At 67.3% G+C, this 55054-nt stretch carries 60 protein-coding genes, 4 tRNA genes and 1 pseudogene (1 of these 65 only partly in view); 38 read left to right on the top strand and 27 right to left on the bottom strand.

The window, feature by feature from the left end; translation table 11 throughout:
- The 5 genes in view from wzm to TX88_RS00410 are tightly spaced (at most 35 nt apart) and all read right to left on the bottom strand, a layout consistent with a single transcriptional unit that may run on beyond the window.
- A protein-coding gene (gene wzm / locus TX88_RS00430; protein ID WP_044513810.1) for a galactan export ABC transporter permease subunit Wzm/RfbD crosses the window boundary here: on the bottom strand, positions 1-342 show its 5' portion. It extends 489 nt beyond the left edge of the window; 342 of the gene's 831 nt are visible here — the first part of the coding sequence; it begins with the start codon at positions 340-342; the stop codon falls past the left edge of the window.
- On the bottom strand, positions 339-1271 hold the full coding sequence (gene glfT1 / locus TX88_RS00425; RefSeq protein ID WP_244438303.1) for a galactofuranosyltransferase GlfT1: 933 nt from the start codon (positions 1269-1271) through the stop codon (positions 339-341). Before glfT1 ends, wzm begins: the two co-directional genes overlap by 4 nt.
- Complete coding sequence (gene wzt / locus TX88_RS00420; protein ID WP_044513808.1) at positions 1264-2058, bottom strand: galactan export ABC transporter ATP-binding subunit Wzt/RfbE; 795 nt, start codon at positions 2056-2058, stop codon at positions 1264-1266. The genes glfT1 and wzt overlap by 8 nt, the downstream gene beginning before the upstream one ends.
- A 7-nt stretch (positions 2059-2065) precedes the next feature.
- A complete protein-coding gene (locus TX88_RS00415) occupies positions 2066-2581 on the bottom strand; it encodes a bacterial proteasome activator family protein (protein WP_044513807.1) in 516 nt (171 codons plus the stop codon).
- Between the two features lie 35 nt (positions 2582-2616).
- Positions 2617-4578, bottom strand: a complete 1962-nt coding sequence (locus TX88_RS00410) for a DUF6541 family protein (protein ID WP_044513805.1) — start codon at positions 4576-4578, stop codon at positions 2617-2619.
- Positions 4579-4702: 124 nt separating this feature from the next.
- Here TX88_RS00410 and TX88_RS00405 point away from each other — a divergent pair, with 124 nt between their 5' ends.
- Complete coding sequence (locus TX88_RS00405) at positions 4703-5899, top strand: cysteine desulfurase-like protein (protein WP_044513803.1); 1197 nt, start codon at positions 4703-4705, stop codon at positions 5897-5899.
- A gap of 22 nt (positions 5900-5921) precedes the next feature.
- Here TX88_RS00405 and TX88_RS00400 read toward each other — a convergent pair whose 3' ends face one another.
- The gene (locus tag TX88_RS00400; RefSeq protein ID WP_044513801.1) at positions 5922-6899 is read right to left on the bottom strand and encodes an NAD(P)H-quinone oxidoreductase; all 978 of its coding nucleotides are present in this window, start codon (positions 6897-6899) and stop codon (positions 5922-5924) included.
- 67 nt (positions 6900-6966) lie between these two features.
- Here TX88_RS00400 and TX88_RS00395 point away from each other — a divergent pair, with 67 nt between their 5' ends.
- From TX88_RS00395 to TX88_RS00365, 7 genes are all read left to right on the top strand, one after another.
- The gene (locus tag TX88_RS00395; protein ID WP_044513800.1) at positions 6967-7479 is read left to right on the top strand and encodes a MarR family winged helix-turn-helix transcriptional regulator; all 513 of its coding nucleotides are present in this window, start codon (positions 6967-6969) and stop codon (positions 7477-7479) included.
- A 19-nt stretch (positions 7480-7498) separates the two neighbouring features.
- Positions 7499-7588 (top strand) — tRNA-Ser (locus TX88_RS00390).
- A 504-nt stretch (positions 7589-8092) separates the two neighbouring features.
- On the top strand, positions 8093-8371 hold the full coding sequence (locus tag TX88_RS00385) for a hypothetical protein (RefSeq protein ID WP_044513798.1): 279 nt from the start codon (positions 8093-8095) through the stop codon (positions 8369-8371).
- Entirely contained in the window at positions 8368-10410 is a 2043-nt protein-coding gene (locus tag TX88_RS34100; RefSeq protein WP_044513797.1) for an RNase A-like domain-containing protein, read from the top strand. Before TX88_RS00385 ends, TX88_RS34100 begins: the two co-directional genes overlap by 4 nt.
- Before the next feature lie 11 nt (positions 10411-10421).
- Complete coding sequence (locus TX88_RS00375) at positions 10422-10745, top strand: contact-dependent growth inhibition system immunity protein (RefSeq protein WP_244438302.1); 324 nt, start codon at positions 10422-10424, stop codon at positions 10743-10745.
- 323 nt (positions 10746-11068) lie between these two features.
- The gene (locus TX88_RS00370) at positions 11069-11659 is read left to right on the top strand and encodes a hypothetical protein (protein WP_162563057.1); all 591 of its coding nucleotides are present in this window, start codon (positions 11069-11071) and stop codon (positions 11657-11659) included.
- 73 nt (positions 11660-11732) lie between these two features.
- Positions 11733-12566 (top strand): MerR family transcriptional regulator, encoded by an 834-nt coding sequence (locus tag TX88_RS00365; RefSeq protein WP_044518949.1) that lies wholly within the window; start codon positions 11733-11735, stop codon positions 12564-12566.
- Here the strand turns inward: TX88_RS00365 and TX88_RS00360 are convergent.
- Positions 12548-13588 carry a bile salt hydrolase gene (locus tag TX88_RS00360; RefSeq protein WP_044513791.1) on the bottom strand — a complete coding sequence of 347 codons (1041 nt, stop codon included), beginning with the start codon at positions 13586-13588 and terminating at the stop codon, positions 12548-12550. The genes TX88_RS00365 and TX88_RS00360 overlap by 19 nt on opposite strands.
- A gap of 228 nt (positions 13589-13816) precedes the next feature.
- Between TX88_RS00360 and TX88_RS00355 the strand changes: the two genes are divergently transcribed.
- From TX88_RS00355 to TX88_RS34095, 3 genes are all read left to right on the top strand, one after another.
- Entirely contained in the window at positions 13817-14734 is a 918-nt protein-coding gene (locus TX88_RS00355; RefSeq protein ID WP_044513789.1) for an acyl-ACP desaturase, read from the top strand.
- A gap of 139 nt (positions 14735-14873) precedes the next feature.
- Positions 14874-15599, top strand: a complete 726-nt coding sequence (locus TX88_RS00350) for a cutinase family protein (RefSeq protein WP_084621744.1) — start codon at positions 14874-14876, stop codon at positions 15597-15599.
- Positions 15600-15659: 60 nt separating this feature from the next.
- Positions 15660-15809: a hypothetical protein gene (locus TX88_RS34095; RefSeq protein ID WP_162563056.1), complete on the top strand. Its 150-nt coding sequence runs from the start codon at positions 15660-15662 to the stop codon at positions 15807-15809.
- A gap of 13 nt (positions 15810-15822) precedes the next feature.
- Here TX88_RS34095 and pdxR read toward each other — a convergent pair whose 3' ends face one another.
- Positions 15823-17220, bottom strand: a complete 1398-nt coding sequence (pdxR, locus tag TX88_RS00345) for a MocR-like pyridoxine biosynthesis transcription factor PdxR (protein ID WP_044513787.1) — start codon at positions 17218-17220, stop codon at positions 15823-15825.
- A 46-nt stretch (positions 17221-17266) separates the two neighbouring features.
- Here pdxR and TX88_RS00340 point away from each other — a divergent pair, with 46 nt between their 5' ends.
- Both TX88_RS00340 and TX88_RS00335 read left to right on the top strand, forming a co-directional pair.
- Positions 17267-17689, top strand: coding sequence for a hypothetical protein (locus tag TX88_RS00340; RefSeq protein ID WP_044513785.1), 423 nt, complete (start codon positions 17267-17269; stop codon positions 17687-17689).
- Positions 17690-18598, top strand: a complete 909-nt coding sequence (locus TX88_RS00335) for an NAD-dependent epimerase/dehydratase family protein (RefSeq protein ID WP_044513784.1) — start codon at positions 17690-17692, stop codon at positions 18596-18598.
- Here TX88_RS00335 and TX88_RS00330 read toward each other — a convergent pair.
- Positions 18585-19400, bottom strand: coding sequence for a crotonase/enoyl-CoA hydratase family protein (locus TX88_RS00330; RefSeq protein ID WP_044513782.1), 816 nt, complete (start codon positions 19398-19400; stop codon positions 18585-18587). The genes TX88_RS00335 and TX88_RS00330 overlap by 14 nt on opposite strands.
- Before the next feature lie 19 nt (positions 19401-19419).
- On the opposite strand from TX88_RS00330, the gene TX88_RS00325 reads away from it, so the two are divergent.
- Positions 19420-19965: a TIGR03086 family metal-binding protein gene (locus TX88_RS00325; protein WP_084621743.1), complete on the top strand. Its 546-nt coding sequence runs from the start codon at positions 19420-19422 to the stop codon at positions 19963-19965.
- Here TX88_RS00325 and TX88_RS00320 read toward each other — a convergent pair.
- Entirely contained in the window at positions 19962-20423 is a 462-nt protein-coding gene (locus TX88_RS00320; RefSeq protein WP_044513778.1) for a DUF4334 domain-containing protein, read from the bottom strand. The two genes, TX88_RS00325 and TX88_RS00320, sit on opposite strands and share 4 nt — an antisense overlap.
- Complete coding sequence (gene hisC / locus TX88_RS00315) at positions 20420-21502, bottom strand: histidinol-phosphate transaminase (protein WP_044513777.1); 1083 nt, start codon at positions 21500-21502, stop codon at positions 20420-20422. The genes TX88_RS00320 and hisC overlap by 4 nt, the downstream gene beginning before the upstream one ends.
- An 88-nt stretch (positions 21503-21590) precedes the next feature.
- Here hisC and TX88_RS00310 point away from each other — a divergent pair.
- Together TX88_RS00310 and TX88_RS00305 are read left to right on the top strand one after the other, a co-directional pair.
- A tRNA-Ser gene (locus tag TX88_RS00310) sits at positions 21591-21682 on the top strand.
- A 37-nt stretch (positions 21683-21719) separates the two neighbouring features.
- Positions 21720-21792 (top strand) — tRNA-Arg (locus TX88_RS00305).
- Positions 21793-21851: 59 nt separating this feature from the next.
- On the opposite strand, the gene TX88_RS00300 is transcribed toward TX88_RS00305, so the two are convergent.
- Together TX88_RS00300 and TX88_RS00295 are read right to left on the bottom strand one after the other, a co-directional pair.
- Positions 21852-22265: a hypothetical protein gene (locus tag TX88_RS00300; RefSeq protein ID WP_110917856.1), complete on the bottom strand. Its 414-nt coding sequence runs from the start codon at positions 22263-22265 to the stop codon at positions 21852-21854.
- A 103-nt stretch (positions 22266-22368) separates the two neighbouring features.
- A pseudogene (locus tag TX88_RS00295) lies at positions 22369-22747 on the bottom strand (Fe-S protein).
- Positions 22748-22810: 63 nt separating this feature from the next.
- Between TX88_RS00295 and TX88_RS00290 the strand changes: the two are divergent.
- A complete protein-coding gene (locus TX88_RS00290) occupies positions 22811-23308 on the top strand; it encodes a metallophosphoesterase family protein (RefSeq protein WP_044513773.1) in 498 nt (165 codons plus the stop codon).
- On the opposite strand, the gene TX88_RS00285 is transcribed toward TX88_RS00290, so the two are convergent.
- Positions 23305-23643 carry a winged helix-turn-helix transcriptional regulator gene (locus TX88_RS00285; RefSeq protein WP_044513772.1) on the bottom strand — a complete coding sequence of 113 codons (339 nt, stop codon included), beginning with the start codon at positions 23641-23643 and terminating at the stop codon, positions 23305-23307. The two genes, TX88_RS00290 and TX88_RS00285, sit on opposite strands and share 4 nt — an antisense overlap.
- A 103-nt stretch (positions 23644-23746) precedes the next feature.
- On the opposite strand from TX88_RS00285, the gene TX88_RS00280 reads away from it, so the two are divergent.
- From TX88_RS00280 to TX88_RS00255, 6 genes are all read left to right on the top strand, one after another.
- Positions 23747-24622, top strand: coding sequence for an NAD(P)-dependent oxidoreductase (locus TX88_RS00280; RefSeq protein WP_084621742.1), 876 nt, complete (start codon positions 23747-23749; stop codon positions 24620-24622).
- Complete coding sequence (locus TX88_RS00275) at positions 24619-25485, top strand: NAD(P)-dependent oxidoreductase (protein WP_044513770.1); 867 nt, start codon at positions 24619-24621, stop codon at positions 25483-25485. Before TX88_RS00280 ends, TX88_RS00275 begins: the two co-directional genes overlap by 4 nt.
- Before the next feature lie 18 nt (positions 25486-25503).
- Entirely contained in the window at positions 25504-27381 is a 1878-nt protein-coding gene (locus tag TX88_RS00270) for an alkyl/aryl-sulfatase (RefSeq protein WP_044513767.1), read from the top strand.
- 88 nt (positions 27382-27469) lie between these two features.
- Positions 27470-28609 carry a TIGR03364 family FAD-dependent oxidoreductase gene (locus TX88_RS00265; RefSeq protein WP_044513765.1) on the top strand — a complete coding sequence of 380 codons (1140 nt, stop codon included), beginning with the start codon at positions 27470-27472 and terminating at the stop codon, positions 28607-28609.
- A gap of 26 nt (positions 28610-28635) precedes the next feature.
- Positions 28636-29334, top strand: coding sequence for a phosphonatase-like hydrolase (locus TX88_RS00260; protein ID WP_044513763.1), 699 nt, complete (start codon positions 28636-28638; stop codon positions 29332-29334).
- Between the two features lie 188 nt (positions 29335-29522).
- Positions 29523-30857 (top strand): MFS transporter, encoded by a 1335-nt coding sequence (locus tag TX88_RS00255; RefSeq protein ID WP_044513760.1) that lies wholly within the window; start codon positions 29523-29525, stop codon positions 30855-30857.
- 45 nt (positions 30858-30902) lie between these two features.
- Here TX88_RS00255 and TX88_RS00250 read toward each other — a convergent pair whose 3' ends face one another.
- Both TX88_RS00250 and TX88_RS00245 read right to left on the bottom strand, forming a co-directional pair.
- Positions 30903-31643: a GntR family transcriptional regulator gene (locus tag TX88_RS00250; protein ID WP_044518946.1), complete on the bottom strand. Its 741-nt coding sequence runs from the start codon at positions 31641-31643 to the stop codon at positions 30903-30905.
- Between the two features lie 64 nt (positions 31644-31707).
- Complete coding sequence (locus tag TX88_RS00245; RefSeq protein ID WP_044513758.1) at positions 31708-32463, bottom strand: SDR family NAD(P)-dependent oxidoreductase; 756 nt, start codon at positions 32461-32463, stop codon at positions 31708-31710.
- 49 nt (positions 32464-32512) lie between these two features.
- Between TX88_RS00245 and TX88_RS00240 the strand changes: the two genes are divergently transcribed.
- Positions 32513-33121 (top strand): histidine phosphatase family protein, encoded by a 609-nt coding sequence (locus TX88_RS00240; protein WP_044518945.1) that lies wholly within the window; start codon positions 32513-32515, stop codon positions 33119-33121.
- A 9-nt stretch (positions 33122-33130) separates the two neighbouring features.
- The gene (locus TX88_RS00235; protein ID WP_084621949.1) at positions 33131-34153 is read left to right on the top strand and encodes a phosphotransferase family protein; all 1023 of its coding nucleotides are present in this window, start codon (positions 33131-33133) and stop codon (positions 34151-34153) included.
- 4 nt (positions 34154-34157) lie between these two features.
- Here the strand turns inward: TX88_RS00235 and TX88_RS00230 are convergent, their stop codons facing one another.
- Positions 34158-34562 (bottom strand): LapA family protein, encoded by a 405-nt coding sequence (locus TX88_RS00230; protein WP_044513755.1) that lies wholly within the window; start codon positions 34560-34562, stop codon positions 34158-34160.
- 155 nt (positions 34563-34717) lie between these two features.
- Here TX88_RS00230 and TX88_RS00225 point away from each other — a divergent pair, with 155 nt between their 5' ends.
- From TX88_RS00225 to TX88_RS00205, 5 genes are read left to right on the top strand one after another with little or no spacing between them, the layout of a single operon-like run.
- Positions 34718-35632 (top strand): ABC transporter substrate-binding protein, encoded by a 915-nt coding sequence (locus TX88_RS00225; protein ID WP_044518944.1) that lies wholly within the window; start codon positions 34718-34720, stop codon positions 35630-35632.
- 28 nt (positions 35633-35660) lie between these two features.
- The gene (locus TX88_RS00220; RefSeq protein ID WP_044518943.1) at positions 35661-36767 is read left to right on the top strand and encodes an ABC transporter ATP-binding protein; all 1107 of its coding nucleotides are present in this window, start codon (positions 35661-35663) and stop codon (positions 36765-36767) included.
- 3 nt (positions 36768-36770) lie between these two features.
- Entirely contained in the window at positions 36771-37442 is a 672-nt protein-coding gene (locus tag TX88_RS00215; protein WP_044513754.1) for an ABC transporter permease, read from the top strand.
- Positions 37439-38233: an ABC transporter permease gene (locus TX88_RS00210; protein ID WP_044513753.1), complete on the top strand. Its 795-nt coding sequence runs from the start codon at positions 37439-37441 to the stop codon at positions 38231-38233. Before TX88_RS00215 ends, TX88_RS00210 begins: the two co-directional genes overlap by 4 nt.
- Entirely contained in the window at positions 38230-38817 is a 588-nt protein-coding gene (locus TX88_RS00205) for a putative glycolipid-binding domain-containing protein (protein WP_044513752.1), read from the top strand. The genes TX88_RS00210 and TX88_RS00205 overlap by 4 nt, the downstream gene beginning before the upstream one ends.
- Here the strand turns inward: TX88_RS00205 and TX88_RS00200 are convergent.
- A complete protein-coding gene (locus tag TX88_RS00200) occupies positions 38780-39724 on the bottom strand; it encodes a prephenate dehydrogenase (RefSeq protein ID WP_044513750.1) in 945 nt (314 codons plus the stop codon). The two genes, TX88_RS00205 and TX88_RS00200, sit on opposite strands and share 38 nt — an antisense overlap.
- Before the next feature lie 98 nt (positions 39725-39822).
- On the opposite strand from TX88_RS00200, the gene TX88_RS00195 reads away from it, so the two are divergent.
- The 3 genes from TX88_RS00195 (at position 39823) to TX88_RS00185 (ending at position 40996) form a co-directional block, all read left to right on the top strand.
- Complete coding sequence (locus TX88_RS00195; protein WP_044513748.1) at positions 39823-40329, top strand: tRNA adenosine deaminase-associated protein; 507 nt, start codon at positions 39823-39825, stop codon at positions 40327-40329.
- Positions 40326-40778: a nucleoside deaminase gene (locus tag TX88_RS00190; protein WP_044513746.1), complete on the top strand. Its 453-nt coding sequence runs from the start codon at positions 40326-40328 to the stop codon at positions 40776-40778. The genes TX88_RS00195 and TX88_RS00190 overlap by 4 nt, the downstream gene beginning before the upstream one ends.
- 127 nt (positions 40779-40905) lie before the next feature.
- Positions 40906-40996: transfer RNA gene (locus TX88_RS00185), tRNA-Ser, on the top strand.
- 39 nt (positions 40997-41035) lie between these two features.
- On the opposite strand, the gene TX88_RS00180 is transcribed toward TX88_RS00185, so the two are convergent.
- Positions 41036-41905: an SAM-dependent methyltransferase gene (locus TX88_RS00180; protein WP_044513744.1), complete on the bottom strand. Its 870-nt coding sequence runs from the start codon at positions 41903-41905 to the stop codon at positions 41036-41038.
- A 106-nt stretch (positions 41906-42011) separates the two neighbouring features.
- Here TX88_RS00180 and TX88_RS32650 point away from each other — a divergent pair, with 106 nt between their 5' ends.
- Complete coding sequence (locus TX88_RS32650; protein WP_162563055.1) at positions 42012-42569, top strand: TetR/AcrR family transcriptional regulator; 558 nt, start codon at positions 42012-42014, stop codon at positions 42567-42569.
- Here the strand turns inward: TX88_RS32650 and TX88_RS00170 are convergent.
- From TX88_RS00170 to TX88_RS00140, 7 genes are read right to left on the bottom strand one after another with little or no spacing between them, the layout of a single operon-like run.
- Entirely contained in the window at positions 42566-43120 is a 555-nt protein-coding gene (locus tag TX88_RS00170; protein WP_044513743.1) for a nitroreductase/quinone reductase family protein, read from the bottom strand. The genes TX88_RS32650 and TX88_RS00170 overlap by 4 nt on opposite strands.
- Positions 43077-43541 (bottom strand): DoxX family membrane protein, encoded by a 465-nt coding sequence (locus TX88_RS00165; protein WP_044513741.1) that lies wholly within the window; start codon positions 43539-43541, stop codon positions 43077-43079. Before TX88_RS00165 ends, TX88_RS00170 begins: the two co-directional genes overlap by 44 nt.
- Positions 43538-44953, bottom strand: coding sequence for a Dyp-type peroxidase (locus TX88_RS00160; RefSeq protein WP_044513740.1), 1416 nt, complete (start codon positions 44951-44953; stop codon positions 43538-43540). The genes TX88_RS00165 and TX88_RS00160 overlap by 4 nt, the downstream gene beginning before the upstream one ends.
- The gene (locus TX88_RS00155; protein WP_162563054.1) at positions 44938-46299 is read right to left on the bottom strand and encodes a hypothetical protein; all 1362 of its coding nucleotides are present in this window, start codon (positions 46297-46299) and stop codon (positions 44938-44940) included. The genes TX88_RS00160 and TX88_RS00155 overlap by 16 nt, the downstream gene beginning before the upstream one ends.
- A 5-nt stretch (positions 46300-46304) precedes the next feature.
- Positions 46305-46775 carry a hypothetical protein gene (locus tag TX88_RS00150; RefSeq protein ID WP_209446937.1) on the bottom strand — a complete coding sequence of 157 codons (471 nt, stop codon included), beginning with the start codon at positions 46773-46775 and terminating at the stop codon, positions 46305-46307.
- The gene (locus TX88_RS00145; RefSeq protein WP_044513737.1) at positions 46772-48565 is read right to left on the bottom strand and encodes a peroxidase family protein; all 1794 of its coding nucleotides are present in this window, start codon (positions 48563-48565) and stop codon (positions 46772-46774) included. Before TX88_RS00145 ends, TX88_RS00150 begins: the two co-directional genes overlap by 4 nt.
- Positions 48525-48920, bottom strand: coding sequence for a hypothetical protein (locus TX88_RS00140; RefSeq protein ID WP_244438301.1), 396 nt, complete (start codon positions 48918-48920; stop codon positions 48525-48527). Before TX88_RS00140 ends, TX88_RS00145 begins: the two co-directional genes overlap by 41 nt.
- Positions 48921-49030: 110 nt before the next feature.
- Between TX88_RS00140 and TX88_RS00135 the strand changes: the two genes are divergently transcribed.
- From TX88_RS00135 to TX88_RS00120, 4 genes are all read left to right on the top strand, one after another.
- On the top strand, positions 49031-50386 hold the full coding sequence (locus TX88_RS00135) for a WS/DGAT/MGAT family O-acyltransferase (protein WP_044513735.1): 1356 nt from the start codon (positions 49031-49033) through the stop codon (positions 50384-50386).
- Positions 50387-50474: 88 nt separating this feature from the next.
- Positions 50475-52694: a propanediol/glycerol family dehydratase large subunit gene (locus TX88_RS00130; RefSeq protein WP_044518939.1), complete on the top strand. Its 2220-nt coding sequence runs from the start codon at positions 50475-50477 to the stop codon at positions 52692-52694.
- Positions 52691-53035, top strand: coding sequence for a diol dehydratase small subunit (locus TX88_RS00125; protein WP_044513733.1), 345 nt, complete (start codon positions 52691-52693; stop codon positions 53033-53035). The genes TX88_RS00130 and TX88_RS00125 overlap by 4 nt, the downstream gene beginning before the upstream one ends.
- Positions 53032-54738 carry a diol dehydratase reactivase ATPase-like domain-containing protein gene (locus TX88_RS00120; protein WP_409365837.1) on the top strand — a complete coding sequence of 569 codons (1707 nt, stop codon included), beginning with the start codon at positions 53032-53034 and terminating at the stop codon, positions 54736-54738. The genes TX88_RS00125 and TX88_RS00120 overlap by 4 nt, the downstream gene beginning before the upstream one ends.
- Before the next feature lie 10 nt (positions 54739-54748).
- Here the strand turns inward: TX88_RS00120 and TX88_RS00115 are convergent, their stop codons facing one another.
- Positions 54749-54985, bottom strand: coding sequence for a hypothetical protein (locus TX88_RS00115; RefSeq protein ID WP_044513730.1), 237 nt, complete (start codon positions 54983-54985; stop codon positions 54749-54751).
- Positions 54986-55054: the final 69 nt, after the last annotated feature.

Genomic DNA, 55054 nt, shown 5'->3' with positions numbered 1-55054 from the left:
CGGAAGTTGTTTGATCAGACCTTCGTTGGCGATGAAGACGTCGGCGCCTTCGAGGATCGAGGCGTTGATCAGGTTCCAGATGATCAGGCCGAGCGTGACGTAGGGCAGGTGCTCCTCGAGCGGCAGCTTGAACAGCTTCGAGTACAGCAGGCCCATCGCCACCGCGGTGGTGCCGGTGGCGATGGTGATCCAGAACGGGCCGAGCACGCTGCGGCGGTAGCGCTGCTTGATGTCCTGCCAGCCCAGGTGCAGCCACAGTTCGCGCTTGCTGAAGCCTTCGGTGAGATCGCGTACGGCCCGGGTCATGGTCTTGGACTCGGATGCCGCGTCGGTGAATGTCATCTCTGGAACCTTTCGCTCCTGCCCAACCGCCGCAGGCGAATCCATTCGCGCAGACCCGCGGGGTCGCGTCGGGACACCAGAAAGTACCAGCCGAACCGGACCCACTCCTGGGGCAGGAGTTTGCGCAACCCCGGCTGGGACAGCAGGTAGCCACGGTTGCGGTAGGTATAAAAACGTTTGGTCTCGTCGTCGGGGTACTGAGTGTGCATCCGGCCGCCGAGGATCGGTTTGAACTCGTCGGTGCCGCACGGGTGCAGATAGCTTGCGGTCAAGCATGTTCCGAACGGCAGGCCCGAGCGCACCAGGCGCCGGTGCAGTTCGACCTCGTCGCCGCGGACGAACAGACGCAGATCCGGGACGCCGACAGCCTCGACCGTGGCGGCGCGGAACAGGGCACCGTTGAACAGCGATGCGATACCGGGCAGCACGTCGCCTTCACCCTCGGTGCGCAATTCGCTGACCAACCGTCGCCACACCAGTCCCCGGCGCAGCGGGAACGCCAGCCGGTCCGGGTCGTCGAGGTTGCACACCATCGGCGAGACCTCGGCCAGGGTGTACTGCTCGGCGCAGGCCAGCAGGGTGGACAGCACGGTGTTGTCGGCGGGGCGGCCGTCGTCGTCGGCCAGCCAGATCCAGTCGGCACCCTGAGCCAGGGCGTGCAGCATGCCCAGTGCGAAACCGCCTGCGCCGCCCAGGTTTCGGCGGGAACCGAGATAGGTGGCCGGCACCGGCTGGCCGAGGACCAGATCGCGCACGGCCTCGTCGTCGTCGTTGTCGACGACGATCAGGTGGTCGGGTCTGCGGTCCTGGTCCACCACTGCGGCAAGGGACTTGGTCAGCAGTTCCCGACGCCGGTGCGTCACGATCACGGCAATTATCGACTCAGGCGCTGTGCTGGTCGCTTCCTCGCGCAAGCGCTCGTCAGCCACGGGCCGTTTCCTCCAACACCTCGCGCACGTGACGCGCAGCGTCCGGTCCCTCGTAGGCGCCGACCACTTCTTCGATGCCACCGGTCATCTTGATGGTGCCGTGGTCGATCCACATCGCGGTCTTGCAGAGCCGGGCCAGGAACTCGTTGGAATGGCTTGCGAACACCAGGATTCCGGACCGCTCGACCAGGCTCTGCAGCCGCGACTGCGCCTTCTTCAGGAACTCCGCGTCGACCGCACCGATGCCTTCGTCGAGCAGCAGGATCTCGGGGTCGATGCTGGTGACCACGCCCATCGCCAGGCGCACCCGCATGCCGGTCGAATAGGTGCGGAGCGGCATCGACAGGTACTCGCCGAGTTCGGTGAACTCCGCGATCTCGTCGACCTTGGCCAGCATCTGCTTGCGGGTCTGCCCGAGGAACAGCCCGCGGATGATGATGTTCTCGAAACCCGAGATCTCCGGGTCCATCCCGACGCCGAGGTCGAACACCGGGGCCACCCGGCCGCTGACCGTGGCAGAGCCGCGGGTCGGCTCGTAGATGCCCGAAAGCAGCCGCAGCAGTGTGGATTTGCCCGCGCCGTTGTGGCCGACCAACCCGACCCGGTCACCCATTTTCAGTGACATCGTGATGTCGCGGAGCGCCTCGATGACGACGACGTTGGACTCGTTGCGCCCGATGGCGCCGCCGGCCTTGCCGAGGAACGCCTTCTTCAGCGAGCGCGTCTTGGCGTCGAAGATGGGGAACTCCACCCATGCTTCGCGCGTCGAGATGTACGGATCAGACAACTCAGGCCTACAAGTACTGACCGGTGCCGGGGTGGGACGGCCCGCCGCGCTGTCCGCCGGGGACCTGCAGTCCTGGCGGGAGAGCGCCCTGGCGCATCTGCTCGAGCTGCGCGCGGGCGGCCATCTGCTGGGCGAACAGCGCCGTCTGGATGCCGTGGAACAGGCCTTCCAGCCAGCCCACCAGCTGCGCCTGCGCGATGCGCAGTTCGGCGTCGGACGGCACGCTGTCCTCGGTGAAGGGCAGCGTCAGCCGCTCGAGTTCGTCACGCAGCTCGGGGGCCAGACCGTCCTCGAGTTCGTGGATGCTGGTGCGGTGGATGTCGCGCAGCCGCTCCCGGCTGGCGTCGTCGAGCGGAGCCGCGCGCACCTCTTCCAGCAGCTGCTTGATCATGGTGCCGATGCGCATGACCTTCGCCGGCTGTTCGACGAGGTCTGTCAGCGACTTGCCGTCAGCGTCGGCATCGGTCTCGTCAGGCGTGCTCGCCAGGATCTCGATGTTGTCATCGTCGGGGTTGATGGTCATTGCCTTCCCTTGGATCTAGTCAGTTCTGGGTCGTGTCAGTTTGTCGCCCTGGTGGCCGCGTTCTCTCCGTGCCAGCGGTAGATGCGGTCCTCACCGTTGTCGTAGATCTTCTCCCACGACCTTGAGCTGTCTAGCGACACTAGCCCGTCTGGCATGACGAACCCTCGAACCACCGGAGTGCTGGTGAGCACATAGCGGATGTTGAGCGCCTCGACGGCCTCGGCAACCCTCGGATCGGTGTCCGCGTCGTCGGCGTAGGCCCAGAAGATGAACCGGTTGTACCCGGGGCCCTGTTGCATGGGGTAGTCGTAGTGGGTCCACAGCGGGTGAAGCCCTGAAACCGCGTACATCCAGGCGGTGCCGTCGGTGTTGGCGTCGCCGATCAGGGTGGTGCGGGCGTCGGGCAGCGTGGCCAGGTAGGCGAAGGCCTCCAGGTCCTTGGCGTCGATGATCACCGAGTCGTACTTCTGGCCGAACAGGTACTTGTGCCGGGGGAAGTAGTGCCAGGCGAGGCCCACGGTGGTGGCGACCAGTGCGACGGCGGCCGTCGCGCGGATCCAGGCCGGGCGGGCACCGGTGCGGCGCAGGGCGGCGGCGCCCAGCAGGACGAGCGCGCACAGGCCGATCGCCGCCATCGGTGCGTACAGCATCGCGACAACGGCCGACAAGCGACGCGGGTCGCTGTAGAACAGGTCGCTGAACTTGCCGGTGATGACGCCCAGCGGTCCGCCGAACGGTGCGCCGGAATGCACGATCGACGCGATGAGCAGCAGCCACACAGCCAGCGGCCACCAGATCTTCTTGACCAGCATGACCAGTCCGCCGATGGCGGCCAGCGCGATGAGTGCGTTCTGGATCGGGAAGTCGTTGAGGTGGCGGGTGTGCTGGACGATCGCCGCGAACAGCGAGTGCTTCTTGCCGAGGTGGTTGACGAAGGCGTGGCCCACGATGATGTCGGCTTGCTGAAGGACCCCGAGAAACTGGGGAAGCATGATCAGCAGGGCCGGCACCGCGACGGCGGCCAGCGCCAGGAAGTCGCTCAGCCGGCTGCGGACCGGGTGCCACAGCGCTTCCACCAGCCACCAGACGCCGACCAGCAGCACGGTCACCACACCGCCGGTGAGGTGCACCGAGAAGACGCCGACGGTCGCGAGCACTGCCAGACCGATGCGGTCGCGGTGCGCCGGTGTCGAGATGATCAGGGCGAACACCGGCACGGCGAGCCCGTAGGCGACCAGGTTGGGCATCGCCGCCACATCGAATTCGACGTAGGGCACCGCGGTGAACGACGCGGAGAGCGCTGCCGCGGTGGCCGCGGCGACGGCGGTGCGCATCTCGCAGGCGTGCGGGCGGACCATCTTCCACGTCAGCACCGCGGCGCTGACCGGGAACAGCCACACGGCCGCGGTGACCGAACTCACGGTGTAGGCGGTGGTCGCGGCGGCGCCGGTGAGCTGGCAGTAGACGGCGGCCAGGGCGTGGAAGGCCGACGGGTAGTAGAGCGCCTCGTGGGTCTCCACGTTGCGCAGCTCGCCCATGTGGGTGGGTGAGGCCTGGCCGGTGTCGAGGATCCAGCGGATGGTGTTGGCGTGCCAGACCGAGTCCCAGGTGCTGGGGATGGATTGCCAGTGCGGCAGTCCGGCGTACGCGGCGGCGCCGATCAGCGCGACACCCAGCAGCACACCCGCCGCAACCACCAACGCCGGCCGTCGCGACAGGCCCGATGCCTCGGCGTCGGGGTCACGGTAGCGGGCCAGCACCCTCCGTAACCACGCCGCAATGGCGGAAACGACGGCTACAGCAAACAACGCCGTCCACGCGTTCCACGGCACACCGATGGCCCCGAGCGGAACGATCGTCAGCGCGACGGTGCCGTAGGTCAAGGCTGGACCCACTGCGACCGCCGTCGACGCGGTCAGTCCGCCCGCCCTGGCTATCAGTGCCCCGGGGATCACCAGCAACAACAGTGCGATTAGCACTCCGAACCCGAAGCCCACTGGACTAGTATGGCTGCCCAGGGTGACCCGGTCCGAGCATGGTCTCGGAAGTGCAAACGTGCGGTCGGGCGCTCACCAAATCGTGTCGGTTTGTGATATCTGCGGACGCTCTAAGGTGGCTGGCATGGCATACGACGTCGCCCGGGTGCGTGGCTTGCATCCGTCATTGGGCGATGGGTGGGTCCACTTCGATGCCCAGCACGGCATGTTGGTGCCCGATTCGGTCGCGACGACGGTTTCTACCGCCTTCCGCGGCTCGATGCCCACCGCTGTGGGACCGCACCCATCGGCACGCCGCAGCGCGGCCGTTCTCACCGCCGCCCGCCAGGCCGTCGCGGATCTGGTCAATGCAGATCCGCGGGGCGTGGTCCTGGGCGCGGACCGGGCCCAGCTGTTGACCGCGCTGGCCGAGGCATCCTCGAGCCGGGTCGGACTCGGCTACGAGGTGGTGGTCACCCGCCTGGACGACGAGGCGAACATCGCGCCGTGGTTGCGGGCGGCCAATCGCTATGGCGCCAAGGTCAAGTGGGCCGAGGTCGACATCGAGACCGGCGAGCTCCCGGCCTGGCAGTGGGAGGGGCTGATCGACAAGCCCACCCGCCTGGTGGCCATCGCGTCGGCCTCGTCGACCCTGGGAACCATCACCGACCTGGGCGAGGTGACCAAGCTCACCCACGAGGTAGGCGGCATGGTCGTCGTCGACCACTCGGCCGCGGCTCCCTACCGGCTGATCGACATCAACGAGATCGAAGCCGATGTGGTCGCCCTCAACGCCGTGCCGTGGGGCGGCCCGCCGATCGGCGCGCTGGTGTTCCGCGACCCGTCGGCGATCGATTCGTTGGCCTCGGTGTCGTTGAACCCACAGGCGACGGGCCCGGCCCGCCTGGAGGTGGGCGCGCATCAGTACGGCCTGCTCGGCGGCGTGGTGGCCAGCATCGAGTACCTGTCCAACCTCGACGACACGGCCAGCGGCTCGCGCCGCGAAAGGCTGACGGTCTCGATGCAGTCGGCGGGCGCGTATCTGGACCGCCTTTTCGAGTACCTGGTGACCTCGCTGCGCTCGTTGCCGTTGGTCATGGTGATCGGCAGGCCGGAGTCGCAGATTCCGGTGCTCAGCTTCGTGGTGCGCGACATCCCGGCCGAGCGGGTGGTGCAGCGGTTGGCCGACAACGGAATCCTGGCGATCTCGAATGCCAGCTCCCGCGTGCTCGACGTGATCGGGGTGAACGACATCGGCGGTGCGGTGACGGTCGGGCTGTCCCACTACTCGACGGGCGCCGAGGTCGATCAGCTCGTGCGGGCACTGGCCTCGCTGGGCTGATCGCTCCTCCCGTCGCGGTGGGCTAAACCGTGAGCACGATCTTCCCCGACACCTCGCCCGAGGCCAGCAGTTCGTGGGCCCGCTGGGCCTCCTGGATGGGCAGTTCGGCGCCGATGATGGGACGCACCTGTCCGTCGGCGATCATCGGCCAGACGTTGTCGAGCACCGCCCGGACGATCTCCCCCTTGCCGCCCGGTCCGTCCACCGGCCGGGGACGCAGCGAGGTGGCGATGACCCCGGCCCGCTTGCCGAGCAGCTTGGCGATGTTCAGTTCGGCCTTGATGCCACCCTGCATGCCGATGATCACCAGGCGCCCGCCGGTGGCCAGGGCGTCCACGTTGCGGTCCAGGTAGGCCGCTCCCATGATGTCGAGGATCACGTCGGCCCCTGCGCCGCCGGTCTCGGCCCGGAGCCGCTCGACGAAGTCCTCGTCGCGATAGTTGATGGTGATGTCGGCGCCCAGTTCACGGCACAGCGCGAGCTTGTCGGCAGAGCCGGCCGTCACCGCGACCCGCGCACCGAGCGCGTGGGCCACCTGAATGGCGTGGGTGCCGATACCGCTCGCACCGCCGTGCAACAGGACGAGGTTGCCGGGTGCCAGCCCTGCGGTCATGACGAGGTTCGACCACACCGTGCAGGCCACCTCGGGCAGTCCTGCGGCTTCGGTGAGAGCAACGCCATCGGGCAATGGCAACACTTGCGCGGCGGGCACGGCGACATACTCGGCGTAACCGCCGCCTGCGAGCAATGCGCACACAGGTTGCCCAACTGACCAGTCGGTAACATTCGAGCCAAGGGCGGCGACGGTGCCCGACACCTCCAATCCGATGACCTCACTGGCGCCTGGCGGGGGCGGATACTTGCCCGCGGCCTGGAGCAAGTCGGCGCGATTGACGCCCGCGCCGTGAACCCGGATCAGAACTTCTTCGTTTGCTGCTTTGATATCAGCGACGTTTTCCCAGGTCAGATGGCCGTTAACGGAGGCGACAATTGCATGCATTATTTCCACGCTACAAGCATGCTGTTTCCCAAGCGCAGCAATACTGACGTCCCTTACGATTGCGCCCATGGTGGGGATGATTGCGGGGCGTACGGCAGGTGACATGCCGGGCCTGGACATCGCCGAGCAGAGGTCATGGCAGAACTACCTCGACTCGGCTTTGCGAATGTATGCGACCTTGAACCGGTCGCTGGTGGATGCGCATCATCTGACGCTGAATGATGTGCGCCTGCTCGATATCTTGGACAAATCCCCGACCGGTTCGGCTCGGATGGGTGACTTGGCCGAGCGGTTGATGTCTCTACCCAGCCGGGTGACCCGTCAGATCCGGCGGCTGGAAGTTCAGAACCTGGTGACCAGGTGTGCTAGTCCCGACGACGGGCGCGGGGTGGTCGCCACGATCACCGAAGAGGGCAGGGCCGCTGTTCGTGAGGCGATGGTGACCTACGGGCAGGGTGTCCGGTCGCACTTCCTCGGCAGGCTCTCGCGTCCGCAGATCGCGGCGATGGGGGAGAACTGCCGCCGGATCAGCGTCGCGCTGAAGAACGGATCGCCTCCCGCCCACATCGGTCGGGTGTGAAACCCGTACTCTTGTCGGCGGTGGCGTGGCAGAGCGGCCTAATGCACTCGCCTTGAAAGCGAGAGACGGCTAACACCGTCCGGGGGTTCAAATCCCTCCGCCACCGCCATAAGTGGTGGCTACCGGCGTAAATCCAGATGCCGGGATCAGGTGAATTTGCCACACCCAGCCACATTGACCCAGGGAATCGACCCTGGCAGACGTCGGCGTGTCGTACGTCGCGGTTGGTCTCATCGCATTTCCGCGATGGGATTTTGTGCATGGCACGTTTACCCGCCTACATCAATCGCATCGACCACCAGGCGCGGCGTGCGCTACGAGGCGCGCTTCAACGCGACGCTGCCGTCAGATGAGCGGCTCCAGAACCGGAAGCGGAACATGACGGTCGACGACGATGCCACGCCCGCTCGGACTCGAAGTCGGCCTCCACGACGGCCGACAGCCGCGGGCCATCCAGATCCTCTGCGTACTCATCTACAACCGGTTGGACGCACACCGTGGATGATCGGTTCCACCCGATTGCCGGGCCACTCCGTGATCAATCTCGCGCACAGGCGGGCGCAAATCGTGAGGTAGCCTCACGACCAGTGAGTTCGCCGGTTGGGGGATTGGCATGGCTAACGAATTGCAGGTCGACGCGGGCGGCCTGCGTGTCGCGGCTGCAGGCAGTGACGCCATCGCAGCCGGTCTGACCGGCGGATCCTTTGACGCTGCAGCCTCGGCGCAGCCCAGCGGCGCTGGTGTGGCCGCGGTCAACGCGGCCCTCACCTCCTTGCGCAGCCGTCAGTCCCTGCGGATCACCGGCCAGGCTAGTGACCTCTCGGTGAGCAGTGCCCGCTACGACGCCACGGACTGCGATGGCGGAGACGCCATCACCACGGTGAGCGTGTGAGCCCTGCGGTCGCCTCGGTTCCGCTCCCCACGAAGTCGGAGATCGAGGAGTGGAGCACCTCCCATCTCTCCGAGGCCGCCAGCACTTGGCGTACGGCGGCGGCGGGGTCCGAGACTGCTTTCGATGAGCACCGCCAGAACGTCTCCGCTCCCGGCGGTACCACGTGGGAGGGCAACGCGAAGGACGCCGCACTCGACCGGGTGACCGCGGACATCGGTGTCGTCGGCTGCCAGAGCGGTGTGCTGCGCGAGGCCGCCGGCCTCGCCGAGAACGGCGCCTACGATATCAAAGCCGCCAAAGACAAAGCCGTACAGGCGATCACCGCCGCCATCGACGACGGATTCAACGTCGCAGAAGACTTGTCGGTGACCGACTCCCGTGATTACGACATCAACACGGTCGCCGACCGGAACAGGGCCGCCGCGGAGCACGCCGAGGACATCCGGTGGGCAGCCCAACAACTCATGCAGGCAGACCAGCTCGTCGGCAGCCGACTGGAGGCGAAAGCCGCTGATCTGGAAGGGATCCGATTCGAAGGCGAGGGTGAGAGAGACGCCCCGTCCAGTCACGTGCAATTCGTCGACAACAAGGTTCAGGACAAACAGGGCGACGGCAAGGACGGCAAATCCGGTACAGCGGAACAGGCGACGGGTCAGATCGGCCCGTTCGCGGTCCCGAAGTCCGTTGAGGACGCGGCGAAGAAGTCTGGACTGAAACCCGATGGCAAGCCTCCCGACCCGAGCGGTCTCGGAGATCTGCTGGGCGCCAACGATAATCCCGCGGACAAGCCAGGTGAGAGTAAGCCCGGTGTCGAGAAGCAGCCTGGCCTGCCTCCCGCGCTGAGTCAGCTGCCGCCTGCCCCGGATAAGGCGACGATCGATCAGCAGCGCGCGAAAGTGGATGCGGCCCGGCAGAACCTGTCTGCAGCCGAATCCAAGCAGAAGGCCGCCGCCGGTCTGGGGTATGTGCAGGGGGCTGGGTCTGGTCCGAGTCCGGACGAGTTCAAGTCGTTGACCCAAGCGGTGTTCGACGCTCGCCATGAACTGACTAAGCAGACCGATGCGCTGCGGGAGCTCAGCGCGGCGGCGGCTGCGAACGACGGCCCGACCGTGCCGGTGCCGCCGCTTCCCATCGACGCCGACAAGCAGGCGTTCCCGCCGCAACCGTCGGTCTTGGAGCGAGGTGCCGGGGCGTTTGGCGAGGGTATGAAGGACGCCTCCAAGACCGTCTGGGACGCGACGATGCCCGACGTGGGCAACATGTACGACGTCGCCACCGACTGGGACGGGGCGACCGCCGAGCAGAAGGCCCAAGCGGGGATCGATGCCGCCAGCATGCTCCCGTTCCCCGGCTCCAAGATCCTGGGCGAAGGGATCGAGCACGGGCTCGACGCCCTCGGCGCTGCGGGTCGGCACCTCGATGACGCCCCCACGCCGCACGCCGACGCCCCCTCCGGCGGTCACGCGCCTTTGGAAGCACCGCATCACTCGCCTCCCGATGCCCCCGCGGAACACCACGCACCCGCACCGACACACGTTGACGACGTGCCGAGCGGCGGACACGGTGACGCACCCGTGCACGCAGACACAGCCGAGGCGCCGCACCACACCGCAGACACCGTCGACCACACCGTGGACACTGGGCACGCCGCGCCATATGGGATCGAGGACACTGGCGCGCTCTTGACAGCGAGCGAAAACGCCGGTGGACACCTCATCGAGCGCCACGTCGGCCAAACCTTCGACGACCTCTCCGCGCGCCTGGACGCGGGCCCAAGACCAGGAGCCGTGTCGACGTTCTCTACAGCAGAGGAGGCATCGACCGCAGTTAGCACCGCACTCCAACACAACCAGGCTACGGTCGACGCCTGGGTGGCGAACGGAGCTACCGACCGCCTGAGGATTTCGGTACCGTTCGACGGCGGGGAGGTACTTGTCCGGGGCTCTACCGCGACGGTGCCCGGTACCTCGGTCCTCGTGGTCTTGGAAGGCATCGGAAATGGGGAATGGATCGTGCTGACGGGTTACCCGAAACCATGAGTGACTGTCCGGTGCCGTACGACGTCGAACAGTTCTTTGGCGCCTATTTTCACCAGGATTGGCCTTTCGAGGCCGATGACTGGCAAGGAATCGTCGACCAGTATTCAGGTTCGGCGACCCGAACGCCACGGCAACTCCAAACACTCGCTACGCATATCGACGAGTTGCGCGGCAGCTGCCCAGATTCCGAACTCCCCACCGCAATGATGGATATGGGCGGCTTCTACGACCCCCGTCCGGAAATGACATACACCGAGTGGCTGGGACACGTTGCCGAGCGACTACGCCACCACGCCGCAACGAGCGACGACAGCGGCGCTTCCAGAACGCTTTGATTCCAGGGAGAAATGGCCCGGTACATCGAGTTCATTCCGAAGTCCGGGGCCCGCCACCGTCCAGCAGAGATAGGCCGCCGCCGCGACGAACACGACGTCCGCGACGCGGAGAAACCACGTGAGGTGGTCGGGTGCGGTAGTCGGGTCACGGCTTGCCCGTCCAGCGGGGCGCCCACACGCGGCTCCAGACCTCGCGGATCGCAACTCCGAGCAGCACGAACACCCATGGTGGGGTTCAGCTGCGGCTGCCATAAGTGATGGTTACCGTTGATTGGTTGTAGCGCTGCGGAGTGTGGGCGACCGTGCTGTGGAACCATCCGTTCATGAAGGTGAAGTTCGTCGCTGCCGTCGTCGTCTCGGTCGTCGTGGCCGTCGCTGCGGTGGTCGTGGTCGTCGGCGATGTGCCCGGCCGGCTCATTCGCGCTCTGAGCGGCGTCGCAGCCGAGGACCTGTTCTCCTCGCAGCGCCTGGACTCGGAACTTGAAGTGGTGCGCGCGCGGCTCGGTGACCTGCCGTTGCGGCGGGTGACGGTGACCTCCAATCTGGTCTCGGTCGAGGCAGTCGCCGCCGACGGCCGGCTGCACGACTACTGGGTGCGCGACGGCGAGGTCGAGGACATGGACTCGATTGCCGACCTGCACGCGGGCGAGACGGCGTTCACCGCGGCGGATCTGTCGGGGCAGCGGATACGAGCGGTGGTCTCCGATGTGCGTGGTTTCGGGAAGCCCGGTGACATCGAACTGGTCTCCTACGAGATGGAGCAGGGGCATCCCCTGTCGGTGGCCGTGTGGATCCGGCACGACCCGGTGAGCTCGGTGTTGCACTTCGATCCGCGGAGCGGCTCCACCGTGGTGCGTGAGGAATCGATCGAGACCGACGAACACACCTCGGTGTTCGGCGGCTGCTGGTGCTGAAGAGGCGAACGAAACCTGTTGCCGCACCGCTGGGTTTGACTCTCACACCGTGTGAGACGGCAGGCTCGTGTCCGTGACCGACACCCCGTCCCTGATATCGATCGGCAGGTTCTCCTCGCTGAGCCGTATCTCCGTTCGCATGCTGCGCCATTACGACAAACACGGTGTCCTGGTGCCCGCACGGGTGGACGCTGTCAGCGGCTACCGCCGGTACGCCGCGGTGCAGCTTGCCGACGCCGCCGCGATCCGGCGGCTTCGCGATATCGGATTCGGCGTGTCCGCCATCGGAGCCCTGCTCGCTGTCCGAGGCACCCCGGCGTTCGATGCCGCCCTCGCGGCTCAACGTATCGAGCTAGTCGCGGCGGCAGAAGACGCGAACGCGCGGCTCCAACTCATCGACCACCTACTTGCCGAGAAGGAGCTCACCATGACCGACACTGTCACCGAAGAGACCGTCCCCGCCCTGACCGCCGTCTACCTGCGCGACACCATGCCGAATTACGCCGCCGAAGGGCAGCTGTGGGAGCGGTTCGTGCCCGCCCTGCAGGAGCAGGGCATCGCGCCCGGGCAGTTCGGCGGCTGCATCGAACACGATGACGAGTTCCGCGAATCCGATGTCGACGAGTCGGTTTTCCTCGAGGTTCCCGCCGACACCACCGCCCGGGCTCCGCTCGGAGTGCTCGTCGCCCCGGCTCGACGGGCCGTGGTGGCCACCGTCACCGGCCCGTACGCCGAGGCGATCCCGCGGGCGCACGAACTCATCGGCGCCTACGTGACGGAGCGGGGGCTGACCCTGACGCGCACTGTCGACGACATCACGACGCATCACTTCAACGTGTACCTCGACGACCCGCGGGAGGTACCCGAGGACCGGCTGCGGACGAAGGTCTATGTGCCGGTGGCCTGACCCTTGCCCTTCTCGGCGGCCTCCAGCTCTTCCATGATCTTCAAGGACAGGAAGGTCATTGGGCCCTTGTCCTCGAACTTGTCGGCCACGTTGCCGGCGATTCCGCCCTGCACCGCGAGCTTGCCGATCAGGTCGAGCTTGAGCTGCGGGCTGCCTTCGGAGAGATCGAGATCCGCCAGGTCGACCCACACGATGTTGGGGCGGGTGGTGGACTCGTAGACGTACCGCTTGTTGGTGAGGTCGAGCACCACCTGCCAGATGGTCTGGGAGGCATCGGGCTTGCCCGGGTCGGGGATCCGGAAGGGCTGTGCGGCGTTGCGGATCACCGAGAACATGCCAGCGATGGCTTCCACCTGACTGGACGGCTTGGGCAGCCGGCCCGAGTAGTAGGTGGCCCGGGCGAAGCGGTCGCTGGCCAGCGTCGAGCCCGGGATCGGCTGGTCACCACCGAGGCCGGTGAACGACTTCACCAGCTCCAGCTGCTGATCGAAGGTCGGTGAATTGGTCATCACCCTGTAGTCCTTCGAGTGATACACCCGGGCGTGGCCGTCGACGTACTCGATGATCGCCGAGTCCCCGGTCGCGTCGTCGAGGGCCAGGTGCAGTCCGGGGCGGGCACCGCCGGTGGGGTCGTCCATCTGTACCACCTGCACGTCGGTCTCCGCGATCCACGCGGTCGCTTCGGCGACGGAGGCGAAGTTGTCCAGGAAGTACTGCAGCCAGATGGCCTGGCCGAGCTGGGTGCGGGAGGCATCCGGCTCGCCGTAGGTGGATTCGGCCAGCCACAGGATGTGTCCGGCCAGGCCGGCCTCGTTCATCCCGTCCACGGAGGTGATGTCGAAGGCGGCGGCGACCACGCTGCCGTACTTCGAGGTCCAGGTGAGTTTCCCCGACACCGCGTCGTCGCGCTGGACGCCGCTGGGTTGCGTCCACAGGTTGGTCATCAGGTCCTTGTGGAAATCCATGTTCCTGCCGACCAGGACCGCATTGCCCGCTTCGGGCCAGATGACTCGGGTGCACATGTCGGCGAGCCTAGTGGGGGCCTCTGCCATCAGGGCGTTGTCGACGAAACATCAAGTGTGGAAGGCATTTTCGCCTGCGGTGTCGCAGGCGTCGGTCGCCTCGCCGGTGGCCGCGACGCGGGGCGCATTCTTACCGAAAATTAACCTACGGTTCCGTAACCTACGCTACCGTAGGTTTTGAACGGCGGGCCGATGACGACGCCTGCCGAAGACGTTGGGAGGACACGGATGGATGCCCAGAGCGGAGTGCTTCACGAGCTCGAACCCGTTGTCGCGAGCAACCTCGACCGCCATCTGTCGATGGCGCGGGAGTGGTTTCCGCACGACTATGTCCCGTGGAGCAGAGGGCGCGACTTCGCCTTCCTGGACGGGGAGGACTGGCAGCCCGAGGATTCGCCGTTGAGTCATGTCGCCAAGGTGGCGATGACGGTCAACCTGCTGACCGAGGACAACCTGCCGTCCTATCACCGGGAGATCGCCACCCGGTTCTCCCGCGACGGTGCGTGGGGCACCTGGGTGGGGCAGTGGACGGCGGAAGAGGGCCGCCACAGCATCGCGCTGCGCGACTACCTCGTCGTCACGCGTGGTGTGGATCCCGTTGCGCTGGAACGCCTTCGCATGACACATACCGTTGCCGGGTACGACTCTGGTGACAAGACGCCGATGGCGGCGATGGCGTATGTGTCGTTCCAGGAGCTGGCCACCCGCGTATCCCACCGCAACACCGGGCGGGCGTCCAGTTGCCCCATCGCCGATCAGCTGCTCGCGCGGATAGCCGCCGACGAGAACCTGCACATGGTGTTCTATCGCAATCTCATGGCGGCGGCGCTGGACATCGCTCCCGACGCCGCGATGACGGCCATCCGCGACGAGGTGGTGAACTTCGCGATGCCGGGCCTCGGAATGGCCGACTTCGCCCAGAATGCGATCACCATCGCCAAGGCCGGCATCTACGACCTACGCGTCCATCACGACGACGTGGTGCAGCCGGTGCTGCGCTTCTGGCGGATCTTCGATCGAACCGATTTCGGGCCCGAGGGTGAGAAGGCTCGCGAGGAGCTAGCCCAGTTCCTGGGTCTCGTCGATGAACGAGCCCGGTTCTATGAGGAGAAACGCGAACGCGAGCACGTCGGGGCGGCCTCGTAGCAAATCGCACGCCCCTTCTCCGTCTCACTAACGTGTCGCACATCACACTCCCGGAGAGATTCGCCCACTATTGATCTTGGGTATCGAGGAGTAGTTGGCACGAAAAAGTTGACGCGGGTCGGAACGAGTGGGGTCGAGAATGAACCGGATTGGTCGTTGGTTGGGTGCAGTGGCATCAGCAGTGTTCGTGGCGGGCGGCTGCATCGCCGCGGCCGGTCAGGCATCTGCGGACTCGTGTGCGGACGTGCAGGTGGTCTTCGCGCGGGGCACGTTCGAGCCGCCGGGCGTCGGCGGGGTCGGCGAGGCGTTCACCGACGCACTGCGGGCCAAGGCCGGTGGTAAGTCCGTCGACGTCTACGCGGTGAACTACCCGGCGTCCCTTGACTTCGCGACTGCCGCCGACGGCGTCGCCGACGCGAGCAACAAGGTCCAGGCCACGGTCGCGGCCTGCCCGGACAGCAAGATCGTGCTGGGTGGCTTCTCGCAGGGTGCGGCGGTGGCCGCCTACCTCACCGAGGACGCCGTGCCACAGGGCTTCGCGCTGCCGCCGAGCATCACCGGCCCGCTGCCCGCGGGGGTGGCCGACCATGTCTCCGCAGTGGCGTTGTTCGGCAAGCCGTCGAGCGGCTTCCTGCAGATGATCTACACCGGTGCACCGCCGATCACGGTCGGCAGCCGGTATGCCGGCAAGACCGATGACCTGTGCATCCCGGAGGATCCGGTGTGCTCGCCGACCGGTAGCGACAACAACGCGCACAACCTGTACGCCGCCAACGGGCTGACGGATCAGGCAGCCGACTACGTGGTGGCGCGGCTGAACGGTCAGCGGCAGGACCGGAGTGTCGACCAGGCCTCCGGGCGGTAGGAACCCTCACGGCGCCGCGCGCTATGGTTCGAGCACGTTTTCTCGGACAGGGGAGGGTCAGTGACGGAGCAAGAGCAGCAGTTGACGTTTGGGCAGAAGGCCAAGCTGTACCTGCAGGCCGCAGGCGCGTTCGCGCGCAATCCCAAGGCGCTGGTCGCTCTTGTGAAGTACAAGCTGGCGGAGCGGAAGTCGGCCAAAGAAGCGGGCTGACGAAGCTCTACGGTCAGGCTGCGCCCAGTTTGCGCGCAGCCTGACCGAGTATCTCCACCCCCGTGGCGATCTGGGATTCGGTGAGGTTGGCGTATCCCAGGATCAGCCCGGGTGGTGCGGCGTCGGGATCGGCGTAACACGGTGCCAGAGCCTCCAGTCGGATGCGTGACTCGGTGGCCCGGCGGGTGAACTCCTCGATGGGGAAGCCTGCCGGGAACCGGACGGTCAGATGCACGCCGGCGGCCGCGCCCAGAACCTCGGCCTGCGGTAGGTGCTGCGACAGAGCGGCCAGCAGGGCTGCGCGGCGGGCCGGGTAGCGGCGGCGCATCTGACGCAGGTGCCGGTCGTAGCCGCCGGAGGTCAGGAACTGGCTGAAGGCGATCTGGTCCATCACCGAACTACCGGTGTCGGCAAGGCTTTTGGCGGTTCTGACCCGGTCGATCAGGTGGGCGGGCACGACCATCCATCCGATCCGCAGTCCGGGTGCCAGGGTCTTGCTGGTGGAGCCCAGGTACACCACCCGGTCGGGTGCCACCCCCTGCAGTGCGCCCACAGGGGCCCGGTCGTAGCGGTACTCGGCGTCGTAGTCGTCCTCGACGATCAACCGTCCGGGCTGGGCCCATTCCAGGAGTTCGGTGCGCCGGGCCGCCGAGAGCACCACTCCGGTCGGCGATTGGTGGGCCGGGGTGGTCAGCACCGTGGTCGCACGACTCGCGGTCAACGCGCCGACGTCGATGCCGTTGCCATCGACGGGGATCGGCAGCGGATCGATGCCGTTGTGCCGCAGAACCATCCGGTGCAGCCAGAATCCTGGATCCTCCGTCGCCACCGGGCCGTCGAGGCATCGGGCCAGCAGCGCGACGGCTTGCGTTGCGCCCGAGCACAACACGATCAGACGTGGGTCGGCCACGACGCCGCGGGTGCGCCGCAGGTAGTCGGCCACCGCGGCGCGCGCGGCGGGCAGACCGTGCGGGGTCACGTAACCGAACGCGCTGGACTCGATCTCGGCCAGGCCCTGGCGCATGGCCCGCAGCCAGGCCTGACGCGGGAAACTGGTGAGATCCGGTGAGCCCGGGGCGAAGTCGATGTCGAATCGGGGCCGGGCACGGTCGGGCCGGACGCGGCTGGAGGGAACGGCGTCGACGGCGGCGACGCGGGTGCAGCCACCCTGGCTGCTGTGCAGGAAGCCCTCGGCGGTCAACTGGCCGTAGGCCTCGACCACCAGTCGGCGCGACACCCCGAGGTCGGCGGACAGCACGCGGGTGGACGGCATGCGGGAGCCGGGGGTCAATCGTCCGGACCGGATGGCGTCGCGCAGTCCGTCGGCGAGTTGGCGATGCAACGGCCGCTTGCTGTCCCGGTCCAATTCGACCAGCAGTTCCGGGGCCGAACTGGTACCCGAAGTTGCCATGGAATTGGAGCCTACTCGGAGACCACTGTGGCGTTAGCGTGATGACATGGCCAACGCTGCGGGCCCGGTGACGCGAACCCGGCGCTACCTCGAAGTGGTCCTCGCCGTGTTCGGCGTCTACTCGGTGCTGCTCGGTCTGTTCATGCTGCTGGCGCCGGGCACGTTCTTCGACACGCTCGGCGCCTTCGGCGTGCGCAACGATCACTACATCCTCGACAACGCGTCGTTCGAACTGCCGCTCGGATTGATGATGCTGGCGGCGTTGAAGTGGCCGCGGTGGCGGGTGCCGACGCTGGCGTTCGCCACCCTGCACTGGGCCCTGCATTCGTTGAGCCACCTGATCGACACCAACCACGCGGCAGGCAGCTGGGTCGGTTGGCTGGAAGCCGCGGGCCTGGTGGTGACCACCGTCTTGTTGGCAATTGCATTGCGGATCAGCATGTCCGACGACAAGGCAGGAGAACCATAGATGCGTGTCCTGGTGGCCGGTGCGACCAGTGTCCCCGGAATCCCGTTGTTGCGTGAGCTCAACAGCCGCGGCCACGAGGTCATCGGGGTGACCCGCTCATCGGGAAAGACGGCCCAGATCTCGGCGGCCGGGGCCAAGCCCGTGGTGGCCGACGTCCTCGATGCGGGCCAGATCGATTCCGTGCTGTCCGAATTCGCCCCCGAGGCGGTGGTGAGCCTGCTGACGACGCTGCCCAAACTGGGGCCCAAGCGGATGAAGGATTTCGAGCCGGCCAGGGAGTTGTGGAGCCGGGGCGCCGGCAATCTGGTGGCCGCCGCGCAACGGGCCGGCGTCCGTCGCGTCGTCGCGGAATCGGTGATCTTCGCCTACGGGTACGGATCGACCGGGCCTCAACTGATGGACGAGACCGACCCGTACCCCGGTCCTCCGCCGCGCGGCGGCGAACCGATGCTGGCCGCGTTGCGGGGTATGGAACGCGACGTGCTGACGTCGGGGGAGCGCAGCGGTACCGAGGGAATCGTGTTGCGCTACGGCGTTTTCTACGGACCCGGCGTCACCCACGATGATCTGTTCCGCCGGCTGGCCAAGTGGTGGGCCGTGCCTGCGATGACCGGCACCGGGGTGCTGTCGTGGGTGCACATCGACGACGTCGCCCGAGCCACGGCCGACGCACTCGACAAGGGACGCGTCGGGCAGATCTACAACATCGTCGACGACCGGCCGCAATCTTTCGGCGACTACGTCCGGGAACTCAACGCGAAGCTGGGCCGGCCGCGGCCGTGGCCGATCTCGCATCGGCTCGTCGGTCTCGTGGCCCCATACCCGGCCACCGCATTCGGCACGGCCTGGCTGCCCCTGTCGAACGCGAAGGCCAAGGCAGAACTCGGCTGGACGCCTATTCCCCGGTGAACTGCGGCGGGCGCTTCTGGAACATCGCGGTGACGGCCTCGGCCAGATCCTTGGACGGCAGGAAGGCCGAGTTCCACGCGGCCACGTAGCGCAGGCTCTCGGCCACCCTGGCGGTGCGCTGCTGGTCGAGTACGTCCTTCACCCCGGCGACGGTCAGCGGCGGGTTGGCGGCGATCTCAGTGGCCGTGGCGTGTGCGGCCGCCAGCGAGGCGTCGGCGTCGGCGTGGACTTCGTTGACGAGATTGATGCGCGCGGCATACGCGGCGTCCACATCCCGGCCCGTCAACACGAGTTCACGGAGATGCCCGTCGGACAGGATCAGCGGCAGGCGGGCCAGGCTGCCCACGTCGGCGACGATGGCCAGCTTTGTCTCGCGCACCGAGAACTTGGCGTCGGCGCTGGCGTAGCGGATGTCGACCGCGCTGATCAGATCGACACCGCCGCCGATGCACCAGCCGTGGATCGAGGCGATGGTCGGGGTGCGGCAGTCCGCGACGGCCGTGATGGCGCCCTGCATCTTCTGCAGCCGCTTGTGGAAGCCCGCGCGGGCGCCCGCACCGGCGTCCAGCCCGGGCAGTTCGGCGCCCATGGCCGGCAGGTCGAGACCGTAGCTGAAGTTCTTGCCCGAGCCGGTCAGCACGATCGCGCGCACCTCGGGGTCGGCGTCGAGGGTGCCGAAGACGTCCGGCATCTCGGCCCAGAACGCCGGACCCATCGCGTTGCCCTTGCCGGGACCCAGCAGCGTCACCTGGGCGACGTGGTCCTTGATCTCGACGGAAACGGACTCGTACGTGTCAGACATGGGGTGGACACTACCGAGTATGGATGAACTCGAAGGCGCCGAGGCCACGCTCGACGTGCTGCAACGGGTGCTGCACGGCATCACCGCGGACGATTTGTCCCGTTCGACCCCTTGTCGCGAGTTCGATGTCGCGGGGCTGACGGACCACCTCCTGAACTCGATCACCCTGATCGGTTCGGCGGCCGGGGCGCAGATTCCCGAACGCGATACCGCCACCTCGGTGGAGGACCAGGTGCTCACCGCGGCGCGGCCTGCCGTGGCGGCGTGGCGAGGGCGCGGGGTCGACGGCACGGTGCCGTTCGGGCAGGGCGAGGCGCCGGCACAGATGATGGCCCGGATCCTGTCTTTGGAATTCCTGGTGCACGCCTGGGATTACGCCGCGGCCACCGGGCAGACAGTCGACGTGCCCGATGAGCAACCGGAGTGCGTCCTGGGGTGGGCGAGGGAGATCATCACGGCCGACGGACGTGCGCGCGCCGGCTTCGACGATCCGGTCGAGATCGATGCGGGCGCACGGTCGCTGGACCGGTTGTTGGCCTTCACCGGCCGCCGGCCGACGGGTTAGACGCGCTGCAGGTAGAAGTACAGGTAGCGGCCGTCGACGACCGCGCCCTTGCCGTTCATGATGCCCACCACGGTGTTGTCGTCGACCACCTTGAAGTGGTCGTGCACGGGACGGCCGTCGTAGACCATGGTCGCGGTCACCTCACCGCGGAACTCCTCCAGCCACAGGCTGGCCTCGCCGTTCATGGCCTCGGTGTTGGAGAACTTGTTGCCGTCGCCGTCGAGGCACACCAGCGGCTGCGCTTCGGCGGCAGAGCGGAACGTCTTGCCGAACCAGTTGAGCCGGTTCATGAATCCGTTGGCCTTGTGCCCGGTCTGGAATTCGCCGCCCTTCCACTCGCCGAGCATGAAGTCGATGCTGGCGGGCCGGAGCAGCGCCCAGAACGCGTCGAGCTCGGCGTCGGGGATCTGACCCTCGCGGCTGACGAATCCGTCGAACGTGCCGCGTGCGTCGCTCACTTGGTCTCTCCTGTCCGAGTCCCGGCGTCACCCGCGATCCAGCGTTGGGCGAACTCCAGAAAGGCGTCGTTCTCGTGCGGTGCCCCGATGGTGACCCGCACGCCGTCCTCACCGTACGGGCGCACGATGATCCGGCTGTCGGCGGCCCTGGCTACGAAGTCCAGGGTGCGTTCGGCCAACGGCAGCCAGACGAAGTTCGCCTGCGTGGGCGGGAGTTCGTATCCCGCCTCGCGCAGTGCCGTGCAGACGCGGATGCGTTCGGCCACGACGGCGTCTGTGCGGGCCAGCAGTTCGTCGGCGGCCTCCAGGCTGGCGATCGCTGCGGCCTGGGACACGCTTGTCGCGCTGAAGGGCACGTAGACCTTGCCCAGTGCGGTCACGATCTCCGGATCGGCGACGGCGTACCCGACCCGCAGGCCGGCCAGCCCGTAGGCCTTCGAGAAGGTGCGCAGAACAACCACATTGCGGTGGGCCCGGACCAATCCGAGGCTGTCGGGCACCAACCCGTCGCGGATGTACTCCACGTAGGCCTCGTCGAGCACGATCAGGATGTCCGAGGGCACCGCCGCCACGAACCGGGCCAGAGCCTCCGGCTCGACCACGGTGCTGGTCGGGTTGTTCGGGTTGCAGACGAAGATCAGCCGGGTGCGGTCGGTGATCGCCGCGAGCATGGCGTCGAGATCGTGAGTCTCGTCACGCAGGGGCACTGGGACGCCGGTCGCGCCGGCGGTGCGGATCTGCAGCGGATAGATCTCGAAACTGCGCCATCCGTAGACGACTTCGTCGCCGGGGGCGGATGTGATTTGTATCAACTGCTGGCACAGGCTCACCGAACCGCAGCCGACGGCGATGTTCTCGGGCGCGAAGCCGACGTGCTTGGCCAGGTGTTCCCGCAGGTCAAGGTACCCGTTGTCGGGGTAGCGGTTGATGTTCTCGGTGGCTTTGAGGATCGCCTCACGCACGCTGGGCAGCGGCGGGAACACGGTTTCGTTGCTCGCGATCTTGATTGCGCCCGGAACTGTTTTGCCTGGTGCGTACGCCGGAAGGTCGGCCATTTCGGGGCGCAAACGGATACTCACTTGGCCAGGATAGGGGAGGCTGTGTACTGTGTGCCCTCGGCGGTTTCGGGCGACAGGACGGAGTCCGGTACCCTCACAGAAGTTCAAAGGAGGCGTGCCAGAGCGGCCGAATGGGACTCACTGCTAATGAGTTGTCCCCCTTAAAGGGGACCGGAGGTTCAAATCCTCTCGCCTCCGCCACGGTTGATCCGTCAACCGCACAACTGAATAACGCTAGGCGCCCGTAGCTCAACGGATAGAGCATCTGACTACGGATCAGAAGGTTAGGGGTTCGAATCCCTTCGGGCGCACTCTAGAAAAATCGAGGCGCGGTCAGCAGACCGCGCCTCGATTTTTTCGGTTGGGGGTGCTACTCGGAAGCGACGGCTGTCGCGATGTCGACGGCCATCTCGCGCAGTACGTCGTCGGTCACGAACTGACGCGCGGTCTGACGGTTCAGCCGCAGCACGGAGACCAGGAGCTCGATGTGGCCGGCCACCTGAACCCGGGCGAATTCGGGCGGGAGGTGCAGGCCGTGCAGATCGGCCAGGAACCCGCGCAGCACGGTGACGCGATCGTTCATCCACGGCGACCGGCCGGCCACCGTGGATGTCGAGGTCTTCAACTGTCCGACATAGCGGCGCCGCCGCGGCTGCTCGGCCACACCGTGGTGGGTTTGACGCGCGGAAGCCGCAGGGCGCGTCCTCGCCCGTACGCGGGTGTCACCCTGCGGTGAATCGCATCCGGTGAAGGCCGCCGTGCGCATGACCTTGGCCGTTGCCATGGCGTGTCTGTGACTCATCGTTCCCGTACCTGCCGACAATTGTTCTTTGCCAGTTAACTTTACGGGAACGTCTCAGGTTCAGCTCAGGTTCGTGGCCGGGGCCTCAGTTCCACAGCACCGCGATCGCCGACGCGAGCAGGGGCAACACGCCCGCGGCGATGAACAGGCCCATGACCGGTTGGCCGCCCGCGCGACGCTGGCGCGCGGTGCCGATGCCCAGCACCGCGCCGAGCGCCACCAGGATGATCAGCTTGGTGCCGATCTTGGGATAGTTCACGACGATGCCGGCCGGCCAGGGTGCGGCCAGGGCCAGGCCGGTGATGAGAGACAGGGTCATCGGTGATGAGAGACAGGGTCATGCCGTAGGTCATCACCGGGGTGATGAGGAAGCGTCGGGCCGCGGCCTCGGCGATCCAGGCGCCGACCATGACTGCGAAACCGATGAGATGAGCATAAACAACTACGTTGCGTAGTAGATCCATGGTCGGAGTGTAAGCGGCGCGAGATCCCGGGCTCGTCGGTATCGGTCAACTAGGCTCGGCTGGATGCGGCTGCTGCTGATCGCCGATACCCATGTACCCAAGCGCGCCAAGGACCTCCCGGCTCAGGTGTGGGATGAGGTGGACCAGGCGGATGTCGTTGTCCACGCCGGTGATTGGGTCGACCCCGCACTGCTCGACGCGCTCAGCTCGCGTGCGGCGCACCTGATCGGCTGCTGGGGCAACAACGACGGGGCGGAACTGCGCAGGCGACTGCCCGAGCGCGCCGACGTGACGCTGGACGGTCTGCGATTCACCGTCGTGCACGAAACCGGTGCGGCCACCGGGCGGGAGGCCCGGATGGCCAGGGACTACCCCGGAACCGACGTCCTGGTCTTCGGGCACAGTCACATCCCGTGGGATACCACCGCGAGAACCGGTCTGCGCCTGCTGAATCCGGGGTCACCGACCGACCGCCGGCGCCAGCCGTACTGCACCTACATGACGGCGCGCATCGCCTCGGGGGTGCTGTCCGACGTCAGCCTGCACACACTGGACGGCTAGCCCGCTTCGCCCTCGCATATCAGCCCGATGTGCTTGGTGGCCCAATCTCCCAGCGGTTCAAGGGATTCGAGTAGCTCCTGACCCGCGGGAGTCATGGAATACTCCACCCGCGGCGGCACCTCGTGATAGCTCTCCCGGTGCACCACACCATGACGCTGGAGTTCCTTGAGGTGCTGGGTCAGCATCTTCTGGGATACGCCGGGCAGGCTGCGGTGCAGTGCGTTGAACCGTTTCGGTCCGGCCTGAAGCTCCCAGAGGATGAGCGGTTTCCACTTTCCGTCGACCACGGCGAATGCCGCATCGAGTCCGCAGGTGTACTTGCCCAGCTGGCTCATGGCGGTATCCTCCCAGTTCAGCGCCAATAGTTTCAAAAAAGTAAGTATCCCACTTTTTAGTGGGTACTTGTCCTGCAGTCAGTGTCTCTCCAACGATGGTGGCATGACAACCACACGACACTCGGTCAGTTTTCTCGGTCTGGGCGAGATGGGTTCGGCGCTGGCCCGCATCGCCCTCGGAGCGGGGCACCCGACCATCGTCTGGAACCGCACCGCCGCGCGGGCCGTAGCGCTCGTCGACGAGGGCGCCACCGCCGCGGCCGGTCCGGCCGAGGCTCTCGACGCGGACCTCGTCGTGGTCTGCCTGTTCGACCAGGCGTCGGTGCACGAGGTCCTCGACCCGGTGGCGCACCTGCTGGCCGGGCGCCGCCTGGTGAACCTGACCACGACGTCACCGGAGGGGGCGCGCGAGCTGGCCCGCTGGGCTGCCCGCCACGGGGCCGACTACCTCGACGGCGGCATCATGGCGACGCCGGAGATGATCGCGACGCCGCAGTCGGCGATCCTCTACAGCGGCTCGGCCGCGTTGTTCGAGGACCATCGGACGTTCTTCGAAATCTGGGGTGGCGCTGAGTACTTCGGCGACGACGCCGGAATGGCGTCGCTCTACGACCTGGCGCTCCTGTCGGCCATGTACGTGATGTTCGCCGGCTTCTTCCACGGCGCTGCAATGGTCGGGGCAGCCGGAGTGCCCGCGAAGGAGTTCGCCGCCCGCGCCGCCGCGTGGCTGCCGGCACTGATGCCCTCGATCGCCGAATACGCTTCCGTCATCGACGGAGGGGACTACTCCGTCGCCGGCCAGCAGAGCCTGCTCTTCTCCGATATCAGTGACATCGTCGACGCCAGCCGGGACCAGGGGATCAGCACCGAGGTCGTCGACGTGGTGCAGCGGCTGATTCACCGGCAGATCGATGCCGGGCACGGCAATGACGGCTTCGCGCGCGTCATCGAGAGCATCAAGAAGGGGGCCGCGGCATGACCGTGAGCGTGCTCGGCCTCGGGCCGATGGGACAAGCCCTCGCCGGGGCCCTGGTGGCGGCGAATCATCGCACCACCGTGTGGAATCGGACACCTGCCAAGGCCGGCGCGCTGCGCGCCCGCGGTGCGGTGTGGGCCGATTCGCCTGCCGACGCGGTGGCGGCCAGTGACCTCATCCTGGTCAACGTCATCGACCAGGCGGCCGCGGACTCAGTGCTGGGCGCCGCGGGTGACGCGATCGCGGGCCGGGTGGTCGTGGGGTTGTCCTCGGACGTCCCCGATTCCGCGCACCGTACGGAGGAGCTGGTGATCGCACGCGGCGGGCGCTACCTCGACGGGGCCATCATGACGCCGACCGACACCATCGGAACCCCTGACGCCAGTATCCTTTTCGCCGGACCGCGCGATCTCTTCGACGCACACCGGACCGTGTTCGACGCGCTCGCGACGGTCAGCTGGGTCGGAGCGGACATCGGCCGCGCAGCGGCCTTCGACATGGCGCTGCTCGATGTGTTCTGGACCTCGGTCAGTGGATTCGTGCACGCCCTCGCGATGGCCGGTGCGCACGGCATCGCCCCCACCGAGCTGTTGCCGCATGCCGGCAACATCGCCGCGATCCTGCCGCCGGTCTTCGGCGAGATCGCCGAACGCATCGAAGCCGACCGCCACAGCGACGCCAGCGCCCCGGTGTCGTCGGTGGCAGCCTCGGTCCGGCATCTGATCGCGGCCTCGGCTTCGGCGGGTCTGGATGCCGGCGCCCTGGAGGCGTTCCGGGGTTACGTGGACGCCGCGGTCGCCGCCGGGCACGGAGCCGACGAGATCAGCCGGATCGTTCCGGCAGCCGTGACCGTGCCGACACCGTGAGGTGGCACGCTCTTCGGTATGGAGCAGAAGCCACCTACCGCAGTCATCGAGGCAGCCAACCGCGCGCACCTGAAGAACCTGCCGTTCGAGGACACCAGGGATTTCGAGGACGCTGACCGGGGCTTCATCGCCGCGCTCGAACCCTGCGTGGTGAAGGCCGCCGACGGAAGGGTGGTGTGGGACAACGACGCCTATGACTTCCTGACCGGCGATGCGCCGACGTCGGTGCATCCCAGCCTGTGGCGTCAGTCGCAACTGTGTGCCAAACAGGGCCTCTACGAGGTGGTCGAGGGCATCTATCAGGTGCGCGGCCTGGACCTGTCGAACATCAGCTTCATCGAGGGCGATACCGGCGTCATCGTCATCGATCCGCTGATCTCCACCGAGACCGCGGCCGCCGCGCTGGCGCTGTACCGGGCGCACCGGGGAGAGCGCGCGGTGGTCGCGGTGATCTATACCCACAGCCACGCTGATCATTTCGGCGGCGTGCTGGGGGTGACCAACCAGGCCGATGTCGACGCGGGCAAGGTCGTCGTCATCGCGCCGGAACACTTCACCGAGCACGCCGTGCAGGAGAACGTCTACGCCGGCACCGCGATGGCGCGCCGCGCCGGTTACATGTACGGCGCGGCGCTGGCCCGTAGCCCGCAGGGCCAGGTCGGCTGCGGGCTGGGACAGGTCGGCTCGACGGGCGAGGTGGCGCTGATCGTGCCGACCCTCGACATTCGCGAAACCGGGGAGACCCACACCATCGACGGTGTCGAGATCGAGTTCCAGATGGCACCGGGCACCGAGGCGCCCGCCGAGATGCACTTCTACTTCCCGAAGCTCAGGGCGCTGTGCATGGCCGAGAACGCCACCCACAATCTGCACAACCTGCTGACCCTGCGCGGTGCGTTGGTACGTGACCCGCACGGCTGGGCCGGCTACCTGACCGAGGCCATCGACACCTTCTCCGACCGTGCCGACGTCGTGTTCGCCTCGCACCACTGGCCCACCTGGGGCCGCGAACGGATCGTCGAATTCCTTTCGCTGCAACGGGATCTGTACGCCTACCTGCATGACCAGACGTTGCGTCAGCTCAACCAGGGCTACACCGGGATCGAGATCGCCGAGACCTTCCAGCTGCCGCCGGCCCTGGAGAAGGCCTGGCATGCCCACGGCTACTACGGTTCGGTGAGCCACAACGTCAAGGCGGTCTACCAGCGTTACATGGGCTGGTTCGACGGCAGCCCGGCCCGGTTGTGGCCGCACCCGCCCGAGGCGATCGGGCCCCGCTACGTCGAGGCCATGGGCGGTGTCGACCGGGTGGTGGAGCTGGCCGGGAAGGCCTTCGAAGACGGCGATTTCCGCTGGGCGGCAACACTTCTCGACCACGCCATCTTCACCGATGAACACCACGCGCGAGCCCGTGAACTCTACGCCGACGTGCTGGAGCAGCTGGCCTACGGCGCGGAGAACGCCACGTGGCGCAACTTCTTCCTGAGCGGCGCCACCGAACTACGGGAGGGAAACTTCGGAACCCCGACCACTTCGGCGTCGCCCTCGCTGCTCGGACAGCTCACCCCCGAGCAGATCTTCGACACCTTTGCGATCAACGTGAACGGGCCCCGGGCCTGGGGTCTCGACCTGGCCGTCGACGTGACGTTCCTCGATGTGGCGGTCAACTACCGGCTCACCGTGCGCAACGGGGTGCTGGTCTACCGCGAGGCCGATGCCGACGAGGCGAGCGCGCAGGCCACCGTGAAGCTGGCGAACAAGCTGCGGCTACTGGCCTTCGCGGCGGGCGATGCGACCTCACCCGGCCTGGAGGTCACCGGTGACGCCGAGGCCCTGCCGTCGCTGCTGGCGGTGCTCGACCGGCCCGATCCCAACTTCGACATCGTCACGCCGTGAGGTGAACGGGACTTTACATATATAGACATGAGGTAAAAACTTCAAACTTGTATTGACAAGTTGAGGTGATGCGGACCACAGTATCCGCATGGGAAATCACCACAGCTACGACGTCGTCGTGGTCGGCGCAGGCATCGTCGGCCTGGCGCACGCCTATCACGCGCATCAGCGGGGACTGAGCGTCGCCGTTGTCGATCACGCCGACGGTGTCGTCGGCGCATCGGTCCAGAACTTCGGCCACGCCTGCATCACGGCGCAGTCCGGCGTCGCGCGGGACTACGCCCGCAACGGGCGCCGCCACTGGCTCGACCTGTCCCGCAAGGCTGGGTTCTGGTCGGCCGAGTCGGGCACCTTCTGCGTCGCGCGCCACGACGACGAACTCGCCGTGATGGGCGAGTTCGCCGCCGTGCGCGGGGACGACGAGGTGCGGCTGCTGAGCCGCGAGCAGATCCTCGAGCGGATCCCCGTGGTGGCGTCCGGGGTCACCGGCGGCATGTACCTGCCGAACGACCTGCAGGTCGATCCGCGCACGGCCGCGCCGTCGATCGCGCGGTGGCTCGCCAGTGAAGGTGTCGACTTCCATTGGCGTACCGCCGCTTCCGGCTTCGAGCCCGGGGTGGTACACACCTCGCGCGGACCGTTGCGTGCGGGTACGACGTTCGTCACCGTCAACTACGACGTCGACCGGCTCTTCCCGGCGCTGGCCGAACGCGACGGCCTGCTGCGGTGCCGGCTGCACATGTTGCGGGCCCGCTTGCCGCTGGCCTTCGCCCTGCCCGCGCCGCTGTTCACCGGTTGGTCGCTGCTGAGGTACTCGGGATTCGAGGGACTGCCGAGCACCGATGCGGTGGCCGACCGGTTGCGCGCCGAACACCCCGATTACGTCGCGATCGACCTGCACCAGATGTACACCCCGCAGCCCGACGGATCACTCCTGATCGGCGATACCCACTACCGCGACATCTCCGCGCCGCCGTTCCAATCCGAAGAGGGCTTCGCCGTCCTCCTCGATGAGGCCCGGAAACTGTTCGGGGTCAATGACATCGAGGTATCCGAACGCTGGCAGGGCGTTTACACCTCTGCCCCCGGTCAGGAATTCCTGATCGAACAGCCCGTCGAGGGCACCCACGTCGTCACCGTCACCACCGGTATCGGCATGACCACCAGCATGGGCCTCGCCCACGCCAGCGTCGGCAACGCGCTGGACCGACTCGTCGCCACCGTCTGAACGATCCAACTCGAAGGGATAAACCAATGGGAACCAAAGCAACTGATCCGATCAGCCTTGTCGTGTTCGACATGGCCGGAACCACCGTCGAGGACAGCGGGCTGGTTCAGCAGTCCTTCCTGGCCGCTGACAATCATGCGGGTCTGTCGAAGACCGAAGCCGATCGCGAGGAGATGCTGCGCTACGTCTCCGACACCATGGGGCAGTCCAAGATCGTGGTCTTCCGGCACCTGGCCAAGGGCAACGAGGAGCAGGCGCAGGCCGCGAACAAGGAGTTCGAACGCTGCTACGCCCAGCTGGTCTCGGAGGGCAACTGCAGCCCGATCCCGGGCGCTGAAGATGTCATTACATCTTTGCGCTCCAGCGGCATCAAGACCGCGCTGACCACCGGATTCGCCCGGGAGACCCAGGCAGCCATCATCGACGCCCTCGGCTGGCACAACCTCGCCGACCTGGTGTTGTGCCCGTCGCCGGGCGTGCGGGGCCGGCCCTATCCGGACATGGCGCTGACCGCGCTGATGCAGACCGAAACCGACTCGGTGCGTTCGATGATCGTGCTGGGCGACTCGTCCTCGGACGTCATCAGCGGGCTGCGCGCCGGCGCGCGGGCCTCGATCGGCGTGCTGACCGGAGCCCACAACCGGGCTCAGCTGTCCGAGGCCGGCGCCACCCACATCCTCGACAGCGTCGCCGATCTCCCCGCACTGGTGGCAGCCCTCCGATAGTTCACCCCACCACCACAGCCCTGCGGCGGTCGGTCGTAGGCCGCTCCTCCCGACCGCCGCATTTCCTCTCTGCACCGTTCTCGCAAGAGAAACCTGCCTATGACGTTCGGCCACACTCGCTCGGCAATCTGCCCCCGGCCCGTCAGCACACCGCCTGCCTGCAGCACGCCCACCAGAGGTGCACTCTCATGACCCAAACCGCGATTCCCACCACGCCATCGACCATTCCGCGCTACAAGCGCTGGCGCTTCCAGATCTTCGCCGTCACCTGGATCGCCTATGCCGGTTTCTATTTCACCCGCCAGGCTTTCTCCGTCGCCAAGCTCGGCATCCTCGAAGACCCGATCCTGAGCACGCACCTGACCAAGAGCACCTTGGCCAACCTCGATGCGGCCTACCTCGCCGCCTACGCCGCGGGGCAGTTCGTCTGGGGGCAGGTATCCGACCGCTTCGGGCCGCGGGTGGTCATTCTCGGCGGCCTGGCGATATCGGCGGTCGCCACCGTCTTCATGGGCTTGCTGCCCGCACTGGTGTTCCTGCTGCCGCTGATGATCGTGCAGGGCCTGGCCCAGTCCACCGGCTGGTCCCCGACGCTGAGCAACATGGCCCAGTTCTTCTCGATCGGAGAACGCGGTCGCGTCCTCGGATTGTGGAGCACCAACTACGCATTCGGCGGCCTGGTGGCCGCACCGATTCTGGGCTGGGCCGCCTACGACGTGTTCGGTTCGTGGCGGGCGGCGTTCTTCACCGGGGCCGCCATTGTGGTCGGGGTGTTCGTCCTCGTGCTGCTGTTCCAGCGCAACCGGCCGCAGGACGTCGGGTTGCCCCCGATCGAGGAGTACCGCGCATCCCAGGACGCCCGGGAAGGCGTCGAACTCGATGAGTCGCCCGAGGCCGAGGCGGTCGCCGAACCGACCACGTCATGGCGGGAATCGCTGAAGGCGGTGCTGAGTGACAGCATGGTGAGAACCCTTGGCGCGTCGTACTTCCTGCTCAAGCCGGCCCGCTACGCGATCCTGCTGTGGGGCCCGGTGATCGTCGCCGAACGGCTGGTGGACGGGGACAAGTTCCAGGCCGTGACGATCCCGGTGGCATTCGGCGTCGCAGGGGTGATCGCCCCGATCCTGCTCGGCCGGATCTCGGATCGGGTCTTCAACGCGCGACGGGTGCCGGCCTGTGTGATCAGCCTGGCGATCCTGGTTGCGGTGCTCGCATTGTTCGGTCCGCTCACCGCGACCGGCAGTCCCTGGGTCATGGTGGTGGTGCTCGGTCTGATCGGGCTGAGCGTGTACGGCGCCGACGCGATGATCTCCTGTGTCGCCGCGGTGGACTTCGGTACTTCCAAGCACGCCGGTACCGCGGCCGGCTTCATCAACTGCTGTGGTTCGGTCGGTGCGATCCTCGGCGGACTGCTGCCCGGCTATCTGAGTACGTCAACGCTGTTCTACGGATTCGCCGGTGCCGCGCTGCTTTCCATGCTGCTGCTCATCCCGCACTGGAACCGCATGCCCGCCGCGGACTGACGCCGAGAAACAGGACTGCCCCTCTTCGACGTGAGAGGGGCAGTTCTACGTCTGCTCGGCGGAGGAGAACTTGGTGCGGGCGTTGACGATGCTGAACGTGACCACGTCGGGGCGGTAGCGGTCATCGGCGCATTCGAAGACGACACCGTGCTGATCGCGCGAAACGCGTCGCTCCCGCAGCAGCGGGCTGCCCGGCGCGATCCCGAGATTCGCCGCGTCGTCGGGCCCGGCCGCGACCGCGTCGAGCACGTGCTCCATGGAGTCGAAATACACTCCCCGGCTGGCCAGATAGTCGGTCATCGAACCGGAGTCGGTGTCGAATTCGAACAGCAGGGAACCCACCGATTCGATGAACGTGCTGCGCTCGATCATCGCCGGTTCACCGTCGAGCAGGCGTACGCGCAGCACTTCGACCACGAAATCGTCGGCCGTCAATCCCAATGCCTCGATGGCGGTTTCGGAAGCGCGGCGACGCGCCACCTCGATGGTGCGGTTACCCGCGGTACGCCCGACGCGCTCGGCCCACTGGGTGAACGGCGTGAACGTGTCCAGCGTCTGCGTGGCGTCATGACTGCGGACCACCGCGGGTTTGCCCCGCGAGACCCGGATCAGGCCTTCGTTCTTCAGGGTGGCCAGGGCCTGGCGTACCGGCCCGCGGGACACGTCGAACTCCGTGCACAGTGCGCTCTCGGTGGGCAGCGGTGCTCCGATGGCGTAGTCCCCACGGGTGATGCGCTGGCGCAGCTCGGCGGCGACGTGTTCGTGGCGCGAACGGGGCCCCGCCATCCGCATCACCTTTCGGTCAGGTTGTCATGACAAGTTTGCTACGGGCTACAGTACCGTGCCCTGCTCAGGGCAGGCCGCCGTCCACCCGCAGGATGGAGCCGGTGGTGAAGCTGGATGCGTCCGACATCAGAAACAGTGCGGCGCCGACGATCTCGGGTGGGTTGCCGGCCCGCCGCAGGGCGAGGTGGCCGAACGGGTCGCCTGCCATGTCCCAGGCCTTGCTGACATCGGTGAGAAACGGGCCGGCCATCAGGGTGTTGACCCGCACGGTCGGCCCGAACGCCTTGGCCAGGCCTTCGGTCACGGCGTTGAGCCCGGCCTTGGCCGCGGCGTAGGGCAGCATGTACTGGTCGGGCCGCAGGGATCCGGACGAGCTGACGTTGATGATCGCGCCGCCGCCGTCGGCTGCCATGCGTTCACCGAGCAGGGCCGAAAGCCGGAACGGCCCTTTGAGATTCAGGTTGAAGACCGAGTCGAACAATTTCTCGGTGACCGAGCCGAGCGATTCGTACAGCGGTGACATGCCTGCGTTGTTGACCAGCACATCGACCTTCCCGAACCGTTCGTAGGTCGCGTCGACCAGACCGTCGAGCTGATCCCAGCGGCCCACGTGCACCTGGTACGGCAGGGCGGCGCGACCGGTGGCCGCGGTGATCTCCTCGGCCGCGGCCACGCAGGACTCCAGGTTGCGGCTGGCGATCACCACGTCGGCGCCGCACCGCGCCGCCGCGAGCGCGATCTCGCGGCCCAGCCCGCGGCTGCCGCCGGTGACCAGCACGACCCGGTCGGTGAGGTCGAACAACTCGTCGGCATATCCCATGGTGATGACCCTCTCCGGCCGTTGCGCACCGCGGCCCTATGGTGGCACGGTGCAACTGCTTCTGGTCCGACATGCTTTACCGCTGCGTAGCGAGCCCGGTCAAGGGTCCGATCCCGACCTGTCCGAGGAAGGCATCGCGCAGGCGGAGCGCCTGCCCGCCGCCCTGTCCCGGTTCCCCGTCAGCAGGCTGGTCAGCAGCCCGCAGCGGCGCGCGATCCAGACAGCGGGACCGCTCGCCGCCGAGCTGGGACTGCAGGTCGAGGTCGACGAACGGCTCGCCGAGTACGACCGCGACATGTCGCACTACGTGCCGATCGAGGAGATCGCGAAGGAGAATCCCGAAGAGCTGGCCCGGCTGGTGAGCGGGCACCTGCCAAGCAGCGTGGACGAGAACGCCTTCATGGCGCGCATCAATGCGGCCGTCGAGGAGCTGGTGGCCGCCGGTGACCATGACGGCACCGTCGCGGTGTTCAGCCACGGCGGCGTGATCAACGTGCTGCTGCACCAGATCCTGGGCACCGAGCGGCTGCTGTCCTTCCACGTCGACTACGCCTCGGTCACCCGGCTGCTGTCGTCCCGCTCGGGCAAGCTCGGCGTCGCCTCGGTGAACGGCACCGAGCACGTATGGGACCTGCTGCCGCGAAACGTGCGGTGGTAAACAATGACCGTGACCAATCTGGAGGGCCTCGACCTCGCCGCACTGGACCGGCACCTGCGTTCGGAGGGCATTGCCCGCAGCGGTGAGCTCCGCGCCGAACTGATCGCCGGTGGCCGCTCCAACCTGACCTTCCGCGTGCATGACGACGCCTCGGCGTGGGTGTTGCGGCGTCCGCCGCTGCACGGTCTGACCCCGTCCGCGCACGACATGGCGCGCGAGTACAAGGTGGTGGCGGCCCTGGCAGGCACCGCGGTGCCGGTGGCCCGTGCGGTGACGATGAGCAACGACGACTCCGTGTTGGGGGCGCCGTTCCAGATGGTCGAGAACGTCGCGGGCCAGGTGGTCCGCAGTGCTTCTGAACTTGCCGCGATGGGCGACGAGCAGGTCATCAGCGACAGCGTCGACGCCCTGATCCGGGTGCTGGCCGACCTGCACGCGGTCGACCCCGACGCCGTCGGTCTCGGCGACTTCGGCAAGCCCGCGGGCTATCTGGAACGCCAGGTGCGCCGCTGGGGTTCGCAGTGGGACCTGGTCCGCCTGCCCGACGATCCCCGCGACGACGACGTCAAGCGCCTGCATCAGGCCCTGGCGGATTCGGTTCCGGCGCAGAGCCGCAACTCGATCGTCCACGGCGACTACCGCATCGACAACACCATCCTGGACGCGCAGGACCCGACGAAGGTCCTCGCGGTGCTGGACTGGGAGCTGTCCACCCTGGGTGACCCGTTGAGCGACGCCGCGCTGATGTGCGTGTACCGCGACCCGATGTTCAACCTGATCCTGAGCATGGAAGCGGCGTGGAGCTCGCCGCAGATGCCGTCGGCCGACGATCTGGCCAACCGGTATTCGGTGCAGTCCGGCCAGGAGCTGGCGCACTGGGATTTCTACATGGCGCTGGCCTACTTCAAGGCAGCCATCATCGCCGCGGGCATCGACTTCCGTGCGCGCCAGGGCTCCGAGGCGCCGGGGAGTTCAAGCGTCGGCGCGGCGGTGGCCCCGGCGATCGCCTCGGGACTGAGTGCCCTGGGCTGACGTGTCAGTCGCGCTGGGCGGCCTTGAAATTCTTCTTGGCCGCACGGCGCAGCTGGAAGATCCGTGCCGATCCGGCGGCGACGGTCAGCAGGCCGCCTGCCACCGCGGCACCCAGGATGGCGACGCCCGTCGGTAACGACCAATGCCAGCTCAGGAAGGTGAGCGGGACCGCGGCGGTGTTCTGCGCGATGAAGATCAGCAGCACGATGAGCACCAGGAAGCCCAGGATCAATGCTGACCACAGCGCCCCGGCGCGGGTCAGTTTGGGCTCGGTGGCCTTACCCGACTTACCCGACTTGGCGGGGGGCTTGCCGGCATCGGGGACTTTGCCTGGGTCGGGCGACGGTGGCACCGGCACATTCGGCGTCGGCTCAGGCAAATCGGGCGATGCAGACGGATCGCTGGTCATACTGACATCTTTGCCCGTCAAGGCCTCAAAGCAAACCACCCTGAGGTAAAGCGCGGCGGCATGTCGGGTGTGCCGTTAGGGTCGTCAGAGGCTGATCGTCCAGCCGCCGTCGCCGAAAGGATGCGCCTGTGCAGCGCAAAACCGTGGCAATCGCGATGACCCTGCTCGCCCTGATCGTGCCGCTGGCGGTGGCCTGTGGAAGCTCCAATCCGCTGGGCGGTGGACCCATCTCGGGTGACCTGAAGTCGATCACGGTCGGATCCGCCGACTTCCCGGAGTCCAAGATCATCGCCGAGATCTATGCCCAGGCGCTGGAGGCCAATGACTTTCAGATCCGCAGGCAGTTCGGTATCGGCAGTCGCGAGACGTATGTGCCTGCGGTGCAGGATCACTCGATCGACCTGATCCCGGAGTACACCGGAAATCTCCTGCAGTACTTCGACGCGGAGGCGACCGCCACGACATCGGACGAGGTGTTGATCGCGCTGCTGAAGGCCCTGCCCGGGGACCTGTCGATCCTCTATCCCTCACCGGCCGAGGACAAGGACACCCTCGCCGTCACCGCCGAGACCGCCCAGCGCTGGAACCTTAAGACCATCGCGGATCTGGCCGCGCATTCGGCCGAGGTGAAAGTCGGTGGACCATCTGAGTTTCAGACCCGCCAGACCGGGCTGGTCGGCCTGAAATCCAGGTACGGCCTGGACATCGCACCGGTCAACTTCGTCGCGATCAGCGACGGTGGCGGGCCGGCCACCGTTCAAGCGCTGAACAGTGGCGCCGTCACGGCCGCGAACATCTTCAGCACCTCGCCGGCGATCGGGCAGTACCACCTGGTGCCGCTGGAGGATCCCAAGAACGTCTTCCTGGCCGCCAATGTCGTTCCGCTGGTGGCCTCGCAGAAGATGTCCGATCAACTCAAGACCGTGCTCGACGCGGTGTCGGCCAAGCTCACCACCGAAGCCCTGATCGAGTTGAACACCGCGGTGGAGGGCAATGCCGGCATCGACCCCGACGAGGCGGCCGAAAAGTGGATCAGGGACAACGGATTCGACAAGCCGGTGACGCGATGAGCGCTTGCGCGAAGAGCAGAGGGCCGCGATGATCACCTTCGAGAACGTCACCAAGCAGTATCCCGACGGCACGGTCGCCGTCGACAACCTCAATCTGGAAGTGCCGCAGGGCACGCTGACGGTGTTCGTCGGTCCGTCGGGCTGCGGCAAGACCACCTCGATGCGGATGATCAACCGGATGATCGATCCCACCTCGGGCACCCTCACGGTCAACGGCGAGGACATCAGCACCGTCGACCCGGTCAAGCTGCGGCTCGGCATCGGCTACGTCATCCAGAGCGCCGGGCTGATGCCGCATCTGCGAGTGGTCGACAACGTCGCGACCGTGCCGGTGTTGCGGGGCGAATCCCGGCGCAGTGCCCGCAAGGCCGCGATCGGGGTGATGGAACGGGTGGGGCTCGACCCGAAACTGGCCGACCGCTATCCGGCCCAGCTGTCGGGCGGGCAACAGCAGCGCGTCGGGGTGGCCCGCGCACTGGCCGCGGACCCGCCGATCCTGTTGATGGATGAGCCCTTCAGCGCGGTCGACCCGGTGGTGCGCGAAGACCTGCAGGCCGAAATCCTGCGACTGCAAAGCGAATTGCGCAAGACCATCGTCTTCGTCACGCACGACATCGACGAGGCGGTCAAACTCGGGGACAAGGTCGCGGTGTTCGGCCGCGGCGGGGCACTGCTGCAATACGCCGATCCCGCCTTTGTCCTGTCGAATCCGGCCAACGAACTCGTGTCGGGATTCGTCGGCGCCGACCGCGGTTACCGCGGGCTGCAGTTCTTTCACGCCAGCGGCCTGCCCCTGCACGAGATCAAGCACGTCGACGAGGACGACATCGACGCGCTGAACCTCAGCCCGGGGGAGTGGCGGCTCGTCATCAAATCCGGCACGCCGTTCGCCTGGATCAATGCCGAGGGTGTCGAGGTCCACCGCAAGGGCAATGCGCTCTACGACAGCACCATCGGGGGCGGGTCGTTCTTTCCGCCCGACGGCAACCTGCGGCAGGCGCTGGACTCTGCGCTGTCCTCACCGAGCGGCCTCGGTGTGGCGGTCGACGAGGACGGCAAGCTCGTCGGGGGTGTCCGCGCCGACGATGTGCTCGAGGCACTCAAGGAGCAGCGCCGCGTCCCGGAGCTGGGGTAGCTCATGCGATATCTGCTCAACCATCTCGACGACCTGTGGGTGTTGACCGTCGTGCACCTGCGGTTGTCGCTGGTGCCGATCGTGCTGGGGCTGCTGATCGCCGTGCCGCTGGGAGCAGCGGTTCAGCGCACCACCGTGCTGCGGCGGATGACCACCCTCACGGCGAGCATCATCTTCACCATCCCGTCGCTGGCGCTGTTCGTGGTGCTGCCGCTGATCATCCCGACCCGCATCCTGGATGAGGCCAATGTCATTGTGGCGCTGACCCTTTACACCACCGCACTGTTGGTGCGGGCGGTGCCGGAGGCGCTCGACGCGGTGCCCGAGCAGGTGCGGGACGCGGCGACCGCGATCGGCTACCGGCCGCTGGTGCGGATGCTCAAGGTGGAACTCCCGCTGGCCATCCCAGTGTTGGTGGCGGGTCTGCGCGTGGTGGCGGTCACCAACATCTCGATGGTGTCGGTGGGCTCGGTGATCGGTATCGGCGGCCTGGGCACATGGTTCACCGAGGGCTATCAGTCCAACAAGAGCGACCAGATCATCGCCGGGATCATCGCGATCTTCGTGCTGGCCGTCGTCATCGACAGCCTGATCATGTTGGCCGGCAGGGCGATCACGCCGTGGACCAGGACCTCCCGCCAGCCACGGACCGTGCGCGTCAAGGGGGCCGCATGAACTTCCTGCAGCAGGCACTGGACTTCATCTTCACCGCCGCCAACTGGGGCGGGCCCGCCGGACTGGCCGCCCGCATCGTCGAACACCTGCAGTACACGGTGGTCGCCGTGGTGGCCTCGGCGGTGATCGCGATCCCGGTCGGCCTGCTCATCGGGCACACCGGGCGGGGCACCTTCCTGGTCGTCACCGGGGTCAACGCGTTGCGCGCCCTGCCCACACTCGGCGTGCTGCTGCTCGGGGTGCTGTTGTGGGGGCTGGGGCTGGTGCCGCCGACGGTCGCACTGATGCTGCTGGGCATCCCACCGTTGCTGGCCGGGACCTATGCCGGCATCGCGAACGTGGACCCGGCCGTCGTGGATGCGGCCCGCTCGATGGGCATGACCGAGCGGCGCGTGCTGTTCGGGGTGGAGGTGCCCAACGCGCTGCCGTTGATCGTGGGCGGGCTGCGCACCGCGACGCTTCAGATCGTGGCGACGGCGACGGTGGCGGCCTATGCCAGCCTCGGCGGGCTGGGCCGGTATCTGATCGACGGCATCAAGGTGCGGCAGTTCCACATCGCGTTGGTGGGTGCGCTCATGGTCACGGCGCTGGCCTTGATTCTCGATGCCGCGATGGCATTCGCGGTGTGGTTGTCGGTGCCCGGTAGTGGCCGGTTGGGACGTCAACGCCGGATTCCGCAGCCGTTGCTCGACGACGAGGTGGCCCTCGAGTCACCTGCCCGGGGGAACGCGCGGGGGAGTTCCGGACTCGGCTACGAAGGCCGAGTCTCGTCGCATACGGTAGAAGGGTGAGCGACGAGAAGGACCGTGCCTGGCCAGCGGTGTTGACCTGGCGGGCGCACGATGAACCCCGGATGGAGTCCGTGCGGGTTCAGCTGTCGGGCAACCGGATCAAGGCCTACGGCCGGATCGTTGCCGCCGCCACCGAATCCCACCCGGCGTTCTCGGCCTCCTATGACCTGGTCACCGACGAGACGGGCGCCACCAAGCGGCTGTCGCTCACCGTCACCCTGGCCGAGCGGGAACGCCAGCTCTCCATCGCCCGCGACGAGGAGAACATGTGGCTGGTGCAGGACCACACGCAGACCAAGCGCTCGGACTTCGGCGGCGCGCTCGATGTCGACGTGGTGTTCAGCCCGTTCTTCAATGCTCTGCCGATCCGGCGGACCGGCCTGCATCAGCGGGCTGAGTCGGTGACGTTGCCGGTGGTCTACGTACGGTTGCCGGACTTCTCGGTGGAGACCGCCAACATCAGCTACACCAGTTCTGGTCCCGGAGCTCCCGTGAAGCTGCGCTCGCCGGTCGCCGACACCACCATCACGGTGGATTCCGACGGCTTCATCCTTGATTACCCAGGACTGGCAGAGCGGATCTGATCACCCCGCCGGCACGTCCGGCCGCGGCGAGTTCGGCCCGCCAGTTGTCCGTGCCCACCACCGTGGTGATGATCTCGGGGCGGCTGAAGCTGTCGTAGCGCATCCGCGCGGCGTGACCCGTCTCGACCAGGTCGGCCACCGAACCCGTGGCGGCCAGGGTTTCCTTGGCGCGGGTCAGCAGTTCGATGCCCTGCTCGAGCGCGGGCAGCAGCTGTTCGGAGTTGGCCTCACACATCGCCCGCACCAGGTCCGGCGCGCTGGCCGCCACCCGGGTGCCGTCGCGGAAGGATCCGGCGGCCAGGGCGAAGGCCAGCGGCACCTCGCCGGCGATGACCGCCAGGGTTTCGGCGAACAGGTGCGGCAGGTGCGAGATGGCGGCTGCGGCGGCGTCGTGCTCATCGGAGCGGGCCGGCACCACCACCGCGCGGCAGTCCAGGGCCAGCTGCGTGACCTGGGACCAGACCTGCGCGTCGACGTGATCGTCCACGCTGACCACCCAGGGGGCTCCGGTGAACAGTGCGGCGTCGCCGGCCGACCAGCCCGAGTGGGCGGTGCCCGCCATCGGATGGCCACCGACGAAGTTCTGCAGCAACCCGAACTTTCCGACCTCGTCGAGCACCGCGCCTTTGACGCTCGTGACGTCGGTCAGCGCGCACCCGGGTGCGGTGTCCCGGATGTGGTCGAGCAGCTGTGGCAGGGCCGGCATCGGCACCGCCAGCACGATCAGCGCATCACGGTCGGCAGCCCGGCCCAGCGCCTCGTCGAGATTCTCGGTGGCGTCGAACCCGTCGAACTTTGCGGCCGCGACGGCCTCCATCGACCGGTTGTAGCCGAAGACCTCGCGGCCGGCCCCGGCAGCGGCACGCATCAGCGAGCCACCGATCAGGCCAAGGCCCAGCACGCACACCGGTGGGTTCGTCACGGTTCAAGATTGGCATACCGACCGCACCGGGGCCGAGGGTGATCCCTGTCAAAATTGCTGGTCGGCGACTACCGTAGGCGGGCATGGAGGCACAGCGTGCACCGGCAGACCTGCCTGATGGCTTTGGGGTGGCCGTTGTCCGAGAGGAAGGCAAGTGGCGGTGCGCCCCCATGCGGTCGTCATCGTTGAAGAGTTTGACCGCAGCCGAGACCGAGCTTCGTGAGCTGCGCAGCGCCGGGGCGGTCTTCGGGCTGCTCGATGTGGACGACGAGTTTTTCGTGATCGTGCGGCCGGCGCCGGCGGGAACCCGGTTGCTGCTGTCGGATGCCACCGCTGCACTGGACTACGACATCGCCGCCGAGGCGCTGGAGAATTTGGACGCTGACCTGGAAGAAGAGGATCTCGAAGATGCGGATCCCTTCGAGGAGGGCGACCTCGCGGTGCTGTCCGATATCGGTCTGCACGAGGACGTGCTCGGCGTGATCCTGTCCGAAACCGACCTGTACGCCGATGAGCAGATCGGGCGCATCGCCCGCGAGATGGGCTTCGCCGACGAGCTGTCGGCGGTGCTCGACCGGCTCGGTCGGTGACCTCTGACGAAGCCCTGATCCGCGCTGCCCTCGACGCTGCCCGGACGGCCGGTCCGCGCGATGTGCCGATCGGCGCGGTGGTGTTCGCGGCCGACGGCACCGAGCTGGCCCGCGCGGCCAATGTCCGTGAGGCCACCGGGGACCCGGCCGGGCATGCCGAGATCGTGGCGATGCGCGAGGCCGCCCGGGTGCTCGGCGACGGGTGGCGGCTCGAAGGTGCGACGCTGGCCGTGACCGTCGAGCCGTGCACCATGTGCGCGGGCGCCCTCGTGCTGGCCCGGGTGGCGCGGGTGGTGTTCGGTGCGTGGGAACCCAAGACCGGGGCGGTCGGGTCGCTGTGGGACGTGGTGCGTGATCGTCGGCTCAACCACCGCCCCGAGGTGGTCGGTGGGGTCCTGGCCGACGAATGCGCGGCCCTGCTGGAGGAGTTCTTCGCCGCCCAGCGGTAATCCCCGTCGACCGTGAAGACGATGGCGAGTTTTCGGCCGATGTTCGCCATCTGGTTCACACTCGGGGCCAGATGTGAGCTTCGGGCACGATTAGGGCCTGCGGCGCTCGCCCGGTAAGCTGCCACACGGTGGCGTGTCCGAGCGGCCTAAGGAGCACGCCTCGAAAGCGTGTGACGGGTAACCCCCGTCCGAGGGTTCAAATCCCTCCGCCACCGCCATAAAAACCCGCTTCCTGCCAAGGCAGGTAGCGGGTTTTTTCATGCCGGCGTTTCCAGGCGGGTGGCCGTGACGGTCCCACTGCCGGTATCTGGACCGACTTCGCGGGGATAGGGCGCGGCGAGTTCGGCAACGCTGTTGAAAGACGTTGTCCATCCCAGGGTTTCGATCCACTGCCGGGCGTCATCACCGAGGCCCCGGTCGACATTGGACATGTTCCGATACAGGTCTGCGGCACCGGCCACCGATTTCAGGGTGGTCCTGAAGCTCTGGCTGCCCATCGTGGGAAATCCGTACCGACTGCCGGGTGCGGACAGCCGGGTGATGGCCTCGACCCCGGCACGAGCCGTGGACGTCGGCAGTGTCATCAGTGCGTGGTCGACCCAATGCGTGGGTGTGGCGGGATCAAACCCGTTGGTCACCAGCGCGTCGGGCCAGTCGCCGGCGGCGAGGTCGGCCTCGATTACGTGACGTTCGCACGCCGCGGTGGCGTCGCGCAGTAGTGGTTCCTTGAACGCGAACAGTTCGGGCAGGTCGATCTCGAACATGCGCACGGGTCCGGGCCAGGTCAGCCGAAACGCATGGGTGTCCAGCCCGGCCCCGATGAGCACGATCTGGGTGCGCCCGGCCGCCGCGGACTCAGTCAGGGCGTCGTCGACGAGGCGGACACCGATTGTGCGGGATTCGTACATCGCGTCGGCCAGCTGCAGCACCGTTGCCCAGGTGCCGGCGGCGCCCTCGGGTGCTGTCGGGTCGAGGTATGCCTCCTGTGCTGCTGCGACGAAGCGGGCGGCGTACGGGTCGGCGTAGAGCCGGTCGTCTCGTGCGGTTTCTCGGGCCCGGATGACGGCGACCCCGACGGCAGTGAGCGGCGGGCCGGTCAGTGTGGTGGGCAGCTGTGATCTGTTCATTGATCCCCCTCGGTGCTGCGGTTTCATTACTTGACGGCAGGTAAGTAATGGTGCGACCACGCTAAGCTCATTCCTTGTCGGGCGTCAAGTAATGGAAGGGGTGTCGATGGCAGGTCGACGGACCGATACCCGCGACAAGATCCGTGCCGTGGCGCTCGAACTGTTCTCCGTCCACGGCTATGACCAGACCTCGATCCGGCAGATCGCCGAGCGTCTGGGGATCACGAAAGCCGCTGTCTACTATCACTTCCCGGCAAAGGAAGACATCGTGGTCAGCCTTGCGGATGATCTCCGCAACGGCATTGACGAGATCCTGACGTGGGCCGCCGGTCAGCCGCCGGGCAAGAAAACCGGACTCGAGGTGCTGCGGCGGTACGGCAACGTCCTTCACGGCACCGGCCGGGCCATGACGCGGTTCATGCATGAGAACTATGCGGCGTTCAATCGGCTTGGCGTGGGTGCTGACCTGCGTTACCAGTTCCGCACGATTGCCGACGCCATGACGGCACCCGACCACGAACCCGTCGCGGTCTACCACGCCAGGCAGGCCCTGCTGACCATCTCGTGGAGCGTGGCGATGATGGGCGACCTGCCGCTCACCGACGAGCAGTGCAACGACACCGCCATCGCCATCGCCTCAGACATCTACGAGCGCGGCAACTAGCTTTTTTGTGGCTGGCCCTCGGGCGACAGCCTCAGCACCGGGATGGTTCTGATCCCGTCGGTGCGCTGCGCGTAGACGTTCCAACCCTTGTTGAGCCGGTCGGCGGCCAGGGCGTAGAGCCGGTCGCGGTCGGCTCCGGTGGCCTCGTGTGCGACGAACCGGCCCCCGTCCGGCCCGATGTGCAGCTCGCAGTCCGGATGCGCGCGCAGGTTGTGATACCAGCTCGGGTGGCGGTCGCGCCCATAGTTGGAGGCGATCAACACGACGTCGTCACCATCAGTGAAGTAGGCCAGCGGGGTCTCGTACCGCTTGCCGCTGCGGGCGCCGGTCGAGGTCAGTAAGAGGACCGGCACGCCCTGGCTCAACGTCATCCGCCCACGGGTCGCCTTCATCACCGGGGCCTCCAGCGGAGCGATCCGTCGCCGCCAGAATCCCGCGGCCCGTTCGGTGGTGAAGAGCTTGCCGCCGATCAGCCAGAACAACTGCCGCTTCCACCCCGGCCGGGACTCAAGCTCGACCCGAGGTATCCCACTCAGGCTGTCGCTGCGCATGGTGACCTCCTAACTTCCCGGACAGCGAAAGCCGGCCGGGTCCACTGAGCAGCAGGCTGACCACACCCGCCAGGATCAGCAGGGCCTCCCGGAAACCGGGCAGCGGATCACCGCCGGGCAGCGGCGCCGGGATGCCGCCCGCGACGAAGCCGAGCACCAGCAGCCCGGCGACGTTGAGCGCATTGACCACCGTGGCGAGCCGGAAGAAGACGCCGAGCAGGATGCCGAGTCCGCCGCCGAACTCGATCACCCCGACCAGCCAGCCGACCGCGTCGGCGAACGGCACGCCGAGCTGCCCGACCAGATGGGCGATGTTGGTGTGCCCGCCCGGGGCGAACAGTTTGATGCCGCCGTGCAGGATCAGCCCGCCGCCGAGGAACAGTCGCAGAGGCAGCGGAGCCCACTCCCGCCAGGCCGTCATGGCAGGGCCGCGAGATAGCGCGTGGCTGCCACACCGGGCATGAAGAAGTACGCACCGCCGACGGTGTGGACGAAGCGGGGCAGCCCGGTGACACGGCGGCGGATCGGTTCCTGCTGGACGGTGAAAGTCCCGGTCCCGTTGCCGTTTCCATTGCCGCGGGCGCCGGTGATCGGATCGTCCTCGGCATAGCCGCCGTCGAACTTGGTGCTGTTGACCCAGGTGTGCTGGATGAACTCGAACTGCCGGCCGAGCTGGGTGTTGAAGCAGATGAAGTGCAGACCGCGCTCTACCCCGTCATCACTCGCCCCGATCATGTCGGCGGGGTCCATGGATGGCGCCAGGGGCGGACCGTAGGCCCGGCCGCGGCGAATGATGCGGTGGCGCTTGCCCACATCGACCGACCGGTCGGATCCGGGGACCGGGTCGAGCGCATCGCGTGGATTGGACCGCCGCAGGTGCGAACCGATCGGGCATTTCAGGCCGTCGGGATCCTGGGACCGGAAGTACATGAAGTCGTTGTCGTCGGCGAGTGCGGGATCGTCGGCGGTCGGTGCCTTCACCAGCGGCGCACCGCTGGGCCAGCGACCGACCATCTTGGCCGCCAGCCCGACGCAGGCTGGCACCCGGTCGAGCACATCGGCGGAACGCTCGGCCAGGCTGTCCCAGAACCCCGCCACGTCCTGCTTGAGCTGCCGGAAGACGAGGTAGCTGCCGTCCTTGCCGAGGTCGCGCAGCGCCGGTGCATCGGCCGCCGCGGACAACAGGTTTCGCGGGTCGGCGGACGCATCCACCAACGGCCGGTCGGTGTACTGCCCGTAGGCGTTGGGATAGCCGAGTAGGAACTCGCCCGGGGCCACAGTGTTGCCCGCCGGTCCGCCTTCGTCGTAGCCGTCGATCAACGGTTGCGAGATACCGTCGCGAAAACCGAAGTGTTCCTTGCGTCCCGGGAGCGTCAGCGAATCGAGCCGTCTGACGACGCGCATACCGGAGCCGGGCAGGTCGTGACTGTTCTCCAGCCCGGTGACCGCGGTGGCGTCACGCGCGTAGAGCAGCAGCAGCGCGTGGATGTCGTCGCCGTTCCATCGCCAGCTCGACGGGCAGCTGTCGCCGTGGTCGCCGAGGATGCGGCGGCGATGCTCGGTGCCGGACATCCCCTCGCGGAACTCGCCGGCCAGCATTCCGAGATGCTCGGGCGCCAGCCCCAGCCGCGCCAGGCCCGATGGTGTGAAGGCGATGTTGGTGCAAGTGTCGGTCACCTCGGGCCGGACTGTGCTGTCGCGCAGGGGAAGCCGCGACAGCCATCGCTTGGCCGCCGCGACGTCGTCGATCGTCAGCAGCAGGAACGCCGCGTCATCCAGTGCGCCGTAGCCGTGCAGGATGACGCCCTGGATGTCGTCTAGTTGGAGAGCCATAGCCTGTCCCAGGGAATGCTGTCGAGCTTTCGGGCCGCCCAGTTGGATTCGGGAAGGTCGTTGCCGCAACCGAATCGGCGCAGCCAGCGCCGCGTCTGGGCGTCGTCCATCTTGTCCGAGAGGCCCTGGCGGATGGCTTCGTTGTTGGCGATGTTCTTGGTCGTCAGATGCGGGTAGGCGCTGTACCAGACATTGCTCGGGGCTTGGCGGGTGGGAAGCAACTTCTTGTAGGCCTTCTCGTCGGTGATGCCGCCGAAGAACAGGAACCGCGTGCGCGGGAAGCCGTCGCCGTTGCTGAAGATGGCGTTGAGCCCCCAGAATGCCTTGTCGATGAAGTCGTTCATGTAGCTCTCCAGACTGCCGTCGTAGTTACTGGAGAAGAACAGGCCGCGGTTGCCGTTCATCCGCACCCACCGGGCGAAATGAATGGTGTTGAGCCCGGACAGGGTTCCGCGGTTGTAGATGTGGCGGGTCGCGTAGTCGGTCAGGAACAGGATCGCCGTCGTCGTCAGCCGGCGGAACGGCCCAGGCTTGAGGAATCCGACGGCGACGATCTGGTTGTGTGCCCAGTAGTCCTCGTCGTCGCGGTAGGCCCGGACCACATCGGGTGCGGCGCCGCGGGTGTCGGGCACGTCGCGCTTCTCGTGGTAGCGGAGCGCGAGGGTGAACAACCCGAGGCCGAGCACCACGAGCGGCAGGAACAGCACCGTCACCACGGCCAGTGCGGCGATCCAGAAGTACTTGTGCAAAGCCTCTTTGGCCCGCCACGCCCACGACGGCGGAGCGGCCGGCCGCAAGGCCCAGACCAGGTCCTCGCGGTCACGCACGAAATCCACGACCGCGCTCTTGATCTTCCCCGGATCCAGCGACCAGAGGTCGCCCGCGTCCAGGAACCTGTTGATCTCGCGCTGCAGCAGGTCCTCCTGCTGGATCTGGTCCACCGAACGGCCGCGCCGGTTGATGTGTGCCGCAGCGACTTTGACCTGATGGGCCTGCAGAAACGCCCGCCGGTCGGGCACGGATGCCGTGCCCGGGTAGCCGTCGCAGTGGGAGAACACCGCGTCGAGGCCCGGGCCGCAGATCGTCGCCAGCTCGTCGACATGCCCGCGCAGCGGTGCGTCGACGTCGGTCAGCAATGCGAGTTGAGCGGGCACCGGGCGCCCGTCGAGATCCTCGGCGGGGTCGAACAGCACGAGCCTGGCGAAGTGCAGTCCGCTCAGCTTCTCGAAGGGCATCACGTCCCAGCGCTCGACGTGGTCCGGGATACGACCCAGTAGTTCTCGAAGCGCGGTCAGTTGATCCCGGCTGACCTCGGCGAGCACGGTGAACGCTTCCTGGTGTGGCATCGCGGTCACCCCGTCGAGCGAATGGTGAACCACCCGACGCGTTTCCGCCACAGCCATACGACTCCGAGGTAGAGGTCGGGGCCGACCTGGCGGATCTCGTCGCGCACCATGCGCGCCAGGAACGACGTCGTGGAGTAGTCGATGAGCACGCAGTCACCGTCGTCCACCCAGCTCGACGCGATCGAGAGCCGGGCTTTGACGAGCCGAAGACCGAACGGGGTCACCTTGTTGCGCAGCACGCCCTCGCGGCGGTCGAGCACCTTGCCCTGCCAGATGATCACGCGGACCAGCAGGGCGAGCGGCTTGGCCAGCCACGTCCCGGGCCAGGCCAGCAGTGTGCCCCGGGTGTCCCCGTCGGGGATGGGCCCGGCCTCGGACTGCCGGAACAGCAGGTCCAACGCGCTGTTGGGGTAGCCGAGCAACAGCGACTCGTCCAGGGCCATCCGCCGGGTCAGCTCCGGCTCGGGGCTTGTCATCGCGGTTCCTGCCCGAGTCGGGGCCACGGCGCGAACGCGTTGGTGTGGCCGCGCAGAACGGGTTCGAGCTCGGGGTAGTGCCGGATGAGCACCGAGCACATGTCGTTGTCGGCGATCCAGGCGATGCCTTCCGGGGTGTAGATCCGCGGCGTGAAGTCGACCGTGAAGAACCGGTCGCTCTTGAGCCGGCGGGTCGCCATCAGCACGAAGATGCGGAACGCCGTGTCGCTGAACCCGAACTTCTCGGGCAGCTTCTCGCCGAACATGCCGACCATGGCGTCGACCTTCTCGATGTCACCGCCGTAGATCTCGCTCATCTTGAGGGCAGTGTCACGGTCGCCGCCGCTGATCTCGTCGAACGACGTCGCCGGCTTCAACCGCAGTTGGCGGCGGAAGTCGTTGTAGCGCGGCACCCCTCGCTCGCGGGACCGGATGATGTCGGTCGAGATCATGTCGATGACGTGTCCGTCGGTGCGGTCGAAGCGGCGCATGAAGTTGGGACTGTTGTGCAGGGTGACCGCGCCGGGGTGCGCGACGCCCAGCGAGTAGATGCAGTTCGAGATCCCCACGCTCTTGAGCACGCCGCGCGAGTTGGCGCCGCCGTGGATGCTGTCGAAGGCAAGCTGCTGCGGCTCGGCCTTTCCGGCCAGGTTCAGGAATTCGTAGTCGTCGGGCACCAGCGGGTGCATGCGGTAGACGGTGACGAAATCCTCGGTGATGGAGTACGGCGCGGTGTGGTGATCGGTCGCCGACCCGACGACGCCACTGATCGCCTCGCTGGGGCTGATCCGTCCGAACAGCTGTTTGACGCGTTCACCGGCCAGACCGAACCAGTTGGCCCGCATCCCGATCTGCAGCGTCGGGTGCCCCAGGATCGCCGGCGTCCATTCGATGGTGTGGATCTTGGCGATCAGGGCCGCGTTGATCATGCGCGCCTTGTGGAAGATCTGATCGGGGGACCAGGTCGGGTAGGCGGCTTCCAGCCGGTCACAGATTGCGTTGTGCTCGCGCAGGAAGATCGTGCCCATCAGTTCCAGGCCGAGCCACCAGCCGTCCGCGCCGCCGGAGGCGCCGAGCAGCGACGGATCAAGGTCGATGAAACCGTCGGCGTCGATGCGAACCTTGCCGTCCTTCTTGTCCTTCGTGCGGATCGCATCCTGGAACAGCTGGTTGCTGCCGTAGATCTGCGAGGCGTCCCACCAGTGGGTCTCGGTGTTGATGAACGTCGAGTCGCCCGGTGTCGGATTCGGGTCCGCCGGTGTCGACGGGATCCGGATGGTGGACTCGTCCCACTCGTCGCCGTCGGGCACCGGAATCTCGATCATCCGGCTGGGGTCGGTGTCGTGGCTGAACCAGTCGCGGGTCTCGAACTGCAGCCAGGCTGCCGCCAGGATGTTGAGTGTGGTCGCCGGCTTGAACGTGTCGCGGCGCAGCAGCTCGTTGCTGATCGCCCGTGGGTTGGGGTCCATCAGGTGCGGCGGCTGCTCGGCATGTCCCTGGTCCAGCGGCACGTTGCGCCCGAACCGGGTGTGGGCCATACCCATCGACGGTGCCGACAGATCGTTGTAGGAGCCGTCGACGGTCCTGACGGTGAGATATTCGGCAGGGGTGCGTGCCGGTGCCGCCGGGGGACGGCCCCGGTAGGAGTCGTAGAGATTGTGCTCGCGCAGCGCGTCGCGAACCCCGATCAGGACGCTGAGCCCGATCCACGGTGGGAGCTTGTCCCAGCCGATCCGTCGGTCGACAACCTCAGTGGCTTTGATGAACCACCTTGTCAGCAGGGATGGCATCCTGGCCTCCTTTCCATGCGGTGATCGCTAGTGCGGTGTTGATTGCGGAGATGACTATGGCCACCAGGCCCTGTTTGCGTGGCAGATCGCCGCGGGCGGCGGTGACGGCGGCAGACGCGGTGTCGGTGGCGTGGATGAGCACCGCGAGTTTTTCGGCGCGACGCAGTTCTTCGCCGCGCAGCAGCAGCAGTTCGAGCCCGATGATGACGGTCCGGATGCCGAACATCCGGAAGGGATAGGTGCCCGACCGATCCTGCGCCGTGTCGACGCCGAGGCGGCCCAGCAGTTTCTCGGGGGCGAGAAGTCCGGCCGCCCCGTTGAAGATTCTGATCAGCGCCAGCACCTTGCGCGCCACGTTCGTCATGCACAGATCTTGCGGGCTCCGCGGCGCAGGGGAACGCGTAGTGGGCTACTTGTTTTGCCGGGTTCTCGTCGGGGTCTGGCGCGGCAGCGTTGAATGTGTCCATGGAGCTGATGTCGCCGACCGACTCGATGTTTCTGATCGCCGAGACCCGGGAGCATCCGTTCCATGTCGGCGGCCTCGCGCTCTACGAGCCCCCCGCCGGTGCGGACCGCGACTTCGTGCGTGAGTTGTACGAGCAGATGGTGGCCCACACCGAGGTCGAGCCCGTGTTCCGGAAGCACCCGGCGACCATCCTTGGCGGCATCGCGAACGTCGGCTGGACCTACGACAACGACATCGACCTGGACTACCACCTGCGCCGCTCGGGACTGCCGTCTCCGGGCCGGGTCCGTGATCTGCTCGAGCTGACCTCGCGCCTGCACGGCGGCCTGCTCGACCGGCACCGTCCACTGTGGGAGGCCCACCTGATCGAGGGGCTGGCCGACGGCCGGTTCGCGGTCTACACGAAGATGCACCATTCGCTGATCGACGGGGTGTCGGCGCTCAAGCTGTTGATGCGCACGCTGTCGGAGGATCCCGGTGACACCGAGGTGCGGGTGCCGTGGGCGCTGCCGCGCCGGAAGCGTCCGCATCAGGGTTCGTCGCTGCTGCGGACGGTCACCGATGCGGCCGGATCGGTCGCGGGACTGGGTCCGTCGACGCTGCGGCTGGCCCGTTCGGCGCTGCTGGAGCAACAGCTCACGTTGCCGTTCGCAGCGCCCAAGACCATGTTCAACGTGAAGATCGGAGGCGCCCGTCGGGTCGCGGCGCAGTCCTGGCCGCTGGAGAGGTTCAAGCGGATTTCGCAGGCCGCCGGGTTCACGGTCAACGATGTGGTGCTGGCGGTGTGTGCCGGCGCCTTGCGGGCGTACCTGGTGGAGCAGGACGCGCTGCCGGACCGGCCGCTGATCGCGATGGTGCCGGTGAGCCTGCGCGCCGAGCACGAGGCCGACGCCGGAGGCAACCTGGTCGGCTCGGTGCTGTGCAATCTCGGGACCGATCTGGAGGATCCCGCGGAGCGGCTGGCCGTCGTCGGTGAGTCGATGCGGGGCAACAAGAAGGTGTTCTCGGAGTTGCCGCGGGTTCAGGCCCTGGCGCTGTCGGCGATGATGATCGCTCCGCTCGGCCTGGCCGCGGTGCCCGGTTTCGTCGGGGCCACCTCGCCGCCGTTCAACCTGGTCATCTCCAATGTGCCCGGACCGCGACATCCGTTGTACTGGAAGGGAGCTCGGCTCGACGGCAACTATCCGCTGTCGATCGCGCTGGATGGGCAGGCGATGAACATCACCCTGGCCAACAACGCCGACAACCTGGATTTCGGGCTGGTCGGCTGCCGGCGCAGTGTGCCGCATCTGCAGCGGATGCTCAGCCATCTGGAGGACTCGCTCAAGGCGCTGGAGGTCGCGTCCGGGGTCTGATGCCAAAAGGCGTAATGGGTAGACCAAATAGGGTTCGTCCCGCAAAATGGTCGGCGTGGCGGATGACGGCGGTGCCTACCTCGGCAGGATGCGGATCCTCGATGCGAAACCGGTGAACCTCGACGGGTTCAGCGTGACCAATCCGGATCTGGGTCTGGTCGCGATGCGCAGCCCGCACGATCCGGAACCGTCGCTGGTGCTGCGTGACGGCCAGGTCGCCGAGATGGACGGCAAGGCCGCCGCGGACTTCGACGTGATCGACGAGTTCATCGCCCGCTACGGCCTCGACCTCGCCGTCGCGCCCGAGGCCATGGCGATGTCCGATGCCGAACTGGCCCGCAAGACCGTCGACCTCAACGTGCCTCGCGCCGAGGTGGTCCGGCTGATCGGCGGAACTACACCGGCCAAACTCGCGAGGGTCATCGCCGTACTGACGCCGGTCGAGACGCAGATGGCGATGGCCAAGATGCGGGCCCGGCGTACCCCGAGCAACCAGGCGCACGTCACCAACCAGCTCGACGATCCGATGCTGATCGCCGCCGATGCGGCCAGCGCGGTGGCCTACGGGTTCCGCGAGGTCGAGACGACGGTACCGGTGCTCGGGGATGCGTCCTCGAATGCCGTTGCGCTGCTGATCGGTTCGCAGGTGGGGACCCCGGGAGCGATGGCGCAGTGCGCCATCGAGGAGGCGCTGGAGCTGCGGCTCGGTATGCGCGGGCTGACCAGCTATGCCGAGACCATTTCCATCTACGGCACCGAGCAGGTGTTCGTCGACGGCGACGACACCCCGTTCTCGAAGGCAATCCTGACGAGCGCTTACGCGTCGCGAGGGCTCAAGATGCGGGTCACCAGCGGCGGCGGCGCCGAGGTGCTGATGGGCGCAGCCGAGAAGTGCTCGATCCTGTACCTGGAATCGCGCTGCGTGTCGCTGGCCCGGGCGCTGGGATCCCAGGGTGTGCAGAACGGCGGCATCGACGGGGTCGGTGTGGTGGCCTCGGTACCCGAGGGCATGAAGGAGCTGCTCGCCGAGAACCTGATGGTGATGATGCGGGACCTGGAGTCGTGCGCGGGCAACGACAACCTGATCTCCGAGTCCGACATCCGCCGCAGCGCGCACACCCTGCCGGTGCTGCTGGCCGGCGCGGATTTCATCTTCTCCGGGTTCGGCTCGATCCCGCGCTACGACAACGCGTTCGCGCTGTCCAACTTCAACTCCGACGACATGGACGATTTTCTGGTCCTGCAACGGGATTGGGGAGCCGACGGCGGCCTGCGGACGGTGTCGGCCGAGCATCTGGCCGCAGTCCGGCGAAGGGCGGCGACGGCGGTGCAGGCGGTGTACCGCGACCTGGGCCTGGCGGACTTCGACGACAGCCACATCGAGGAAGTGGTGGTCGCCAACGGGTCACGCGATCTGCCGCCCGGCGATCCGAAGGCCGTCGCGGAGGCGGCCAACGCCATCGAGGCCAAGCAGCTCACGGTGTTCGACGTGGTCGCCTCGCTGAAGCGCACCGGTTACGACGACGAGGCCGAGGCCATCATGCGGCTGACGTCCGAGCGCCTGCGCGGCGACCAGCTGCAGACGTCGGCGATCTTCGACGAGCAGTTCCGGGTGCTGTCCAAGATCACCGACCCGAACGATTACACCGGTCCCGGAACGGGTTACACGCTGACCGACGAGCGCCGAGCCGAGATCGACAACATCCGCCAGCAGCGCAACGGCTCCGAGCTCACCGCCGACCAGGCCGAGCACGCCGGCCACATCAGCGTCACCGATCTCGAACCGGCCCGGCAGGGCAGCGATCCGCGCGAGGTGGTCATCGGGTTGTCCCCGGCATTGGGCCGCAGTGTGTGGCTGAGCCTGTGTGGCCTGCCGATCGGTGAGGTGATCCGCCAACTGTCCGCCGGGCTGGAGGAGGAGGGTTGTGTGCCGCGGTTCGTCCGGGTGCGCTCGACCATCGACGTCGGCCTGATCGGCCTGACCGCGGCCAAGCTTTCCGGGTCGGGGATCGGGATCGGGCTGCAGGGCAAGGGCACTGCGCTCATCCACCGCCGTGATCTGGCGCCGCTGGCCAACCTGGAGCTGTTCAGCGTGGCCCCGCTGTTGACGGCGCGTAACTATCGGGAGCTGGGCCGCAACGCGGCCCGCCTCGCCAAGGGCATGGCTCCGGTGCCGATCCTGACCGGGGGCACCGACGAGTCGATCTCGGCGCGCTACCACGCCCGCGCGGTGGCCCTGGTCGCATTGGAGCGGGAGGCCAGCGAGCCGGGCCAGGCCCCCGTCACGGTGGAGGTGACGCGGAAATGACGGACAAGTTCGCCCGGACTTTTTCAGTGCAGGCCGCTGTCGACGGCAAGCTCGACCTGTCGGATCTGCGGATGAACCCGGCGGCGCTGGCACACCAGGCTGTGGTCGCCGAGGAGAACGGCAACCCCCAGCTCGCCGAGAACTTCCTGCGCGCAGCCGAATTGGCCACCATCGGCGACGAAGAGGTGATGGGCCTGTACGAGGCGCTGCGCCCGCACCGCTCCACGGCCGCCGAACTCGACGCGCTGCAGGCGTCCCTGGAAACCCGGGGTGCCGCGCGCTGTGCGGAACTGGTGCGGCAGGCCGCCACGGTGTATGCCCGGCGGGGATTGTTGCGGTGAGTGTTGTCGCCGGGATCGACGTCGGTAACCACACCACCGAGATCGTCCTGGCCCGCATCGTCGATGGCGAGGTGCAGCCGCTGAGCCACGGCCAGGCACCGACCCGGGGCCGCAAGGGATCCCGGGACTCGCTGGAAGGGGCGGCGGCGCTGCTGCACCGCATCGAGGTCGACGCCCAGGTACGGGCCGACGAGTTGGCGCTCTCGGCGATCCGTCCGGTCGACACCGAAACCGCGCCACTGGCCCCGGCTCCGTCGCCGCGCTCACCGGTGCGCAGCTTGCGCAAGTCCGATGCCAGTACCCCGGCCGGTACCGGGTACGCGGTCGGCCGGCACGTGCCGCTTGGGGACCTGGTGTCGGAACCGCAGGCCGGCCCGGTGATCGTCTCGGTCGACGGCGACACCGATTTCGAGGTCGCCGCGGCTGCGATCACCGCCGCGGTGTCCCGGGGCTGGACCATCGAGGGCGTACTGGCCGCCCAGGACGATGCGGTGTTGATCCGCAACCGGATTCCGCTCGACATTCCCGTGGTCGACGAGGTGATCCTCGACGGGTTGGCGTCCGGAGTGCTCGTCGCGGTGGAGGTGGTGGCCGAGGGGCGCGCCTACCGCGCGCTGGCGGATCCGATCGCGCTGTGTGCGGCATTGGAACTCGGTCACGAGCAGATCCACGACGTCGCCGAATTCACCAGGGAGCTCGCGGATTCCCCGGCCATCGCCGTGACGGCGCGTACCGAGGCGCCGGAACCGCCCGCGGTGGACGACGACTACATCGAGTTCAGCATCAACGGAGCGCTCGTAAGGTACTCACCCGCCCAGGCCCATGCCATCCTGCGGCACGAACCGCCGGGCAGCGTGGTGCGGATCCGGTTGCGTTCCATCCCGACCGCCGATCATGAGATCGCCGTCGACGACGCCTTTTTCACCGACCTGGCCGCGCTGGACAGTGGAACGTGGCTGCGTCGTGGCGTGGCCGATGCGCGTGGCACGGTGGTGGCCCTGCTGGCGGCCGACCATGTCGAGGATGCCGCGACCACACTTTCCGAGCTGACCGGGCGCCCGGCTCGCACGATCTCTTCCGAGCCGGAGGCCGCAGCACGGGGTGCACGGACCACGCCGGGGTTGCCGCCGGATTCGGTGGTGTGCGATATCGGTGGCGGCACCATCGATCTGATCGGTCCGGATCGTACGGTCACGGCGGCGGGCGCGGGGGAGACCATCACCGTTGCGGTGGCGCGCATGCTGAACATCCCGCGGGCGCTGGCCGAGCGGGTGAAGCGCACCCCGGCGATCCGGGTCGAAGGCCCGCACGTCGCGCACGAGGAGGACGGGCGCCGGTTGTTCCTCGACGCACCCGCCCCGGCCGACGCGATCGGCAGACTCTGCACCCGCGGCACTGTCGGGTTGGTGCCGTTCTCCACGAAACTCGCTGCGGAGGAATGGCGCAGCCTACGGCTGGCGATCAAGCAGGAGACCGTCGCGGCCAACATTGCCCGCTGTCTGGCCGCGTTCGAGAAACCTCCGACCGCCCTGGTGCTGGCCGGTGGCGGAGCGCTCGACGACGAATTGCTGCGCACCGTCGGCGAATCCCTGCGCGGCGTCGGGGTCGTCGTGGGGCGGGCCAACATCGACGGTGTGCACGGTCCGCGGTTCGCGGTGGCGTCGGGGCTGGTGCACCTGTGCGCCACCGCTTCGCGGAGCTGACACAGCGGCCTCAGAACGGGAGTTCCACACTGCCGTTCGTGGTGTAGACCTCGTCATGGTTGGAATCGACGTAGCCCTGGGGGTAGGGCAGGTAGGGATTGGTGCCGTAGGGGACCAGGGGATCGGTGCCGCTCATCGGCGTGGGTGCGGGCGTGGGTGCGGCTGCGGCGATCGGGGCCATGGCGACCGCCCCGCCGATCGCGGCGGCGGCCAGTGCGGTGGCGACGAACTTCATCGGGTTCTTCATGAATCAATCCTGTCGCCCCGGCACCTCGGTGTCGTCGCTGCTGACACCCATCTCGCAGGTAGGGCTAGC

This window comes from Mycolicibacterium septicum DSM 44393 (assembly GCF_000455325.1).
GTDB lineage: Bacteria > Actinomycetota > Actinomycetes > Mycobacteriales > Mycobacteriaceae > Mycobacterium > Mycobacterium septicum.
The sequence above is the reverse complement of the archived record's forward strand: the minus strand, read 5'-3'. Positions and strand labels throughout refer to the sequence as shown.

Bases quoted from the DNA above. Each gene is read 5' to 3' on its own strand.
- TX88_RS00415 (WP_044513807.1), bottom strand. From the start codon at position 2,581: ATGACCATCAACCCCGACGATGACAACATCGAGATCCTGGCGAGCACG.
- TX88_RS00405 (WP_044513803.1), top strand. From the start codon at position 4,703: ATGGCATACGACGTCGCCCGGGTGCGTGGCTTGCATCCGTCATTGGGC.
- TX88_RS00400 (WP_044513801.1), bottom strand. From the start codon at position 6,899: ATGCATGCAATTGTCGCCTCCGTTAACGGCCATCTGACCTGGGAAAAC.
- TX88_RS00395 (WP_044513800.1), top strand. From the start codon at position 6,967: ATGGTGGGGATGATTGCGGGGCGTACGGCAGGTGACATGCCGGGCCTG.
- TX88_RS00385 (WP_044513798.1), top strand. From the start codon at position 8,093: ATGGCTAACGAATTGCAGGTCGACGCGGGCGGCCTGCGTGTCGCGGCT.
- TX88_RS00370 (WP_162563057.1), top strand. From the start codon at position 11,069: ATGAAGGTGAAGTTCGTCGCTGCCGTCGTCGTCTCGGTCGTCGTGGCC.
- TX88_RS00360 (WP_044513791.1), bottom strand. From the start codon at position 13,588: ATGTGCACCCGAGTCATCTGGCCCGAAGCGGGCAATGCGGTCCTGGTC.
- TX88_RS00355 (WP_044513789.1), top strand. From the start codon at position 13,817: ATGGATGCCCAGAGCGGAGTGCTTCACGAGCTCGAACCCGTTGTCGCG.
- TX88_RS00350 (WP_084621744.1), top strand. From the start codon at position 14,874: ATGAACCGGATTGGTCGTTGGTTGGGTGCAGTGGCATCAGCAGTGTTC.
- pdxR (WP_044513787.1), bottom strand. From the start codon at position 17,220: ATGGCAACTTCGGGTACCAGTTCGGCCCCGGAACTGCTGGTCGAATTG.
- TX88_RS00340 (WP_044513785.1), top strand. From the start codon at position 17,267: ATGGCCAACGCTGCGGGCCCGGTGACGCGAACCCGGCGCTACCTCGAA.
- TX88_RS00335 (WP_044513784.1), top strand. From the start codon at position 17,690: ATGCGTGTCCTGGTGGCCGGTGCGACCAGTGTCCCCGGAATCCCGTTG.
- TX88_RS00330 (WP_044513782.1), bottom strand. From the start codon at position 19,400: ATGTCTGACACGTACGAGTCCGTTTCCGTCGAGATCAAGGACCACGTC.
- TX88_RS00325 (WP_084621743.1), top strand. From the start codon at position 19,420: ATGGATGAACTCGAAGGCGCCGAGGCCACGCTCGACGTGCTGCAACGG.
- TX88_RS00300 (WP_110917856.1), bottom strand. From the start codon at position 22,265: ATGGCAACGGCCAAGGTCATGCGCACGGCGGCCTTCACCGGATGCGAT.
- TX88_RS00290 (WP_044513773.1), top strand. From the start codon at position 22,811: ATGCGGCTGCTGCTGATCGCCGATACCCATGTACCCAAGCGCGCCAAG.
- TX88_RS00285 (WP_044513772.1), bottom strand. From the start codon at position 23,643: ATGAGCCAGCTGGGCAAGTACACCTGCGGACTCGATGCGGCATTCGCC.
- TX88_RS00280 (WP_084621742.1), top strand. From the start codon at position 23,747: ATGACAACCACACGACACTCGGTCAGTTTTCTCGGTCTGGGCGAGATG.
- TX88_RS00275 (WP_044513770.1), top strand. From the start codon at position 24,619: ATGACCGTGAGCGTGCTCGGCCTCGGGCCGATGGGACAAGCCCTCGCC.
- TX88_RS00270 (WP_044513767.1), top strand. From the start codon at position 25,504: ATGGAGCAGAAGCCACCTACCGCAGTCATCGAGGCAGCCAACCGCGCG.
- TX88_RS00265 (WP_044513765.1), top strand. From the start codon at position 27,470: ATGGGAAATCACCACAGCTACGACGTCGTCGTGGTCGGCGCAGGCATC.
- TX88_RS00260 (WP_044513763.1), top strand. From the start codon at position 28,636: ATGGGAACCAAAGCAACTGATCCGATCAGCCTTGTCGTGTTCGACATG.
- TX88_RS00255 (WP_044513760.1), top strand. From the start codon at position 29,523: ATGACCCAAACCGCGATTCCCACCACGCCATCGACCATTCCGCGCTAC.
- TX88_RS00250 (WP_044518946.1), bottom strand. From the start codon at position 31,643: ATGGCGGGGCCCCGTTCGCGCCACGAACACGTCGCCGCCGAGCTGCGC.
- TX88_RS00245 (WP_044513758.1), bottom strand. From the start codon at position 32,463: ATGGGATATGCCGACGAGTTGTTCGACCTCACCGACCGGGTCGTGCTG.
- TX88_RS00230 (WP_044513755.1), bottom strand. From the start codon at position 34,562: ATGACCAGCGATCCGTCTGCATCGCCCGATTTGCCTGAGCCGACGCCG.
- TX88_RS00225 (WP_044518944.1), top strand. From the start codon at position 34,718: ATGACCCTGCTCGCCCTGATCGTGCCGCTGGCGGTGGCCTGTGGAAGC.
- TX88_RS00220 (WP_044518943.1), top strand. From the start codon at position 35,661: ATGATCACCTTCGAGAACGTCACCAAGCAGTATCCCGACGGCACGGTC.
- TX88_RS00215 (WP_044513754.1), top strand. From the start codon at position 36,771: ATGCGATATCTGCTCAACCATCTCGACGACCTGTGGGTGTTGACCGTC.
- TX88_RS00210 (WP_044513753.1), top strand. From the start codon at position 37,439: ATGAACTTCCTGCAGCAGGCACTGGACTTCATCTTCACCGCCGCCAAC.
- TX88_RS00195 (WP_044513748.1), top strand. From the start codon at position 39,823: ATGGAGGCACAGCGTGCACCGGCAGACCTGCCTGATGGCTTTGGGGTG.
- TX88_RS00180 (WP_044513744.1), bottom strand. From the start codon at position 41,905: ATGAACAGATCACAGCTGCCCACCACACTGACCGGCCCGCCGCTCACT.
- TX88_RS32650 (WP_162563055.1), top strand. From the start codon at position 42,012: ATGGCAGGTCGACGGACCGATACCCGCGACAAGATCCGTGCCGTGGCG.
- TX88_RS00170 (WP_044513743.1), bottom strand. From the start codon at position 43,120: ATGCGCAGCGACAGCCTGAGTGGGATACCTCGGGTCGAGCTTGAGTCC.
- TX88_RS00165 (WP_044513741.1), bottom strand. From the start codon at position 43,541: ATGACGGCCTGGCGGGAGTGGGCTCCGCTGCCTCTGCGACTGTTCCTC.
- TX88_RS00160 (WP_044513740.1), bottom strand. From the start codon at position 44,953: ATGGCTCTCCAACTAGACGACATCCAGGGCGTCATCCTGCACGGCTAC.
- TX88_RS00155 (WP_162563054.1), bottom strand. From the start codon at position 46,299: ATGCCACACCAGGAAGCGTTCACCGTGCTCGCCGAGGTCAGCCGGGAT.
- TX88_RS00150 (WP_209446937.1), bottom strand. From the start codon at position 46,775: ATGACAAGCCCCGAGCCGGAGCTGACCCGGCGGATGGCCCTGGACGAG.
- TX88_RS00145 (WP_044513737.1), bottom strand. From the start codon at position 48,565: ATGCCATCCCTGCTGACAAGGTGGTTCATCAAAGCCACTGAGGTTGTC.
- TX88_RS00135 (WP_044513735.1), top strand. From the start codon at position 49,031: ATGGAGCTGATGTCGCCGACCGACTCGATGTTTCTGATCGCCGAGACC.
- TX88_RS00130 (WP_044518939.1), top strand. From the start codon at position 50,475: ATGCGGATCCTCGATGCGAAACCGGTGAACCTCGACGGGTTCAGCGTG.
- TX88_RS00125 (WP_044513733.1), top strand. From the start codon at position 52,691: ATGACGGACAAGTTCGCCCGGACTTTTTCAGTGCAGGCCGCTGTCGAC.
- TX88_RS00115 (WP_044513730.1), bottom strand. From the start codon at position 54,985: ATGAAGAACCCGATGAAGTTCGTCGCCACCGCACTGGCCGCCGCCGCG.